53 protein-coding genes (2 of these 53 cut by a window edge) are annotated in these 56,555 nt (G+C 61.1%); 34 read left to right on the forward strand and 19 right to left on the reverse strand.

Annotation, left to right across the window (positions count from 1 at the left end; translation table 11 throughout):
- Window positions 1-453, reverse strand: the 5' portion of a protein-coding gene (gene rph, locus AB2B41_RS13040) for a ribonuclease PH (RefSeq protein WP_367878237.1). The gene continues 261 nt to the left of window position 1, outside the view; 453 of the gene's 714 nt are visible here — the first part of the coding sequence; it begins with the start codon at window positions 451-453; its stop codon lies beyond the left edge, outside the window.
- Between the two features lie 141 nt (window positions 454-594).
- Here rph and hrcA point away from each other — a divergent pair, with 141 nt between their 5' ends.
- Entirely contained in the window at window positions 595-1,629 is a 1,035-nt protein-coding gene (gene hrcA / locus AB2B41_RS13045; protein ID WP_367878350.1) for a heat-inducible transcriptional repressor HrcA, read from the forward strand.
- Between the two features lie 9 nt (window positions 1,630-1,638).
- Window positions 1,639-2,202 (forward strand): nucleotide exchange factor GrpE, encoded by a 564-nt coding sequence (locus AB2B41_RS13050; protein WP_367878238.1) that lies wholly within the window; start codon window positions 1,639-1,641, stop codon window positions 2,200-2,202.
- 31 nt (window positions 2,203-2,233) lie between these two features.
- On the opposite strand, the gene mutS is transcribed toward AB2B41_RS13050, so the two are convergent.
- Window positions 2,234-4,882 carry a DNA mismatch repair protein MutS gene (mutS, locus tag AB2B41_RS13055; protein ID WP_420014292.1) on the reverse strand — a complete coding sequence of 883 codons (2,649 nt, stop codon included), beginning with the start codon at window positions 4,880-4,882 and terminating at the stop codon, window positions 2,234-2,236.
- Between the two features lie 144 nt (window positions 4,883-5,026).
- On the opposite strand from mutS, the gene AB2B41_RS13060 reads away from it, so the two are divergent.
- The 3 genes from AB2B41_RS13060 (at window position 5,027) to AB2B41_RS13070 (ending at window position 9,944) form a co-directional block, all read left to right on the forward strand.
- Window positions 5,027-6,748, forward strand: coding sequence for a glycosyltransferase 61 family protein (locus tag AB2B41_RS13060; RefSeq protein ID WP_367878239.1), 1,722 nt, complete (start codon window positions 5,027-5,029; stop codon window positions 6,746-6,748).
- Window positions 6,749-6,816: 68 nt separating this feature from the next.
- The gene (locus AB2B41_RS13065; protein WP_367878240.1) at window positions 6,817-9,075 is read left to right on the forward strand and encodes an NADP-dependent malic enzyme; all 2,259 of its coding nucleotides are present in this window, start codon (window positions 6,817-6,819) and stop codon (window positions 9,073-9,075) included.
- Window positions 9,072-9,944, forward strand: coding sequence for a ribokinase (locus AB2B41_RS13070; protein WP_367878241.1), 873 nt, complete (start codon window positions 9,072-9,074; stop codon window positions 9,942-9,944). Before AB2B41_RS13065 ends, AB2B41_RS13070 begins: the two co-directional genes overlap by 4 nt.
- Window positions 9,945-9,957: 13 nt before the next feature.
- Here the strand turns inward: AB2B41_RS13070 and msrA are convergent, their stop codons facing one another.
- Entirely contained in the window at window positions 9,958-10,623 is a 666-nt protein-coding gene (msrA, locus tag AB2B41_RS13075; protein ID WP_367878242.1) for a peptide-methionine (S)-S-oxide reductase MsrA, read from the reverse strand.
- Window positions 10,624-10,770: 147 nt separating this feature from the next.
- On the opposite strand from msrA, the gene AB2B41_RS13080 reads away from it, so the two are divergent.
- Window positions 10,771-11,460, forward strand: coding sequence for a sulfotransferase-like domain-containing protein (locus AB2B41_RS13080; protein WP_367878243.1), 690 nt, complete (start codon window positions 10,771-10,773; stop codon window positions 11,458-11,460).
- Here AB2B41_RS13080 and AB2B41_RS13085 read toward each other — a convergent pair.
- Window positions 11,457-12,677, reverse strand: coding sequence for an argininosuccinate synthase (locus tag AB2B41_RS13085; protein ID WP_367878244.1), 1,221 nt, complete (start codon window positions 12,675-12,677; stop codon window positions 11,457-11,459). The two genes, AB2B41_RS13080 and AB2B41_RS13085, sit on opposite strands and share 4 nt — an antisense overlap.
- 124 nt (window positions 12,678-12,801) lie before the next feature.
- On the opposite strand from AB2B41_RS13085, the gene ilvA reads away from it, so the two are divergent.
- Window positions 12,802-14,034 carry a threonine ammonia-lyase IlvA gene (ilvA, locus tag AB2B41_RS13090; RefSeq protein ID WP_367878245.1) on the forward strand — a complete coding sequence of 411 codons (1,233 nt, stop codon included), beginning with the start codon at window positions 12,802-12,804 and terminating at the stop codon, window positions 14,032-14,034.
- Between the two features lie 10 nt (window positions 14,035-14,044).
- On the opposite strand, the gene AB2B41_RS13095 is transcribed toward ilvA, so the two are convergent.
- Entirely contained in the window at window positions 14,045-14,470 is a 426-nt protein-coding gene (locus tag AB2B41_RS13095; protein WP_367878246.1) for an Hpt domain-containing protein, read from the reverse strand.
- 62 nt (window positions 14,471-14,532) lie between these two features.
- Between AB2B41_RS13095 and AB2B41_RS13100 the strand changes: the two genes are divergently transcribed.
- A complete protein-coding gene (locus tag AB2B41_RS13100; RefSeq protein ID WP_367878247.1) occupies window positions 14,533-15,831 on the forward strand; it encodes a PP2C family protein-serine/threonine phosphatase in 1,299 nt (432 codons plus the stop codon).
- On the opposite strand, the gene AB2B41_RS13105 is transcribed toward AB2B41_RS13100, so the two are convergent.
- The gene (locus AB2B41_RS13105; RefSeq protein ID WP_367878248.1) at window positions 15,805-16,242 is read right to left on the reverse strand and encodes an NUDIX domain-containing protein; all 438 of its coding nucleotides are present in this window, start codon (window positions 16,240-16,242) and stop codon (window positions 15,805-15,807) included. The genes AB2B41_RS13100 and AB2B41_RS13105 overlap by 27 nt on opposite strands.
- Before the next feature lie 78 nt (window positions 16,243-16,320).
- Here AB2B41_RS13105 and hslO point away from each other — a divergent pair, with 78 nt between their 5' ends.
- The 7 genes from hslO (at window position 16,321) to AB2B41_RS13140 (ending at window position 24,772) form a co-directional block, all read left to right on the forward strand.
- Window positions 16,321-17,319 carry an Hsp33 family molecular chaperone HslO gene (gene hslO, locus AB2B41_RS13110; protein WP_367878249.1) on the forward strand — a complete coding sequence of 333 codons (999 nt, stop codon included), beginning with the start codon at window positions 16,321-16,323 and terminating at the stop codon, window positions 17,317-17,319.
- Window positions 17,312-17,908, forward strand: a complete 597-nt coding sequence (locus tag AB2B41_RS13115) for a CoA pyrophosphatase (protein ID WP_367878250.1) — start codon at window positions 17,312-17,314, stop codon at window positions 17,906-17,908. The genes hslO and AB2B41_RS13115 overlap by 8 nt, the downstream gene beginning before the upstream one ends.
- Window positions 17,884-19,062 carry a CCA tRNA nucleotidyltransferase gene (locus AB2B41_RS13120; RefSeq protein WP_367878251.1) on the forward strand — a complete coding sequence of 393 codons (1,179 nt, stop codon included), beginning with the start codon at window positions 17,884-17,886 and terminating at the stop codon, window positions 19,060-19,062. The genes AB2B41_RS13115 and AB2B41_RS13120 overlap by 25 nt, the downstream gene beginning before the upstream one ends.
- 169 nt (window positions 19,063-19,231) lie before the next feature.
- Window positions 19,232-21,076, forward strand: coding sequence for an ABC transporter ATP-binding protein (locus AB2B41_RS13125; protein WP_367878252.1), 1,845 nt, complete (start codon window positions 19,232-19,234; stop codon window positions 21,074-21,076).
- A 75-nt stretch (window positions 21,077-21,151) separates the two neighbouring features.
- Window positions 21,152-22,912: an ABC transporter ATP-binding protein gene (locus AB2B41_RS13130; RefSeq protein ID WP_420014295.1), complete on the forward strand. Its 1,761-nt coding sequence runs from the start codon at window positions 21,152-21,154 to the stop codon at window positions 22,910-22,912.
- A gap of 36 nt (window positions 22,913-22,948) precedes the next feature.
- Entirely contained in the window at window positions 22,949-24,172 is a 1,224-nt protein-coding gene (locus tag AB2B41_RS13135) for a class I SAM-dependent RNA methyltransferase (protein WP_367878254.1), read from the forward strand.
- A 102-nt stretch (window positions 24,173-24,274) separates the two neighbouring features.
- Window positions 24,275-24,772, forward strand: coding sequence for a L,D-transpeptidase family protein (locus tag AB2B41_RS13140; RefSeq protein ID WP_367878255.1), 498 nt, complete (start codon window positions 24,275-24,277; stop codon window positions 24,770-24,772).
- Between the two features lie 12 nt (window positions 24,773-24,784).
- Here AB2B41_RS13140 and dalA read toward each other — a convergent pair whose 3' ends face one another.
- A complete protein-coding gene (gene dalA / locus AB2B41_RS13145) occupies window positions 24,785-25,294 on the reverse strand; it encodes a divisome-associated lipoprotein DalA (RefSeq protein WP_367878256.1) in 510 nt (169 codons plus the stop codon).
- Window positions 25,295-25,463: 169 nt separating this feature from the next.
- Here dalA and AB2B41_RS13150 point away from each other — a divergent pair, with 169 nt between their 5' ends.
- The 3 genes from AB2B41_RS13150 (at window position 25,464) to yghX (ending at window position 27,434) form a co-directional block, all read left to right on the forward strand.
- The gene (locus AB2B41_RS13150) at window positions 25,464-26,075 is read left to right on the forward strand and encodes a L,D-transpeptidase (RefSeq protein ID WP_367878257.1); all 612 of its coding nucleotides are present in this window, start codon (window positions 25,464-25,466) and stop codon (window positions 26,073-26,075) included.
- Window positions 26,076-26,218: 143 nt separating this feature from the next.
- Window positions 26,219-26,401: a hypothetical protein gene (locus tag AB2B41_RS13155; protein ID WP_367878258.1), complete on the forward strand. Its 183-nt coding sequence runs from the start codon at window positions 26,219-26,221 to the stop codon at window positions 26,399-26,401.
- 145 nt (window positions 26,402-26,546) lie between these two features.
- Window positions 26,547-27,434 (forward strand): YghX family hydrolase, encoded by an 888-nt coding sequence (gene yghX, locus AB2B41_RS13160; protein WP_367878259.1) that lies wholly within the window; start codon window positions 26,547-26,549, stop codon window positions 27,432-27,434.
- Window positions 27,435-27,466: 32 nt separating this feature from the next.
- On the opposite strand, the gene hemH is transcribed toward yghX, so the two are convergent.
- Together hemH and AB2B41_RS13170 are read right to left on the reverse strand one after the other, a co-directional pair.
- Window positions 27,467-28,513 (reverse strand): ferrochelatase, encoded by a 1,047-nt coding sequence (gene hemH / locus AB2B41_RS13165; protein WP_367878352.1) that lies wholly within the window; start codon window positions 28,511-28,513, stop codon window positions 27,467-27,469.
- An 80-nt stretch (window positions 28,514-28,593) separates the two neighbouring features.
- The gene (locus AB2B41_RS13170) at window positions 28,594-29,412 is read right to left on the reverse strand and encodes a methyltransferase domain-containing protein (RefSeq protein ID WP_367878260.1); all 819 of its coding nucleotides are present in this window, start codon (window positions 29,410-29,412) and stop codon (window positions 28,594-28,596) included.
- A gap of 11 nt (window positions 29,413-29,423) precedes the next feature.
- On the opposite strand from AB2B41_RS13170, the gene AB2B41_RS13175 reads away from it, so the two are divergent.
- From AB2B41_RS13175 to AB2B41_RS13190, 4 genes are read left to right on the forward strand one after another with little or no spacing between them, the layout of a single operon-like run.
- Window positions 29,424-30,158: a double zinc ribbon domain-containing protein gene (locus AB2B41_RS13175; protein WP_367878261.1), complete on the forward strand. Its 735-nt coding sequence runs from the start codon at window positions 29,424-29,426 to the stop codon at window positions 30,156-30,158.
- Between the two features lie 35 nt (window positions 30,159-30,193).
- Window positions 30,194-30,451 (forward strand): glutaredoxin 3, encoded by a 258-nt coding sequence (grxC, locus tag AB2B41_RS13180; RefSeq protein WP_367878262.1) that lies wholly within the window; start codon window positions 30,194-30,196, stop codon window positions 30,449-30,451.
- Window positions 30,451-31,281: a carbon-nitrogen hydrolase family protein gene (locus AB2B41_RS13185; protein WP_367878353.1), complete on the forward strand. Its 831-nt coding sequence runs from the start codon at window positions 30,451-30,453 to the stop codon at window positions 31,279-31,281. The genes grxC and AB2B41_RS13185 overlap by 1 nt, the downstream gene beginning before the upstream one ends.
- Before the next feature lie 21 nt (window positions 31,282-31,302).
- Window positions 31,303-31,737 carry a MarR family winged helix-turn-helix transcriptional regulator gene (locus tag AB2B41_RS13190; RefSeq protein WP_367878263.1) on the forward strand — a complete coding sequence of 145 codons (435 nt, stop codon included), beginning with the start codon at window positions 31,303-31,305 and terminating at the stop codon, window positions 31,735-31,737.
- Here AB2B41_RS13190 and ubiG read toward each other — a convergent pair.
- The gene (gene ubiG, locus AB2B41_RS13195) at window positions 31,724-32,470 is read right to left on the reverse strand and encodes a bifunctional 2-polyprenyl-6-hydroxyphenol methylase/3-demethylubiquinol 3-O-methyltransferase UbiG (protein WP_367878264.1); all 747 of its coding nucleotides are present in this window, start codon (window positions 32,468-32,470) and stop codon (window positions 31,724-31,726) included. The two genes, AB2B41_RS13190 and ubiG, sit on opposite strands and share 14 nt — an antisense overlap.
- Before the next feature lie 48 nt (window positions 32,471-32,518).
- Here ubiG and pip point away from each other — a divergent pair, with 48 nt between their 5' ends.
- The 6 genes from pip (at window position 32,519) to infB (ending at window position 39,871) form a co-directional block, all read left to right on the forward strand.
- Window positions 32,519-33,493 (forward strand): prolyl aminopeptidase, encoded by a 975-nt coding sequence (pip, locus tag AB2B41_RS13200; RefSeq protein WP_367878265.1) that lies wholly within the window; start codon window positions 32,519-32,521, stop codon window positions 33,491-33,493.
- Window positions 33,490-34,350: an ABC transporter substrate-binding protein gene (locus AB2B41_RS13205; protein ID WP_367878266.1), complete on the forward strand. Its 861-nt coding sequence runs from the start codon at window positions 33,490-33,492 to the stop codon at window positions 34,348-34,350. Before pip ends, AB2B41_RS13205 begins: the two co-directional genes overlap by 4 nt.
- A gap of 136 nt (window positions 34,351-34,486) precedes the next feature.
- The gene (rimP, locus tag AB2B41_RS13210) at window positions 34,487-35,062 is read left to right on the forward strand and encodes a ribosome maturation factor RimP (RefSeq protein WP_367878354.1); all 576 of its coding nucleotides are present in this window, start codon (window positions 34,487-34,489) and stop codon (window positions 35,060-35,062) included.
- Window positions 35,062-36,741 (forward strand): transcription termination factor NusA, encoded by a 1,680-nt coding sequence (nusA, locus tag AB2B41_RS13215; protein WP_367878267.1) that lies wholly within the window; start codon window positions 35,062-35,064, stop codon window positions 36,739-36,741. The genes rimP and nusA overlap by 1 nt, the downstream gene beginning before the upstream one ends.
- 22 nt (window positions 36,742-36,763) lie before the next feature.
- Complete coding sequence (locus AB2B41_RS13220; protein ID WP_367878268.1) at window positions 36,764-37,384, forward strand: RNA-binding protein; 621 nt, start codon at window positions 36,764-36,766, stop codon at window positions 37,382-37,384.
- A 9-nt stretch (window positions 37,385-37,393) separates the two neighbouring features.
- On the forward strand, window positions 37,394-39,871 hold the full coding sequence (gene infB, locus AB2B41_RS13225) for a translation initiation factor IF-2 (protein WP_367878269.1): 2,478 nt from the start codon (window positions 37,394-37,396) through the stop codon (window positions 39,869-39,871).
- 97 nt (window positions 39,872-39,968) lie between these two features.
- Here the strand turns inward: infB and AB2B41_RS13230 are convergent, their stop codons facing one another.
- The 4 genes from AB2B41_RS13230 to AB2B41_RS13245 all read right to left on the reverse strand — a co-directional run bounded on the left by AB2B41_RS13230 (window position 39,969) and on the right by AB2B41_RS13245 (window position 42,690).
- On the reverse strand, window positions 39,969-40,103 hold the full coding sequence (locus AB2B41_RS13230; RefSeq protein WP_367878270.1) for a hypothetical protein: 135 nt from the start codon (window positions 40,101-40,103) through the stop codon (window positions 39,969-39,971).
- A gap of 110 nt (window positions 40,104-40,213) precedes the next feature.
- Complete coding sequence (mutT, locus tag AB2B41_RS13235) at window positions 40,214-40,612, reverse strand: 8-oxo-dGTP diphosphatase MutT (RefSeq protein WP_367878271.1); 399 nt, start codon at window positions 40,610-40,612, stop codon at window positions 40,214-40,216.
- On the reverse strand, window positions 40,609-41,835 hold the full coding sequence (gene argJ, locus AB2B41_RS13240; protein ID WP_367878272.1) for a bifunctional glutamate N-acetyltransferase/amino-acid acetyltransferase ArgJ: 1,227 nt from the start codon (window positions 41,833-41,835) through the stop codon (window positions 40,609-40,611). The genes mutT and argJ overlap by 4 nt, the downstream gene beginning before the upstream one ends.
- A 6-nt stretch (window positions 41,836-41,841) precedes the next feature.
- Window positions 41,842-42,690, reverse strand: a complete 849-nt coding sequence (locus AB2B41_RS13245; RefSeq protein ID WP_367878273.1) for a peptidylprolyl isomerase — start codon at window positions 42,688-42,690, stop codon at window positions 41,842-41,844.
- 176 nt (window positions 42,691-42,866) lie between these two features.
- On the opposite strand from AB2B41_RS13245, the gene secA reads away from it, so the two are divergent.
- From secA to AB2B41_RS13260, 3 genes are all read left to right on the forward strand, one after another.
- Window positions 42,867-45,572, forward strand: a complete 2,706-nt coding sequence (gene secA, locus AB2B41_RS13250) for a preprotein translocase subunit SecA (protein WP_367878274.1) — start codon at window positions 42,867-42,869, stop codon at window positions 45,570-45,572.
- A gap of 112 nt (window positions 45,573-45,684) precedes the next feature.
- Window positions 45,685-46,680, forward strand: coding sequence for a hypothetical protein (locus AB2B41_RS13255; RefSeq protein WP_367878275.1), 996 nt, complete (start codon window positions 45,685-45,687; stop codon window positions 46,678-46,680).
- An 18-nt stretch (window positions 46,681-46,698) separates the two neighbouring features.
- Window positions 46,699-48,258 carry a substrate-binding domain-containing protein gene (locus AB2B41_RS13260; protein WP_367878276.1) on the forward strand — a complete coding sequence of 520 codons (1,560 nt, stop codon included), beginning with the start codon at window positions 46,699-46,701 and terminating at the stop codon, window positions 48,256-48,258.
- Between the two features lie 15 nt (window positions 48,259-48,273).
- Here the strand turns inward: AB2B41_RS13260 and radC are convergent, their stop codons facing one another.
- The 3 genes from radC to dnaK all read right to left on the reverse strand — a co-directional run bounded on the left by radC (window position 48,274) and on the right by dnaK (window position 52,257).
- Window positions 48,274-48,987: a RadC family protein gene (gene radC, locus AB2B41_RS13265; RefSeq protein ID WP_367878277.1), complete on the reverse strand. Its 714-nt coding sequence runs from the start codon at window positions 48,985-48,987 to the stop codon at window positions 48,274-48,276.
- A gap of 123 nt (window positions 48,988-49,110) precedes the next feature.
- The gene (gene dnaJ / locus AB2B41_RS13270; RefSeq protein WP_367878278.1) at window positions 49,111-50,259 is read right to left on the reverse strand and encodes a molecular chaperone DnaJ; all 1,149 of its coding nucleotides are present in this window, start codon (window positions 50,257-50,259) and stop codon (window positions 49,111-49,113) included.
- A 78-nt stretch (window positions 50,260-50,337) separates the two neighbouring features.
- The gene (gene dnaK, locus AB2B41_RS13275; protein WP_367878279.1) at window positions 50,338-52,257 is read right to left on the reverse strand and encodes a molecular chaperone DnaK; all 1,920 of its coding nucleotides are present in this window, start codon (window positions 52,255-52,257) and stop codon (window positions 50,338-50,340) included.
- A 209-nt stretch (window positions 52,258-52,466) separates the two neighbouring features.
- Between dnaK and AB2B41_RS13280 the strand changes: the two genes are divergently transcribed.
- Window positions 52,467-53,069 carry an alpha-ketoglutarate-dependent dioxygenase AlkB family protein gene (locus tag AB2B41_RS13280; protein ID WP_367878280.1) on the forward strand — a complete coding sequence of 201 codons (603 nt, stop codon included), beginning with the start codon at window positions 52,467-52,469 and terminating at the stop codon, window positions 53,067-53,069.
- Window positions 53,070-53,148: 79 nt separating this feature from the next.
- Here the strand turns inward: AB2B41_RS13280 and AB2B41_RS13285 are convergent, their stop codons facing one another.
- Window positions 53,149-53,946 (reverse strand): helix-turn-helix domain-containing protein, encoded by a 798-nt coding sequence (locus tag AB2B41_RS13285; protein ID WP_367878281.1) that lies wholly within the window; start codon window positions 53,944-53,946, stop codon window positions 53,149-53,151.
- 113 nt (window positions 53,947-54,059) lie between these two features.
- On the opposite strand from AB2B41_RS13285, the gene AB2B41_RS13290 reads away from it, so the two are divergent.
- Window positions 54,060-54,950: an SRPBCC family protein gene (locus AB2B41_RS13290; RefSeq protein ID WP_367878282.1), complete on the forward strand. Its 891-nt coding sequence runs from the start codon at window positions 54,060-54,062 to the stop codon at window positions 54,948-54,950.
- Window positions 54,951-55,004: 54 nt separating this feature from the next.
- Here the strand turns inward: AB2B41_RS13290 and AB2B41_RS13295 are convergent, their stop codons facing one another.
- A complete protein-coding gene (locus AB2B41_RS13295) occupies window positions 55,005-55,829 on the reverse strand; it encodes an ABC transporter permease (protein ID WP_367878283.1) in 825 nt (274 codons plus the stop codon).
- A gap of 115 nt (window positions 55,830-55,944) precedes the next feature.
- Here AB2B41_RS13295 and cysQ point away from each other — a divergent pair, with 115 nt between their 5' ends.
- Window positions 55,945-56,555 carry the 5' portion of a 3'(2'),5'-bisphosphate nucleotidase CysQ gene (cysQ, locus tag AB2B41_RS13300; RefSeq protein WP_367878284.1) on the forward strand. 187 nt of this gene lie beyond the right edge of the window, so 611 of the gene's 798 nt are visible here — the first part of the coding sequence; its start codon is at window positions 55,945-55,947; the stop codon falls past the right edge of the window.

A 56,555-nucleotide genomic window follows, 5' to 3' on the forward strand; every position in this document is an offset into this window, starting at 1 on the left:
GATCACGTCGCCCGCCTTCATCAACTTGTTTACCGCGAGTCGCAGCGCAATCCAGCCACCGGTGATCGAGGCGCAGCGCGTGCCGCCGTCGGCCTGCAGAACGTCGCAGTCGACCGTGATCTGCCGCTCGCCCAGCGCCACGCGATCCACACCTGCGCGCAGCGACCGGCCGATCAGGCGCTGAATTTCAACAGTTCGCCCACCTTGTTTGCCCGCCGACGCTTCCCGCCGCATCCGGGTATTTGTTGCACGTGGCAACATCCCGTATTCTGCAGTGACCCAGCCCAGCCCGGACCCCTTGATAAACGGCGGCACGCGATCCTCGATTGTCGCGGTGCAGAGAACATGGGTATCCCCCATCTTGATCAGGGCAGAACCCTCGGCATGCTTTGTGAACCCCGTCTCGACAGAGACGGCACGCATTTCATCTAAGTTCCGGCCAGAGGGGCGCATGGCATTTCCTTTTATGGTACGGGCCGGGCATACTCCTCCCACGATGCGTGATGCAACCCCGATTGACGTTTGGAACCGGGGCACCTTTATTACAGTATCATGAGTCAACCCCAGTCAGACACTTCCAAGCTGCTGCAAGAGATGAACGACCGCTCCCGCGAGGTCTTTCGCCGAGTGGTCGAAGGCTACCTTGCAAGCGGCGATCCGGTAGGATCGCGCACGCTGACCCGGGACTTCAGCGAAAAGGTCAGCGCGGCCACCATCCGGAACGTCATGCAGGACCTGGAATACATGGGTCTTCTCGGCTCCCCCCATATCAGCGCGGGTCGTATCCCGACGCAGATGGGCTTGCGGATGTTCGTGGACAGCATGATCGAACTTGGCGACCCGACGGAAACGGATCGCGAGATGATCGATGCGACACTCGGCGACAATGCTTCTGATGTGACGGGCATCCTCGACAGGGTCGGTTCGGCACTTTCCGGGGTGACGCAAGGCGCGTCGCTGGTACTGACACCCAAGCACGAGGCGCCGATCAAACACATCGAATTCGTGTCTCTGTCGCAGGATCGCGCGCTGGTGGTACTGGTGTTTTCGGACGGACATGTGGAAAATCGGCTTTTTACCCCGCCGCTTGGGCAGACCCCAAGTTCCATGCGCGAGGCGGCGAATTTCCTCAACGCCATTGTCGAAGGCAAGACAATCAGCGAACTGCAGCGCACAATTGAAAGAGAGATTATGCTGCGGCGGCAGGAGATCGACATTCTTGCCCAGCAACTGGTCGAAAGCGGTTTGGCCCTTTGGGAAGGGGGGGACGAGAACTCCGAGAGATTGATCGTGCGCGGGAGGTCGAATCTGCTGGCGGGTGAGGCCGAGGAAGAAGATCTGGCACGCATCAAGACGCTGTTCGATGACCTTGAGCGCAAGCGTGATATCGCTGAATTCCTCGAACTGGCCGATGATGCCGAAGGCGTTCGCATTTTTATCGGCTCGGAAAACAAACTTTTCTCACTTTCGGGTTCCTCTCTGGTGGTTTCTCCTTATATGAACGCTGATCGAAAAGTGATCGGTGCGGTCGGGGTCATTGGGCCCACGCGTCTGAACTACGGACGCATCGTGCCAATCGTGAACTACACAGCACAGCTGGTGGGCAAACTGGTGTCCGACCGAAGCTAGAGGTGAAAGATGGCCGAGGCAAAAGAGAACGATTTTCTGGATGACCTGGAAGAGGCGATGGCGGAAGAATTCGCCAACCAGGATGCTGAGATCGACGATGATGCGATTGAGCTGGATCAGTTGCGCGCAGAGCGGGACGAGCTGAAGAACAAATTCATGCGTGCGCTGGCAGATGCCGAGAACGCGCGCAAGCGGTCCGAGAAAGACCGTCGCGAGGCGGAGCAATATGGCGGATCGAAACTGGCCCGCGATATGCTGCCCGTCTACGACAATCTGAAACGCGCACTGGAGGCGGCGACGGAAGAGCAGAAGGCGATTTCCGCCGCTTTGCTTGAAGGGGTCGAACTGACGATGCGTGAGCTGCTCAACGTCTTCAAGAAACACGGAATCGAGGTCATATCACCGGAAGTCGGCGACCGCTTCGATCCGCAACTCCATCAGGCGATGTTCGAGGCACCGGTGCCGGGTACCAAATCCGGCGATATCATCCAGGTGGCTGCCGAAGGGTTCATGCTGTATGACCGCCTGCTGCGCCCCGCACAGGTTGGCGTGTCGTCGCAGCCTGCGTCCTGAGACCCGGATCCTTTCAAGTCAACAGAGGCGGTCAGCCCTTGGCCGCCTCTTTCAATTTGTAGATCAGATCAAGCGCCTCGCGCGGGGTCAATTCATCCGGGATGATCTCTGCTAGCTGCTCTTCGACCTTCGATGATTTCTGAACCGGGGGCCGAGGTACCGGTGTGGCCGAGAAAAGCGGCAGATCGTCGATGAGGGTCTTCTGCGTGGCCCCGCCTTCGCGCTCGCCTTTCTCCAACGCATCCAGCACAACGCGCGCACGGGCGATCACGCTGTCAGGCAGTCCGGCCAATTGGGCAACCTGCACGCCGTAGGATCGGTCCGCGGCACCCTTCCGAACCTCGTGCAGAAAGATCACTTCACCTTCCCATTCCTTGACGGCGACCGTTGCATTGTCGACGCCGTCAAGCTTGCCGGCCAGGGCGGTCATCTCGTGGTAATGTGTCGCAAAGAGCGCGCGGCATTTGTTGACGTCGTGCAGATGCTCCAGCGTCGCCCAGGCAATTGAGAGACCATCGTAGGTCGCCGTACCGCGGCCGATCTCGTCGAGAATTACAAGCGCGCGGTCATCCGCCTGATTGAGAATCGCCGCGGTTTCCACCATTTCGACCATGAACGTCGACCGCCCGCGCGCGAGATCGTCCGAGGCACCGACACGGCTGAAAAGCTGGCTGACGATACCGATATGTGCGGAGCTTGCAGGCACGAAGCTGCCCATCTGGGCCATCAGTGCGATCAATGCATTCTGTCGCAAAAAGGTGGATTTGCCTGCCATGTTCGGTCCGGTCAGAAGCCAGATATTCCCGGCATCGTCCTCTGCGCTCAGATCGCAGTCGTTGGCAATAAATGGCTCGCCCGATTGCTGAGAGAGGGCACGTTCTACGACCGGATGACGGCCGCCCGTGATCTCGAAGGCGCGGGTGTCGTCGACCCGGGGCCGCACCCAGTTCTCGGTACTGGCCAGTTCGGAGAGAGAGAGGGCAAGGTCAATCTCGGCAAGGGCCGATGACGTCTGACCGATTTCCGCCGCCACATCGAGAATTGCTTCCTTGAGCCTTTCATAGAGCCGTTTCTCGATTTCCAGCGCATGGTTCCCCGCGTTCAGAATCCGGGTTTCGAGGTCCGAGAGTTCGACCGTGGTGAACCGGACCTGGTTCGCAGTCGTTTGACGATGGATGAAGGTTTCGCTGAGCGGAGGCGACATCATCTTTTCCGCGTGGGTCGCCGTCGTTTCTACGAAGTAGCCAAGGACATTGTTGTGCTTGATCTTGAGTGACGAAATCCCTGTGTCAGAGACGAATTTCTGCTGCATTCCAGCAATCACACCGCGTCCCTCATCCCGTAGCTTGCGTGCCTCGTCGAGTTCCGTGTTGTAGCCCGGTGCGATGAAACCGCCGTCGCGGGCGAGCAAGGGCGGCTCTGCAACAAGCGCTTCGTCAAGAAGCGAAATCAGTTGCCCGTGCCTCCCAAGGCCTCCAGTAGCGTTGGCGAGGAGATCCGGCAGGTCTTCAGATTGCAAGCGCCCGGCCAGCCGTTCGGCTTCGGCCAGCCCATTGCGTATGGCGGCAAGGTCACGGGGGCCGCCACGGTCGAGCGACAGACGCGACAGGGCGCGGTCGAGATCGGGCACCTTGCGTAGCGTTTCACGCATATCGCGGGCCAGTCTCATGTTGTCAAAGCCAAAGCTGACTGCGTCGAGGCGAGCGGTGATGACGTCACGCACGCGCGAAGGGCTCGAGATTCGCCGCTCGAGCAGTCGTGCGCCCCCCGCTGTGCAGGTCCTGTCCATCAGCGCGAGGAGCGATCCAGCACGCCCGCCCCCAACACCGTGTGTCAGTTCAAGGTTGCGCCGGGTCGCGGTGTCAATCTGAACCGTGCGTGCCGCGCTCTCCTTTTGCGGCGGGCGCAGCAGGGGCAGCTTGCCCTTTTGCGTAATCTCGAGATAGGCGATCAGAGCGCCCATTGCCGCCACCTCGGCGCGATTGAAGGTGCCGAAGGCGTCGAGTGTCGCGATGGCGAAGAGATCGCAAATCCGTTTCTCGGTCCCGGTGCTGTCGAAAGCGGATCGTGAAAGCCCGGTCAGCGCGATGCCGAAATCAGAGACTAACTGAGCCAATTCACGCTCTTTCGCCTCTGACACAATCAGTTCCGAGGGGGCCAGCCGGGCCAGTTCCGGCCCCAGCCGCACTTGCGCGATTTCCATGACGTGAAACGCGCCCGTCGAAATATCGACCCACGCAAACGCGCTATTGTCCCGTACCTCTGCAAAGGCGGCGAGGTAGTTGTGCCGCCGCGCCTCGAGCAGGGAATCCTCGGTCAGGGTGCCCGGTGTAACCAGCCGCACCACGTCCCGTTTGACGACCGCCTTGTAGCCTCGCTTTTTTGCCTCTGCTGGGCTTTCCATCTGTTCGCAGACGGCAACACGAAATCCCTTTCGGATCAGCGTCAACAGATAGCCTTCGGCGGCATGGACGGGTACGCCGCACATCGGGATGTCTTTTCCATCGTGCTTGCCGCGCTTGGTCAGTGCGATGTCGAGCGCTTCTGCCGCAGCGACCGCATCATCGAAGAACATCTCGTAGAAATCGCCCATCCGGTAGAACAGCAGTGCCCCCTCGTGCGCCGCCTTGATCTCCAGATATTGCGCCATCATCGGCGTTGTCTTTGCGTCGCTCAACATTGTCCCCCCGGCCGTCCCCTGTCTGTACAAAACCACGGTGTCGGGGGAAAGGGGCGGCACAAACCCCTTCGCGCTAGACGGGTAGGGTGCCCATGGTACAACGGGTCAGTCAAAACAAAAGCTGGCTTGGGCCGGGTGAGCAGCATGACCGACTTCCTGTCGCAGCCCGATGCGGTGTTTCTCAATCCCTGGCGGGATGGGGGGCTGCAGCTTTTGCGGCGGCCCGAAAAAACTTGGCAATCGATGCCAAAGACGCGGATCGCCGGTGTCGCCGCGAGCGCCGAGAAGGAAACCACTGCGCAGCTGGAAAAGCTCATTCGAACGGCAGAACGCGATCGAAACTTTGCCGAGGCGATTTGTTTCGCAAGTGTACCGGTCCTGATCGACAATGCGAGTTTTGTGAAGTCTTACGTGGCGGTGCGGGATCAACTGCTGCTCAGTGGGGCAGTCGGCACGCGTTTGCTGAACCGCTACAGGTGGGTTCACGAGGAGGCGGGTCTCGACGGGAATGACCGGCTTGACGCATATTTCGCAACCTGCCGAGAAAAGAATGCAGCGGCTGAAATACCGGCGATTTCCGACTTGTTAGAGACTGATATCGCGTTTGCTGTCCCCTGCAGGAACACGTTCAACTATTTCCATTTCCTCACCGAGTCGCTCTGCCAGTTGACCCTGCTGGACGAGATCAACTTTGAGGGTGATATCATCTTTCATTTCCCAAATCCCGAAGACCGGCAGCGCCCCTTCGCCAAGGCCTTTGTCGAGGCGCTCTTTCCCGAGTACGTCGGGCGCGTGCACTTTCAGCGGGCACCACGGCACTACGACAAGGTTATGACGGGTTACGACATGGCAGGCGGCCTGTTCCAGGCGCCCGAAGCCGACATCGCCGGGATTGCGGATCTCTTGCCCGATAGCCTGAAGAAGAAGGGGGGCGTGACATCCGTCGCCGCGCGGCGGCCTCTTTCGGCAAACATCGTGAACGCATCGCTTCTGGCGCTCCGTGAACGGGCCCTGAAGGCGATTGAAGGCCAGGATTTCAGCCACCTGCCCAAGCGGTTCTTTGTCGGCCGCGACGATCGGCGCAGTCGGATGCGGCGGATGGAGGGGGAGGACATGCTTTTTGAGCATCTCGATCTCTTCGGCTTCGACTACGTTGTCTTTGAAAGCCTTGATCCGCTGGAACAGATCGCCCTGATGGCGGGGGCCGAGATCATGGTGTCCTATCACGGTGCCGGTTTCACCAACATGCTTTTCGCCAATCCTGACGCCTGCGTGATCGAGTTGGGCAACTTGCAGACAGCACAGCAACGCTGGGGGGACTTCTGGCCGTTGGCCCATGCGGCGGGTTGTACCTACGTCACCTTTTTCGGAGATACCAAGGAGGAAGACCCCGAAGAACTTGCGCAACGTGACACCGGCGGGCTTGCCTCCGTTTCGATCTCGCGCGAGGCGACGGGGCAGATCATGGCCTTTATCGTCTCTTTTCTCGGCCAGTACCCGACGCTCAAGTCCGCCGGGACGGTTGAAAAACTGGCCCGCACCCTGCTACGGGTGGGGGCCAAGGAACATGCAATGGCCGTTCTTGAGAACCACGCGGAACTGCTGGCAGGGCACGCCGAACTTTGCCTGCTCAAGGCAGACTGTCACAAGGCGATGCATGAGACGAAATCCGAGCTTGTCGCTCTCGATTCCGCATTCAAGGCCGATCCGTCGCGATGGCAGATGCTGATCCGCATCATCTGGTGCGCGAACAGTTGCGAAAGGCCACAGGTGATCCGCTGGGCGCTGTCACGGCTCAAGGCCGACTTTCCCGAAAGACACGCGGCATTCATCAGCAATCATGACTGGATTCGCTACGTCGCCTGAGCCATGGCGAGATTGTGCACCGCCAAGATCAAAGCTACGGTGCGCGAAAAATAGGGAATTCACCGACCGTGACCAAGAACCGTATCACCTCGGAAGAGGCGCTTGCCTTTCATCTTGAGCCGACACCCGGCAAGTTCGAGATCACCGCCACCGTGCCGATGACCACCCAGCGCGACCTGTCGCTGGCCTATTCGCCCGGCGTTGCCGTGCCCTGCGAAGCCATCGCGGAGCAGCCGGAAACGGCCTACGATTATACCAACAAAGGCAACCTCGTCGCCGTGATCTCGAACGGGACGGCGGTTCTGGGGTTGGGCAACCTCGGCGCGCTCGCGTCCAAGCCGGTGATGGAAGGGAAGGCGGTTCTCTTCAAGCGGTTTGCCGATGTGAACTCCATCGACATCGAGCTGGATACCGAGGACACGGACGCCTTCATCAACGCGGTCAAACTGATGGGGCCGACCTTTGGCGGTATCAACCTTGAAGACATAAAGGCGCCCGAGTGCTTCATCATCGAACAGCGCCTCAAGGAAGAGATGGACATCCCCGTCTTCCACGATGACCAGCACGGCACGGCGGTCATCTGTGCGGCAGGGCTGATCAACGCGCTGCATATCTCCGAAAAGAAGATCGAGGACGTGCGCATCGTGCTGAACGGCGCGGGGGCTGCCGGGATCGCCTGCCTCGAGCTACTCAAGGCGATGGGAGCCCGGCACGATAATTGCATCATGTGCGACACGAAGGGCGTGATCTATCAGGGCCGTACCGAGGGCATGAACCAGTGGAAATCGGCCCATGCGGTCAAGACCGAAATGCGCACGCTTGAAGAGGCCATGAAAGGGGCGGATGTGTTCCTTGGCGTCTCGGTCAAGGGTGCGGTGACACAGGCGATGGTCGAGAGCATGGCGGACAATCCGGTCATCTTTGCCATGGCGAACCCGGACCCCGAGATCACGCCGGAAATGGCGCATGAGGTGCGGCCGGATGCCATCGTGGCGACGGGACGGTCGGACTACCCGAACCAGGTCAACAACGTGCTGGGTTTTCCATACCTATTTCGCGGGGCGCTCGACATCAATGCGCGTGCGATCAACGACGAGATGAAGATCGCCTGTGCCCATGCGCTGGCGCATCTCGCACGAGAGGATGTACCGGATGAGGTCGCGCTGGCCTATGGCAAGACGCTCAGCTTTGGCCGCGATTACATCATCCCGACCCCCTTCGATCCGCGCCTTATCCACCGGATCCCGCCAGCAGTGGCCAAGGCCGGAATGAATACCGGTGCCGCGCGGCGGCCGATCATCGACATGGAAGCCTACGAGGTCAACCTCAAGTCGCGTATGGATCCGACGGCCAATATCCTGCGCGGGATCAACGCGCGGGCGCGGGCGAACCAGGCGCGCATGATCTTTGCGGAAGGCGACGATCCACGCGTGCTGCGGGCGGCGGTGACCTACCAGCGCTCGGGTCTTGGAAAGGCGCTGGTCGTGGGCCGGCCGGATGACGTGAAGAAAAAGCTGGAAGATGCGGGGATGTCGGATGCCGTACGCGAGCTTGAGGTCGTGAATGCGGCCAAGACCGATCATCTCGATACTTACAAGACATACCTCTACAACCGGCTGCAGCGGCGCGGCTTTGACGCCAAGGACATTCACCGACTGGCGGCCCGCGACAGGCACGTCTTTGCCGCGCTGATGCTGGCCCATGGACATGGCGATGGTCTCGTTACCGGCGCCACGCGCAAGTCGGCGCATGTTCTCGACCGGCTGAACCATGTCTTCGAGGCGAATGCCGAGCACGGGGCGGCGGGCTTTACTGCGTTGCTGCACAAGGGACGAATCGTCTTTATCGCCGATACGCTGGTGCACGAATGGCCGGACGAAAACGACCTTGCCAACATCGCGGAACGCGGCGCGCGTGTCGTGCGCCACCTTGGGCTCGAGCCGCGTGTCGCCTTCGTCAGCTTTTCGACCTTCGGCTATCCGTTGTCCGAGCGCGCGGTCAAAATGCACTCGGCCCCCAAGGTGCTGGACGCACGCGGCGTGGATTTCGAATACGAGGGCGAAATGACCGTCGACGTTGCGCTGAACGCGGCGGCGCAGGCGCACTATCCATTCTCGCGCCTGACGGGACCTGCGAATATCCTGATCGTGCCCGCACGCCATTCGGCAAGCATTTCTGTGAAACTGATGCAGGAGATGGCCGGAGCTACGGTTATCGGTCCGATTCTGACGGGTCTCGACAAGTCGATCCAGATTTGCTCCACGACGGCGACGGCGAATGATATCCTCAACATGGCTATCCTCGCGGCCTGCAAGGTAGGCGAATGATCTGGAACCTCGGCTCGATCAATGTCGATAATTTCTATCACCTGACCCATCTGCCCGCGCCGGGCGAGACGATTGCGGCGACGCGCTTTCACCAGGGTCTGGGGGGCAAGGGGGCAAACATGTCTGTCGCCGCCGCCCGGGCGGCAGCGCGGGTGGCGCATCTCGGGGCCGTGGGGCCGGATGGAAAATGGGCGGTCGAGCGCCTCCTGGAGTATGGCGTCGATACCCGGCACATCGCCACCGTCGGAACTGCTACAGGCCATGCCAATATCAACGTCGATGCGGGCGGTGAGAACAACATCGTCATCTTTCCGGGTGCGAACCATGCGATTAGCGAGGCGATGATCGGCGCGGCGCTGGCCGAGGCCAGTCCGGGCGATTTCCTTCTGATGCAGAACGAGACCTGCGGACAGGCCTATGCGGCTGCGACAGCCAAGACCCTTGGTCTGCGGTTTGCCTATGCGGCGGCTCCCTTTTCGGCGGCGGCAGTGCAGGAGGTTCTGCACTATATCGACCTGCTTGTCCTGAACGCGGTCGAGGCCGCGCAGTTGGTCGAGGCGACCGGGCGGGACATCACGGAACTGCCCATCGACGACGTTGTCATCACACTTGGGGCGGACGGCTGCAAATGGGTCTCTAACAAGCAGGGAACAGTGGAGAGATACCCGGCTCACCCGGTTGATGTGGTCGATACCACGGGCGCGGGCGATACTTTTACCGGTTACCTAGTTGCGGCAATTGACCGGGGTTTGCCGATGGATCAGGCGATCGACCTCGGCATGCGAGCAGCGGCGCTGATGGTCGCAAGGGAGGGAACAGCGGATGTGATCCCCGACCTCAAGGAAATACAGGATCACGACTTCGGTTGAGGCAAGCCGTGCTTTAGCTCACGAAGGGTGCGTCCGAACCCCAGAGCTGTTTCACACGCGCGTCGCGGCCGCAGCCCTTGCGATACCGCTTGTAGGCCGTGGATTTCTTGACCCCGATCCCGACCGATGTGACCGCCAGCCGGTCGTCGCTCTTATAATAATCCTGGTGGTAGTCGTCCGCCGGGTAGAAGGGTGAAGTATCGAGGATGGGCGTGACAATGGTCTGACCAAGTGCTGCCTGTGCATCGGCTTTCGCTTGCTCAGCTGCGGCGCGCTGCGCTTCGTTCGCCGGGAAGACCGCAGTTCGATAGCTTTCGCCCCGGTCACAGAACTGGCCGCCCGCATCCGTGGGATCGATGGACCGGAAGAACAGGTTCAGAAGAGTGTCGCGGCTTGTGACATCGGGATCGAAGGTAATCTGGACAGCCTCGTAGTGTCCCGTGCCGCCTGCGGTGACCTGCTTGTAGGTTGGATTGGCCGTCTTTCCGCCGGCAAATCCGGAAACCGCCTCCTTCACGCCGCGCACCGATTCGAAGTCTGCTTCGACGCACCAGAAACAGCCGCCTGCAACGGTCAGTGTTTCAAGCTCTGCCGCCCGGACCGGTTTGGATTGTGCGCAAAAGCCGATGACGATCAGCGCGGCCAGCGCGAAGGTCTTGAACGTGGAGAGATGGGACATGGCAGTGTACTTTCAGGATCAGCTTGTCGATGCAGGGGAGATAGCGCAATGCGTGGGCACGCCATGTCACGGGCAGGTGAAGGCAATTTACCGCTTGGCACCCCGCTGTAACATTCCTAGCGTCGCGGTGAATTTGAGGAGAAGGCCATGCGTATCGCAATGTGGTCCGGGCCGCGTAATCTGAGCACGGCGATGATGTACAGCTTTGGGGCCCGCCAAGATTTTGCGGTGATGGATGAGCCGTTCTACGCGGCCTTTCTCGCTGCAGGCGGTGCAGATCACCCGATGCGGGAAGAGATCCTCGACGCCCATGAAACAGACCCTAACAAGGTCGATCTGGCCTGCCGGTCAGAGGGCACGCCGCATCTCTACATGAAGCACATGCCGCATCACATGCTGGACGGGTTTCCGATGGGATGGGCAGAAGGCTGTGTGCACCTCCACCTGATCCGCCACCCCGCGCGCGTGATCGCCAGCTACACCGCCAAGCGCGAAAGCCCGACGTTGGAAGACATCGGGTTTGCGCAGCAGGTCGCGGTTTACGAAGAGCTGGGCGGGGTCGTGGTCGACAGCACAGATATTCGCGCCGATCCGGAGGAAATGCTCCGCAGGATTTGCGACGCGATTGGTCTACCCTTTGACCCTGCCATGCTGAATTGGCCTGCGGGGCCGAGGGCCGAGGACGGTATCTGGGCGAAACACTGGTATGGTGCGGTCCATCAGAGCACCGGATTTGCGGGAGCGGAGGGGGAATTGCCCCTGTTAGAGCCTGATATGCAGAAGCTGATGGAGCGCGCGCTGCCCTACTACGAGCGGATGGCGGCGCGGAAGATTTAGCCCTTCAGCCGCCTGTCCCGTGCCGCCAGAAGCTTGAGCCGCAGTGCGTTCAGCTGGATGAAACCTGCCGCATCCTTCTGGTCGTAGGCACCGGCATCATCCTCGAAGGTCACATGCGCCTCGGAATAGAGCGAATGATCAGACCAACGGCCGACGCACCGGGCATGGCCCTTGTAGAGTTTGAGGCGCACGGTGCCCGTCACATGGGTCTGGCTGGCGTCGATGGCCGCCTGCAGCATGCTGCGTTCGGGCGAGAACCAGAAGCCGTTGTAGATCAGCTCGGCGTAGCGCGGCATCAGCTCATCCTTGAGGTGCATCGCGCCACGGTCGAGCGTGATGGACTCGATCCCGCGATGTGCTTCCAGCAGAAGCGTGCCACCCGGTGTCTCGTAGATGCCCCGCGACTTCATGCCGACAAAACGTCCCTCGACCAGGTCCAGCCGCCCGCAGCCGTGCTTGCCGCCCAGCTCGTTCAGCTTGGTGAGCAGGGTGGCCGGAGACATCTTTTCGCCGTTGATAGAGACTGCATCGCCCCGCTCGAAGCCGATCTCGACATATTCCGGTTCGTCCGGCGCCTTCTCCGGATCGACGGTGCGCTGGTAGACGTAATCAGGCGCGTCGATGGCGGGGTCTTCGAGCACTTTGCCCTCCGACGAAGTGTGCAACAGGTTCGCATCCACGCTGAACGGCGCCTCGCCACGCTTGTCCTTGGCGATGGGAATCTGGTTCTTTTCGGCAAAGTCGATCAGCTTGGTCCGGCTGGTCAGGTCCCATTCCCGCCACGGCGCGATGACCTTGATCGACGGGTTCAGAGCATAGGCGGAAAGTTCGAACCTCACCTGGTCGTTACCCTTGCCGGTGGCCCCATGGGCCACGGCATCGGCCCCTACTTCCTCGGCAATCTCAACCAGCCGCTTCGAAATCAGCGGGCGGGCAATGGAAGTCCCCAGCAGGTAGAGCCCTTCGTAAACCGCATTGGCGCGAAACATCGGGAAGACGAAGTCGCGCACGAATTCCTCGCGGATGTCCTCGATGTAAATCTCCGAGGCACCCATCATTTCGGCTTTCTTACGGGCCGGTTCCAGCTCTTCCCCCTGACCCAGATCGGCGGTGAAGGTCACCACTTCGCAGCCGTATTCGGTCTGAAGCCATTTCAGGATGATCGAGGTATCGAGACCGCCGGAATAGGCGAGCACAACTTTCTTGGGCGCGGACATGGGATTTCCTTTCTCACTTGGCTCGCGAGGTATCCGGTTTTCCGCGCTTGGGCAAGACGACGCGCCGCGTTGACCTATGTGTTTCGCATCCCTATCGAGGGGGCGGGCATCCGGAGGCACGGCTATGACAGAGAATTTCCAGGCAATGGCGACGCTCGCCGCCGCGAAGATGCGGCAGGTGTTTCCAGCGACGCCGCTGCTGAAGAACGAATTGCTGTCCGACCGTTTCGGGGCCGAGATCTGGCTCAAACGCGAGGACCTGACACCGGTCCGTTCCTACAAGCTGCGGGGCGCTTTCAACGCGATGCGCAAGGTCATCCCCGATCAACAGCTTTTCGTCTGCGCCTCCGCGGGCAATCATGCGCAGGGCTTGGCCTTCATGTGCAAGTATTTCGGGGTGCAGGGTGTGATATTCATGCCGGTGACGACACCCGAGCAGAAGATCTTCAAGACCAAGATGTTCGGTGGCGACTTCGCGGATGTCAGACTGGTCGGTGACTATTTCGACGAAACGCTGGTGGCCGCGCAGAAGTTCTGTGCCGAGAAGGGTGCGCATTTCCTGTCGCCCTTCGACGACGACGACGTGATCGAGGGCCAGGCCTCGGTCGCCGTCGAGATCGAGCAGGAGTTGGGCCGTGTGCCCGATCACATCGTAATGCCCGTGGGCGGTGGCGGTCTGTCGGCCGGCGTCGTCGGCTATTTCGGAAGCGAGTGCCGCTATACCTTTGTCGAGCCCTCAGGCGCGAAGAGCCTTGCTGCCGCCATTGAAGAAGGTGCGCCAGTGGATGTCTCGCCCATCGATTCCTTCGTCGACGGTGCTGCCGTGGCGAAGATCGGGGCGCGGCCGTTTGAAAAGCTGAAGGGCGTAGCACGGGAAGACATCATCGACCTGCCCGAGGATCGTATCTGTTGCACCATCGTCGAGATGCTGAATGTGGAGGGGATCGTGCTTGAGCCTGCCGGGGCCATGTCGATCGAGGCGCTGAGCGACATCGTGGAGCAGATCAAGGGCAAGACGGTTGTCTGCGTTGTCACGGGTGGCAATTTCGATTTCGAACGCCTGCCCGAGGTGAAGGAACGCGCTCAGCGGTTCGCAGGGCTAAAGAAATATTTCATCCTCCGGCTGCCCCAGCGTCCCGGATCGCTTCGCGATTTCCTCGACCGTCTGGGTCCGCACGATAACATCACGCGATTCGAATACATGAAGAAGTCGGCGCGCAATTTCGGCTCTGTCCTGATCGGGATCGAGACCGACAAACCGGAAAATTTCGACAATCTTTTCAAGCGTATCGAAGAGACCGGCTTTACCTATACCGACATCACCAACGACGAAACCCTCGCGCAATTCGTGATCTGACGCCGGAGCTTCAGTCCCTCAACAGATCCCCCAAACCCGACAAAAATCCCTGTTTAGACACTGCATAGTTAGTCTGAACACGCTCAATGCCAGCATCATCGCAAAGTCCGTCACCTGCCCTGCGCTCTTCTTCTTCACAGAGTGCGGCGAGATCCTCAAACCCGAGATTCAGCGCGCCGCTGCGCAGGAAATGGAGCTTGAGCGCGAGTGTCTGCTGATCCGGAGCGTCCTGCAGTTGGGTCACCACGCTTTCAACCTCGGAGAAAAACAACGCGACCACTTCTTCGAAGTCCTCGCTGCCGACCTCGTCTCGGAGCTGGCTGACCCGGTTCCAGTCAATCATGGGATACCTCGTTTGCCCTTTGTGCCTTTCTGCGCGGAAGGTGCTTAAGAAACCGCAACGCTGCCCGCCCAAAAACACCTTGATTTCAAGCATTAAACCTCCCTTAAGCACCGTCACGCTACTGACCCGGTTGGGCAGCAGAAGAACGAAACAAGATGTCTCAATCCGAAGCGATCTCCGCCAACGTCGAGGTGGCGTCGAAACCGGCGGTTCCGTATCGCCTTCTGATCGTGGATGACAGCCGCTTGCAGCGACGCATCCTGTGCGCCACCCTTGCCGGTTGGGGCTTTGACGTGACGGAGGCAGGATCGGCCGAGGAAGCGCTGGAGCGCTGCGAAGAGGAGCTGCCTGATATCGTGCTGAGCGACTGGGTCATGCCCGGCATGTCGGGGATCGAATTCTGCCGCCGTTTTCGGCAGATGTCCGGGGCCGAATACGGCTATTTCATCCTGCTGACGTCCAAGAGCGATCGTTCGGAGGTGGCCCATGGGTTGGACGCCGGCGCAGACGATTTCCTGACCAAGCCCGTTGATTCGAACGAGTTGCGGGCACGCATCAGCGTCGGTGAAAGGATCATCGGGGTTCATCGCAAATTGCAGGAGAACAACCGTCTCGTCAGCGCCACTCTGAACGAGCTGAAATACGTTCAGGACCTTCTCGACAAGGACCTGATGGAGGCGAAAAAGCTTCAGCAGTCGCTGATCCGGGAGCGTCATCGTGATTTTGACGAGGGTGCGGTTTCTTTGCTGCTGCGATCCGCCGGACAGGTCGGCGGCGATCTTGTGGGCTTCTTTCCCGCCGATGCGGGCAAGCTTTTTCTCTATGCGCTGGACGTCTCGGGTCATGGTGTCTGTTCGGCACTCATGACAGCACGGCTTGCCGGCATCCTGTCTGAGACATCGCCAGATCAGAACTTTGCCCTGACAAAGCGGGCAGGCGGAGGCTATGCCGCGATCGGGCCGTCCAGGGTGGCCGAATGCCTGAACAGGCTCATCCTGAAAGAGATCGAGACCGAGCAATATGTGACCATGGCCCTTGCGCTGGTCGATCTTGCGACGGGTCGCGTGACCGTGACTCAGGCAGGCCACCCCCACCCCGTCGTGCAAAGGCAGGACGGTTCGGTCATTCATACCGGCAGCGGCGGGTTTCCGATCGGCTTGATCGCCGGGGCCGAGTTCCGCGAATTCGAGCTGACGCTCGCATCCGGAGACCGGTTGATGCTGCTTTCGGACGGGGTGACGGAGTGTCTTGCACCGGACGGAAGAATGCTGGGTGAGGATGGGTTGAGCGCCATAGCCGAACGGCTGCAGCAAGTCAGTGGGCTGAAGTTCTTCGACGCCCTTGTGTGGGAACTGGGACGCTTTGCCGGGACGGAAGATTTCTCGGACGATGTGTCGGGCGTCCTCTTTGAATACCTCGGTCCCGCGTCAGCGCGCGAAACGCCGGAGGAATAGCCGGTCCCCATCGTTGCCCAGCGATGCGATGGCGTCGTCCGGGGGCAATAGAAGCGTCAGATGGTCAGGCTCGACCGGTTCCGTGATCCGGGAAACCGGCAATGCACAGTAGACATGGCAAAGCTTCTCCGCCCAAAGGTCGTATTCGGGCATGAAGACGAAACGGCGAAACGCACCCAGCCTGCGTGGCCGCGCGATGCGCCATCCGGTTTCTTCCAGCACCTCGCGGTGCAAGGCCTGCAAGGGCGATTCGCCCTGATCGACGCCGCCACCCGGCAATTGCACATCGGGTTGCGGTCTGGTTTGCAGCGTCAGCAGGAAGCGCCCGCCAAGCGGCAGGATCGCGTAAACGCCGGGCCTGAGACGATAGGAGATGTCCTTGCGGGGCGTTTCACCGACGCGCCTGATCATATCCGGTCCCCTTTATCCACTGCTTGCCCCGACTATATAGACGCGGTATGCCAACCGGCCCGAGATAAGGAAACCCCGATGACTGCCCCGACCGCGAACGGAAACCAGATTGCCTGGGATGACAGCGTGCTGCCCTTCCAGCTGGACAAAAGCGACATGCGTGGCCGTGTTGCCCGTCTGGACGGTGTGCTTGAAGGTATCCTGAGCCAGCATGATTATCCCCCGCAGGTCGAGGCGCTGGTGGCCGAGATGGCGTTGCTGACGGCGCTGATTGGCCAGACGATCAAGCTGCGGTGGAAGCTGTCGCTTCAGGTTCAGTCCAAGGGGGCTGTGCGGATGATCGCGACAGATTACTACGGGCCGCAGGAAGACGGGCGTTCTGCGCAGATCAGGGCCTACGCAAGCTACGATGCCGACCGCCTGACCGACGGCGATCCCTTCGACCAGGTAGGCGAAGGATATTTCGCGATTATGATCGACCAGGGCAAGGGCATGGCCCCTTATCAGGGCATCACGCCGCTGGATGGCAAGTCCCTCGCCGCTTGCGCAGAGGCATACTTTGCCCAATCCGAGCAGCTACCGACACGCTTCTCGCTGAGTTTCGGCCGATCCTCTGGCCCAGCCGAGCCCGAACACTGGCGCGCAGGCGGTGTAATGCTGCAGCATATGCCGAAAGCGTCGCCCTTCGCTGCCAGAGGTGAGGGAAGCGGGGGCGTGCTGTCGGCAAGCGATCTGGTCCAGGGCGACGAGGAAGAGAATTGGAACCGGGTCAACATTCTACTCGACACCGTCGAAGACTTGGAACTGATCGGCCCGAGCGTTCCGCCGACCGACCTGCTGCTGCGCCTTTTCCACGAGGAAGCGCCCCGCGTTTTCGACGCGCAGGCTGTGCGTTTTGGCTGCACCTGTTCCGAGGACCGCGTGCGCCAGAGCCTGTCGATCTACTCCGCAAAGGACATCGAGAAGATGACCACGGACGATGGCCGCGTGACCGCTGACTGTCAGTTCTGCGGGGCGCATTACGATCTCGACCCCGCGACCGTGGGGTTCGAAGCCGAAGCAGCCTCCGGTGATTGACAGTATCGAGCAGGTGCGCGAGGCGCTGGGCCGGGCAGGTGCAGAGACCTCCGATTTCGACCTGAACCCTGATGTGAAGCTGCCCGAGGGGCGCAAGCTGCGCCCTGCAGGCGTTCTGGCACCCATCGTCGCGCGCGGCGATGGGCTGCACCTGTTGCTGACGAAACGGTCTTCGGCACTCAAGCATCATCCGGGTCAAATCGCCTTTCCCGGCGGCAAACAGGATGAGGGCGACGCGGATGTGATCGCCGCGGCCTTGCGTGAAGCCAACGAAGAGATCGGTCTGCCCTATGACCTGGTTGATGTACTGGGGACGATGCCTGCGCATGAAACGGTGACGGGGTTCACCGTTACACCGGTTTTTGCCTTTGTCAGAGACACATTCGAGGTTATCCCGGAGCCCGGCGAAGTGGATGAAGTCTTTTCGGTCCCGCTTACGCATGTGGCCGATCCCCGGAACTACCTCATCGAGTCCCGTCGCTGGCGTGGCACACGGCGGCATTATTTCACGGTGCCCTACGGCCCCTATTACATCTGGGGCGCAACCGCGCGTATGCTGCGCGCATGGTCCGACCGCATGACATCGTGATCCCGCCCGAGACGCGCTGGTTGAACGACCCTGCCGCGGCAGAGGTCTGTGGAGTCATCGAAGCGGCGGGGTACGAGATTTTCTTTGTCGGCGGCTGCGTGCGCAACGCGATCATCGGTCAGGCCGACAGCGACGTCGACATGTCCACCAACGCGCTTCCCGAATGTGTCATGGAGATCGCCGAGGCAGCGGGGCTCAAAGCCGTTCCAACGGGGATCGACCACGGTACCGTGACGGTCGTGGCGCAAGGCGCGCCTTTCGAGATCACGACTTTTCGCCGGGACGTGGATACCGACGGTCGCCGCGCTGTTGTGGCGTTTTCCGAGGATATCAGTGATGACGCCCGCCGGCGCGATTTCACGATGAACGCGCTTTATGCCACGGCACAGGGGCAGATCGTCGATCCGCTGGATGGCCTTCCTGACCTTCTGGCCCGACGCATCCGGTTCATCGAGGATCCGGCGGCACGGATCAGGGAAGACTACCTGCGCATTCTGCGCTTCTTCCGTTTCTTCGCCTGGTACGCTGATCCGATGGAAGGTTTCGACGCCGATGCGATGGCTGCAATCGCTGCGAATATCGACGGGTTAGAGAGACTTTCGGCCGAGCGTGTGGGTCAGGAGATGGCCAAGCTCTTGTCGGCGCCCGATCCCGGCCCGGCGCTGGCGGCGATGCGGCAAACCGGTGTCCTTCCCACCGTATTGCCCGGCGCTGACGATTGTTTTGTGCCGATCCTCGTCCATCTGGAAGGCGAGTTGTCGTTCGAGCCTTGCTGGATTAACCGCCTTGCCCTCCTTGGTGGTGAAAACGTGGCGGAACGGTTCCGGCTGAGCAAAGCCGATGCGAGACGTCTGGGTCTGATGCAGGATATCGGTTTCAACGGACCGCCTCTGGCCGAGATCGCGTATCGACACGGGGTCAATGTTGCGCAGGGCGCCATGTTGCTCCGTGCCGCCCTGGCACGGGAAACGCCGGAATTGTCTCTTTTAGAGACGATTTCAGAGGCCAGTCGCGCAATATTCCCCGTGAAGGCAGCGGATCTGCAGCCGGATTATCAAGGTCCCGCGCTGGGCGCGAAGTTGAAAGAGCTTGAGCAGAGATGGATCGATTCCGGCTTTTCACTCGGCAAGGTTGCGCTGCTCAAGGGTGTCTGAGGGTCGACTCGAAGGCCGCGCTCGTCTATGCAGGTTTCCAGAACATGGAGGGTTACAAGATGTATCGCGGGATCTGGTTCGGCTGAAGCCGTCATAACCACGTCTCTTGCCGGAGCGCGCAGCAGGCGCATCCGGGCATCTGGTATATCCCGATTCAAGGCATTCGCCCATGTTCCGTTTTTTCGAAAACCTGATTGATCCCTATACCGACTACGCCCAAACCGACACACCGCCGCAGAGGCTCTGGCCGTTCCTTTGGGACTATTGTCAGCCGTTCAAACGCGTCTTTGTCGTCGCCGCGCTTTTCTCAGTCGTTGTCGCGACCATCGAGATCGGGCTGATCTATTACATGGGTCGCCTTGTCGATCTGCTGGGTTCGGACCCCGCGCAACTCTGGGCCGACCATGGTACCGAGCTTTTGCTGGTCGCGCTTTTCATCCTGCTTTTGCGCCCGTTGATCCAGGGGCTTGATGTCGCGCTGTTGAACAATGCGATCCTGCCTAATTTCGGGACCCTGATCCGCTGGCGCGCGCACCGGCAGGTTCTGCGGCAGTCGGTGGGCTGGTTCGAGAACGACTTTGCCGGCCGGATCGCCAACCGGATCATGCAGACGCCGCCGGCCGCTGGCGAAGTGATCTTCCAGACCTTCGACGCGATTTCCTATTCGCTGGCCTACCTGATCGGTGCCGCGATCCTGCTCAGCACCTCGGACTGGCGGCTGATGCTGCCGCTGCTGATCTGGTTCGTACTCTACGCCTTTCTGGTGCAATGGACGGTGCGGCGCGTTGGGCCTGCCTCGCAGGCGGCTTCGGACGCCCGCAGCCAGGTGACGGGGCGCGTGGTGGATGCCTATACCAACATCCACTCGGTCAAGATGTTCGCGCACCATGATCTGGAAGTTGCCCACGCGGGTGAGGCGATCGAGCATGCGCGGCGCACGTTCCAGAAGGAAATGCGCATCTTCACCATCATGGATGTGGGCCTGACCATTCTGAACGGTCTGCTGATCCTTGGCGTCGTGGGCTGGGCGCTGGCGCTCTGCACCTGGGGTCAGGCATCGGTGGGTGTTGTCGCGGCGGCAGCGGCGCTGACACTGCGGTTGAATGCCATGACCGGCTGGATCATGTGGGCGCTTTCGACGTTCTTCCGCGAGCTTGGCGTTGTCGCCGAGGGGATGGAGACCATCGCCCAGCCTATCGCGCTGGTGGACAAGAAGGACGCAAAGCCGTTGAAGCTGAAACGGGGACGGATCGAGATCGAGAACCTGACCCATCATTACGGGCAGGCGCAAGGCGGTCTGCAGGGCGTGACGCTGCACATCGAACCGGGTGAACGGATCGGCCTTGTGGGTCGTTCCGGTGCCGGAAAGTCGACCCTCGTCAAGCTCTTGCTGCGATTCTACGACGTCGAAGGGGGTCGCATCCTGATCGACGGGCAGGACATCTCGGAAGTGACGCAGGACAGCCTGCGGCGACAGATCGGGATGGTGCAGCAGGACAGCTCGCTCTTGCACCGGTCGGTGCGTGCCAACATCCTTTACGGCAATCCCGAAGCAGATGAGGACGAGATGATCGCGGCGGCCGAACAGGCACGCGCGCATGAGTTCATTCAGGGTCTCAGCGATGCCGATGGGCACCGTGGTTACGCCGCACGCGTAGGCGAGCGGGGTGTGAAGCTGTCCGGTGGTCAGCGCCAGCGTATCGCCCTTGCGCGGGTGATCTTGAAGGATGCGCCGATCCTCGTCCTGGACGAGGCGACGAGCGCGCTCGACAGCGAGGTCGAGGCGGCGATTCAGGAAACGCTTTATGGCATGATGGCGGGAAAGACGGTGATCGCGATTGCCCATCGGCTGTCCACCATCGCCGAAATGGACCGCATCGTGGTGCTGGATGAAGGGCGGATTGTCGAAGAAGGAAGTCACGACATGCTTTTGGCGAAGGGCGGCCTATATGCCAGTTTCTGGAGCCGCCAGTCAGGCGGTTTTCTGAAGCTGGATCAGGTTGCCGAGGAATAGCGCGTGAAAGTAGCTGACTGGATCAATCCCTTTGCCACGGCTGACGGTCCGCCGCCGCAGACGCTGGGGGCTTTCATGCGCTGGTGTCTGTCGGGGGCATGGCCGGTGCTGTGGCTGGCCGCCTTTCTGTCGGCAGCGGCGGGCGCGATGGAGGCCGGAACGGCGTGGATCCTGGGCAAGGTGATCGATGCCACGATCAGCGCGGGGCCAGAGGCGTTCTTCAGCGGTCAGAACCTCGGGCTGATCATCGGGGCGCTGGCGTTCTTTCTGATCGCAAGGCCGGTGCTTTTTGGTCTGTCATCGGCATCGAACGCGATCATGGTGCAGCCCAACATAAACCCCTTGGTGCTGTCGCGCCTGCACCGTTGGACGCTGGGGCAGAACGTCGGGTTCTTCGACGACGATTTTGCCGGGCGAATCGCCCAGAAACAGATGCAGGCGGCACGGGCGGTGACCGAAGTCGCCTCCGAGATGATCAACGTGGTGGCCTTTGCGCTGGCGTCGCTTGCGGGTTCGGTCGCGCTTTTGCTGGCCATCGACTGGCGGGTCGCGATCGGTTTCGCCGTTTGGCTGGTGGCCTATTTCGCGCTTATCCGCTGGTTCCTGCCGCGCGTACGCAAACGTTCGGCGGGCCGGGCCGGGGCGCGCGCGATGGTGTCGGGGCAGGTGGTTGACACGATCACCAATATCAAGACCGTCAAGCTTTTCGCACATGCAGATCACGAGGATCGCGCGGCGCTGGGCGCGATGCAGACCTTCCGGCAGCGGGCGCTTGAATTCGGGTATCTGGCGGCCGGATTTCGGCTTGCCTTGATGAGCCTCGCGGGCCTGCTTCCGGTGCTGCTGATCGGCGGGACGATCCTTTTGTGGCAGCAGGGCATCGCCACCGAGGGCGACATCGTCGCCTCGGGTGCCATCGCGATTCGGATCGCGCAGATGACCGGCTGGGTCAGTTTCACGCTGATGGCCATCTATGCGAACGTCGGCGAGGTCGAGGACGGGATGCGCACATTGACGCCCCGTGTGCGGGTCGAGGATGCACCGGATGCGACCGAGCTTGAGGTAGCGCGGGGCGAGATTGCCTTTGACGATCTTGGTTTTGCCTATGGGCGCGAGACCGGGGGGATCGAGCATATTTCGATCACCGTGAAACCGGGTGAAAAGCTGGGAATCGTAGGTGCCTCGGGTGCCGGTAAATCGACCCTGGTTGCTCTGCTGCTCAGGCTCTACGAGGCCGAAGAAGGGAGTGTCAGCATCGACGGAACCGACATCCGTACCGTGACGCAGGAAAGCCTGCGGCGCAGCATCGGCATGGTCACGCAGGAAACCGCGATGTTCAATCGCTCGGCGCGGGATAACATCCTCTACGGTCGTCCCGGCGCGACCGACGAAGACGTCATCGCCGCGGCGAAACGGGCCGAGGCGCATGACTTCATCATGGCACTGGAGGATCACAAGGGAAGGCGTGGTTATGACGCCCATCTGGGTGAGCGTGGTGTGAAATTGTCCGGCGGTCAGCGCCAGCGGATCGCCCTGGCGCGCGCGATCCTGAAAGATGCCCCGATTCTGGTGCTGGACGAGGCGACATCCGCGCTGGACAGCGAGGTCGAGGCGTCGATTCAGGAGGCCCTGACGCGGGTGATGGAAGGCAAGACGGTGCTGGCCATCGCGCACCGGCTTTCGACACTGACGGAAATGGACCGGATTGTCGTGATGGATGCGGGCCGGATCGTGGAAAACGGCACGCACGACGATCTTCTGGCGCGCAACGGACTTTACGCGCGCTATTGGCAGCGCCAGTCCGGCGGATTTCTCGATCTGAAGGCCGCGGAATAGGCTTGGGTGTCCCGTCGCCGCGCGGTAGATCGGGGCATGACCGAACACAGAATACTTCGACTTGGCCACCACGGGGACGGCATTGCCGAGGGCCCTGTTTTCGCGCCCGTAACGCTGCCGGGTGAGGTGGTGACAGGAATGCTGTCGGGTCAGCGTCTGGAAGACATTCGCATCGTGAAACCGTCGGACGATCGGGTGTCGCCCCCCTGCCGCCATTTCAAGGCCTGCGGCGGCTGCGCGTTGCAGCATGCCTCCGATGCTTTTGTCGCCGACTGGAAGGTCGAGGTTGTGCGCAAGGCGCTTGAGGCACAGGGGCTGGAGACGGAATTCAGGCCGATCGCCACGTCGCCCGCGCAATCGCGACGCCGCGCGACATTTGCCGCCCGGCGCACCAAGAAGGGCGCGATGGCTGGGTTTTACGGACGCGGGTCCGACGTGATCGTCGAAATCCCCGATTGCCGGTTGTTGAAACCCGATTTGATGGCGGGGCTGGAGGTTGCGCAGACGCTGGCTATTGCGGGTGCCAGCCGCAAGGGGACGCTGGCGGTGACGGTCACGCTTTCGGAGAATGGTCTCGATGTGTCGGTCGCCAACGGCAAGCCGCTCGATGGGCCGCTGCGCCTGACGCTTGCCCAACGCTGCGAAAAGCTTGGGCTTGCGCGACTTGCATGGGAGGATGAGGTGATCGCCACACGCTTCCCCCCGGTGCAGCGTTTCGGCGGTGCCGAGATGGTGCCACCGCCCGGTGCTTTCATGCAGGCCAGCGCAGAGGGCGAGGCCACGCTGCTTGCCGCTGTACAGGAGGCGGTGGGCGATGCGGGAGAGGTTGTCGATCTTTTTGCGGGCTGCGGGACCTTTACGCTGCCGCTGGCCGGGAAGGCGCGACTACACGCGGTCGAGGGGGAGGCCGGGATGCTGGCGGCGCTGGATCTGGGCTGGCGCAGGACCGAGGGGCTCAAGAAAGTGTCGACCGAGGCACGCGATCTTTTTCGCCGACCGCTCCTGCCCGACGAACTCAAGCGGTTCGAGGCCGTCGTGATCGACCCACCGCGGGCCGGGGCGGAGCGGCAGGTCGCGGAAATCTGCAAAGCCGGCACGCCGCGCATCGCCTTCGTGTCCTGCAACCCTGTGACTTTTGCCCGCGACGCACGGATGCTTTGCGATGCGGGTTATCGGTTGGACTGGGTTCAGGTCGTCGACCAATTCCGCTGGTCCGCCCATGTGGAGCTTGCGGCCTCGCTGACACGCTTTGCGAATTGAACGTCGGCCTTGCCTGCGACGGCTTTTTGAACGATTCATTTTCTGGTATATGGTTGCGCCATAAGAAACGGGCCGGCACACGCCGGCAAAGGGGCAGAAACGATGAATCGCAGGACAATGATTCTAGGAGGCACGGCGCTGGTCTCGCTGGGTGCCTGCGCGAACAGCAAATTCAAACGCTATGACGGGCCCGAGGTCACCTACGTGGTGGTCAACAAGGGGTCGCGCAACATGTACCTTTTGCACCACGACAAGGTGCTCGAGAATTACAACATCCGACTGGGTTTTGCTCCGGAAGGACACAAGGAAGTGGAAGGCGACGGCAAGACGCCCGAGGGCATCTATCTGATCGACCGGCGCAATCCGAATTCCCAGTTCCACCTGTCGCTCGGTATTTCCTATCCGAACGAGCGTGACAGGGAGCGTGCGCAGCAACTCGGCAAATCGCCGGGCGGCGATATCTTTATCCACGGCCAGAAACATCCCTTCAAAACGGACAAGGGTGACTGGACCTGGGGTTGCATCGCGGTGCGCAACAAGGAGATCGAGGATATCTATGCCATGGTTGGCGACGGCACGCCGATTCAGATCAATCCTTGACGGGAGGGCGGCCTAGCCGCCCATCACCATTGTCCACCAGATCTTGCCATTGCGTTCCTGGTACCAGGAAAAGCCCATGTCGCGGGCATCCGGGGACATGATCACACGCCGCGTGTCGGGCTGATCCATCCAGGCGGCAAGCGTTTCGAGCTCTGATTCGTAGGTTTCCGAGATTGTCTCGCCCACCAGCTGCCCCTGGTATCCCACGCGGTTCACCCGGTCGATCGGGGAGGAGCCGTCGGAACCGAAATGCCACGGCCGGTTCTGCACGGACATATCGCGGGAGTGGGTCGCCGCCGCGGCGTTCAGTTGCGGGTTCAGCGCCACCGGCGCGCGGCCCCCGGCCTGGCGCAGCGCATTGACCGAATCAAGCATGCGGAATTGGATCTTGCCGGTGTCGCCGGGGCTGATCCGGTAGGCCCGCGGCAGGGGCTTGCCGTCTGTGCCAAGGCGCGGAGCGGCAGGTGCGCAGGCCGAAATGGCGACTGCGAGGGCCACGAGGATGGACAAAATACGGATCATCGGCTGCTCCACGGATTTGGCTTTCGCACTGCCTTATCGTGCGCAGCGTTGCAGTTCAAACGCACATAAGCGTGAGCGCGCCGCCTGACAGTTGTTTGATTTGATACTGCGTCTTTCGGGCAATATATTCGGCAGGTACCCGCAGAAATGCAAATTTCGGAGACACAGGATGTCTGACAAGAAATTCTCCCTGACCAACCGCCGCAACTTCATCGCAGGCGGCGCCGCGCTGCTGGCCACGCCGGCGCTTGCGCAGAACACCAGCTCGGTGAACTCCGCCGCGACCACACAGGTCGAGCGTGACCTCACCGAGACCGTTCGCCGGAACATCTCGAGTTTCCGCACGCTCGACTGGCAGCCCTATTTCGACACGCTGAACGATGGCGCGATTCTCGTCGATATCGACAGCCGCGCTGTGCACTACTGGTCCGAGGATCAGAGCATCTACAAGCTCTATCCCTCTTCCGTGCCGCTGACTGAGGACCTGACGCGCCGCGGTCGCACAAAAGTTGTGCAGAAGGTCGAGGGGCCCAGCTGGCGTCCGACGCCGTCGATGCTCAAGCGTAATCCTGAATGGCCCGATTATATCGGCCCCGGCCCGGATAACCCCTTGGGAACCCATGCTTTGTACTTGAGCTGGACGTATTACCGCATCCACGGGACCCATGATACCCGCAAGATTGGCCGGAAATCGTCCAACGGCTGCATCGGCTTGTACAACGAGCATATCGCCGAACTCTTCGGGATGGCCAAAGTGGGCACGCAAGTGTTGCTTATTTGACGACATTCCGGCGCTTGTGGGTCCCTTCAGCGGAATCCGGGTTTGCAATCCCGTGCTTATGCTGTTTAGAAAGTTCCTACGAGGTAAGTCTTGGGCGCGTGCGCCCGCATTTGCGGTGCACGCCAATTCTGGAGGTTATTACTATGAAGAAACTCGTTCTCGCCGCTGCACTGACGGCTGCTGCATCGACAGCATACGCTGGCTCGCTGGCAGACCCGGTCATCGAAGCACCCGTTGTTGTTGAAGAAGCAACCGGTTCTTCCTCCGGCATCCTGATCCCGCTGATCCTGCTGGCAGTGATCGCAGCGGCAGTTGCTTCCGACTAATCGGAACAAGCTGATCAAGCAAAAAAGGCGGTGCTTCGGCACCGCCTTTTTTTGTTTACGCCCCCATGTCGTTGTTGGACGGCCTCTGCGCGCTTTCCTGTGCTAGAATTCTAGTAACAAAAACACGCAACAGGGGGGCACCGTGATGCAACGACTGACGGCCAGGGATTTCGATCCTGAACTTCTCGAACTCTATGATTTTTATGCGCACGGCATGATCACGAAACGCCAGTTCCTGGATCGTGCAGGGAAATTTGCCGTGGGCGGGCTGACCGCGGCGGCGATTCTCGGAATGATGTCGCCAGACTACGCCCTTGCGCAGCAGGTGTCGTTCAACGATCCGGATATCTTCCCTGAGTACATCATGTATCCCTCCCCAAACGGCCATGGTGAAGTGCGGGGGTATCTGGTGCGACCGGCAAATACGGACGGGAGGTTGCCCGCAGTGGTCGTGGTGCACGAGAATCGGGGTCTGAACCCATACATCGAGGATGTCGCGCGGCGTCTGGCCAAGGAAGGTTTCATGGCGCTTGCCCCGGATGGTTTGACGTCGGTCGGCGGCTATCCTGGCAATGACGCCGAGGGGCGGGAGCTTCAAAAGACGGTCGATCCGGAAAAGCTGATGAATGACTTTTTTGCGGCGATCGAATTTCTCATGGACCACGAGGGATCAACGGGGAATGTGGGAATCACCGGGTTCTGCTACGGTGGGGGCGTGTCGAACGCCGCAGCGGTGGCCTATCCTGAGCTTAAAGCGGCGGTGCCTTATTACGGCCGGCAAGCGGCGGCGGAAGATGTGCCCAAAATTCAGGCCCCATTGCTGTTGCACTACGGCGAACTGGACGAGCGTATTAACGCAGGCTGGCCTGCCTACGAGGCGGCGCTGAAGGAACACGGCAAGACCTACGAAGCCTACATCTACGAAGGGGCAAACCACGGTTTTCACAACGACAGTACCCCACGCTATGACGAGGCGATGGCAAAGCTGTCATGGGAGCGCACGCTGGCGCATTTCCGCAAGTATCTGAGCTGAAGGAACCGTGCGTTGCGCAGAGGCTGGACGGGTCAGTCCAGCCAGCCTTTCAGGTTCTCGCTGATCGCGTTCGACAGCGCCTCGATATGCAGATCATCATCGTTGAGGCAGGGGATATAGGTGAAATGCTCGCCCCCCGCTTCCTCGAAGCTTTCCTTGATCTCTTCGTTGATCTCTTCCAGCGTTTCGATGCAATCGGCCGAGAAGGCGGGGGCGCAGACGGCGATATTCTTGTTGCCAAGCTCGGCCTGCCTGGCGACTTCCTCAACTGTGTAGGGCTTGAGCCATTCCTCGGGGCCGAACCGTGACTGGAAGGTTGTCATGATCTCGGCGTCCTTCCATCCGAGCCGCTCCTTGAGAAGCCGCGTAGTCTTCTGGCACTGGCAGTGATAGGGATCGCCCTCCATCAGGTAGCGCTGCGGCACACCGTGGTAGGAGCAGATCAGGATGTCGGGCCGCTTCTCCGCCGCCGCATAGGCGCGCTCGATGGATTGTGCGAGGGCCTCTATATAATCGGGGCGGTCGTAGTAGGGCGGAACAACCCGCGCGATGGGCTGCCATTTTTCCTTGCCCAGCGCTGCGAAGAACGCGTCGCAGGCGGTGGCTGAAGTCGCTCCGGCGTAATGCGGATAGAGCGGAAAGAAGAGGATCTTTGAACATCCCGCCTTTGTCATCGCCTCGACCTTGGACTGGGTCGAGGGGTTCCCGTAGCGCATGCAGAAATCGACCATGACGTCATCGCCATACCGTTTCTTCATTTCGGCGGTGATCTTCGCTGTCTGCGCCTTGGTGATCGTCATGAGGGGGCTTTCGCCTTCTTCCTCGTTCCAGATCGACTTGTAGGCGGCACCGGAGGTGAAGGGACGCTTGGTCAGGATGATCGTCTGCAAGAGCGGCTGCCAGACCCAGGGCGAATAGTCGATGACCCGGCGGTCGGATAGGAATTCGTTCAGGTAACGGCGCATTGACCAGTAGTCGTAGTTATCCGGGGTCCCCAGGTTTGCGACCAGCACACCGACACGCTGTTTCGGGATGACCGGATGGTCGTCATTTGCGTGTGCGGGGCGCGCGGCTTGCATCTTGTGGTCCTTAGATAAATCCATGTCCCTGGTCCCTTAGACAATTCTTGGGGGGTCAGATAGGGGCTTTGTCGAAATGGTCAATCGGGCAGTTTGGTCTCGGTCGTGCCAAGCGCGTCGGCAAGCCGCTGTTGCGCTGATCCGGGGCGCAGGGGTTTCGGCTGGTTTTCGGACGGTGCCCAGCCGGTCAGGAAGATCAGTTCGAAAGTCGCGGTGATGCGGCCATCGGGGCCAGAAAAATGCGTTTGGTATAGATCTGCGGCTTCTTCCAGAACTTTCCGCCGCGTCGGGCGCCGCAGGCGATGGGCTAGGGCGTTCGTCTCACCCATGGCACGCAGATCGCGCATCAGGGCCCAGGCATCCGCGTATGACACAGTGAGCGGCAGCGCATCGGCGACGGGCAAGGCAAGACCCGCCCGCTGGAGAAGCGCCCCCAGATCGCGCAGCTCTCCCATCGGAACGACGCGAGGCGACAGGCCACCTGTCACGGCCGCTTCGGCCTGACCAAGGCAGGCCCGCAATTCGTTCAGGGTCCGACCGCCGAGGGAGGCGCTGATCAGCATTCCATCGGGTTTCAACGCGCGGCGGCACTGGATCAACTGGCCGATGGGGTCGTTCGCCCAGTGCAGGGACATTGCGTGGATCACCGCATCCTGCGTGCCGGGTTCGAGCACGAGGGTTTCGTCGTCAGGAATAATCGCGGCGTCCGGAAAACGATCTGACCAGAGTCTGGGAAATCCAGTGACAAGAGCAGTCGCGTTAAACGACTTGTTAACCATGGTCATACGATCCTGCACCTCGTCGGCGGCGGCCTCGTGCAGGAAAAGCGCATCGCTGCGCGCGCGGGCGCGCTGCCGGGCGAGGGCGCTGGTGTCGGTCATGGTCGGTTGCTGCCTCATTCGGGTGACATATGGCGTTGTTGGACGGACTTCAAACAGGGTTGAACGCGGTTTATCCGGCGCGCTGCCTGACCTGTGGGGCGATTGTTGACGGGGACTTCGGCCTCTGCGGCGCATGCTGGCGTGACACGTCGTTCATCGGGGGGGCAATCTGCGATGCCTGCGGCACGCCCTTACCCGGTGCAGAGGATATCGAGGGGGCCCATTGCGATCACTGTATTGCGCACCCGAGGCCGTGGTCGCGCGGGCGCGCGGCGATTCTCTATCGCGATACCGGCCGCAAGGTGGTGCTGGCCCTCAAGCACGGCGACCGGCAGGAGATCGCCCGCCCGGCAGGGCTGTGGCTGGCCAAGGTGGCGGCGCAACTCATCACGCCAAACACATTGATTGCACCTGTGCCCTTGCATTGGCAGCGGATGATCAAGCGGCGGTACAATCAATCCGCACTCCTTGCGCATGTGCTTTCCGCAAAGGTCGACCGGTCGATGTGCCCCGATCTTCTCCAGCGGTTCCGGCGCACACGATCCCTTGACGGGATGAGCCGGGAAGAGCGCCTGAAAACACTTGAGAACGCGATCCGGGTGCACCCCCGCCGGCGGCACCGCCTGATCGGCCGGCCGATACTCCTGGTCGACGATGTGATGACCTCAGGCGCGACGCTGGCCGCCAGCACGCGCGCTTGTCTGGAGGCAGGATCGGGCCCGGTTTGCGTGGTGACACTGGCGCGCGTGGCCAAAGACGCCTAAATCACCTTTCAACACATCTGTTGAAAGGTCCGGTCATGCAACCTGTCGAAATCTACACGTCGCCCCTCTGCGGGTTCTGCCATGCCGCCAAACGCCTGCTGAAAAGCAAGGGTGTCGAATTTTCCGAGGTCGATATCTGGGCCGAGCCCGATCGCAAGGCCGAGATGATCGAACGCGCAAACGGTGGGCGCACGGTCCCGCAGATTTTCATCGGTGGAAAGCACGTGGGTGGCTGTGACGATCTGCACGCGCTCGAGCGTGCGGGAAAGCTCGACGCGCTCTTGGCGGCATGATGCAGGGCGCGATCCTGCAACTGAACGTGACGGACGATCCGGCGGCAAATCTGCCTGTAACGGTGGGCATGTTGCGGCAGGCCGTCGCGGATGGCGCGGAGTTCGTGCTGACACCGGAGGTAACGAACTGCATCTCGACCAGCCGGAAACACCAGAAGGATGTGCTGCAGCTCGAGGATGACGACATCACGCTGGCGGCATTGAGGGCCGAGGCGAAGGCGGCGGGCATCTGGCTGCTGATCGGCTCGCTCGGGCTCAAGACAGGCGACGCGGACGGTCGTTTCGCCAACCGGTCTTTTCTGATCGGTCCCGATGGCGGGATCGTCGCGAAGTACGACAAAATCCACATGTTCGACGTACAGATCAACGAAACCGAGACATGGCGCGAATCGGAAGGCTACCGCCCGGGCACGCAGGCTGTGCTGGCCGAGACGGATTTCGCCAGTGTCGGGATGACCGTCTGCTACGACGTCCGGTTCTCTCACCTTTATCGCGCTCTCGCAAAAGCCGGCGCGCAGATCTTTACCGTTCCGGCGGCATTTTCTCCGGTGACGGGGGCAGCGCATTGGCATGCGCTCCTGCGCGCCCGCGCGATCGAGTCGGGGTGTTTCGTCATTGCACCCGCGCAGACCGGCACCCATGCAAGTGCGACGAACAAGACACGCGACACCTACGGTCATTCTCTGGTCATCGACCCCTGGGGCGAGGTGCTTCTTGACGCAGGAACGGCCCACGGCGTTTACAAGTTTGATCTGAATATGGAAAAAGTGAACGAAGCGCGTGGCCGGGTGCCCAGCCTCGACAACGCACGCGATTTTTCCGGCCCGTAAGGGCGCCAGACAGGCCCGTTCATGAGCGACGACCGAAATACGCTAGCCATCCTGCTGATCAGCGAAATGCTGGCGGCGGATCACGCGATGCGCGGTCGGCTCAGCCGCGTGCTGCCCAAGGGCATGGAAATCTCCCATTTTTCGGTGCTCAATCATCTGGCCTGGCAAAAAGGCGAAAGTTCCCCCGCGCGGCTGGCCGAGAAATTCGGTGTGACGCGCGGCGCGATGACCAACACGTTGAACAAGCTCGAATGGGCGGGATACGTTCACATCCGTCCCGACTGGGACGATGCGCGGCGCAAGATGGTGGCGATCAGCCCGGCGGGCATGCAGGCCCGAGACGCGGCTATCGCGGCGATTACACCTATGATCAACCAGGTGGTCGAGGACCTGGGCGAAGATCAGGCCCGCGCAGCGCTGCCGATCCTGCGGGAGATCAGGCTCAAGCTCGCCTGAGGCTGGCGGTCACGTAATTCACGCTGAGGTCGCGGTCAGAGAGCTTCCACGTCCATGAAACCGGATTGAAGACCATGCCCTTGCGGTCCACCGGGTCGAGCCCGACGTCGCGCATCATCTCGAAAAGTTCATCGGGTGTAATGAACTTCTGCCATTCATGGGTGCCCCTGGGCAGCCAGCGCATGATGTGTTCCGCACCTACGATCGCCATCATGAAAGATTTGGGGTTGCGGTTGAGCGTCGAGCATATGTGAAGCCCGCCGGGCCGCAGCAGGTCATGGCAGGCGCGCAGGTAGTCGATGGGCGAGGCAACGTGTTCGATTACCTCCATGTTCAGAACGACGTCGAATGTCTCCCCCGCTGCCGCGAGGTCCTCGGCGGAGGTGTGTCGGTAGTCGATTTCGAGGCCCGATTGCACGGCGTGAACGCGCGCGACGGGGATATTCCCGGCGGCGGCATCGGCACCGACGACATCGGCACCCAGCCGCGCCATCGGCTCGGAAAGAAGGCCGCCACCGCAGCCGATATCGAGGATACGAAGTCCCTTGAAGGGAGAGGGGGCCTTCAGGTCGCGGTCAAACTCACCGGCAATTTGCGACGTGATGTAGTCCAGTCGGCAGGGATTGAGCATGTGCAGCGGCTTGAACTTGCCGTTGAGGTCCCACCATTCGGCGGCCATAGCCTCGAATTTGGCGATTTCGCCTTCATCCACCGTCGTTTGGGGCGTTTGCATCACGCGCTCCCTATGTTCTTGTTCACTTGAGGCGTATATAGGGCACCAATGGACAAGTTTCCCGACCAAAAACGTGCTGTTCAGTACCTTTACCCGCCGATCGACCCGTTCGATCAGCGGCTTCTGGCCGTGGGACAGGGCCATCAGGTCTATATGGAGCAATGCGGGAACCCTGACGGGATACCGGTTGTCGTACTACATGGTGGGCCCGGCGGGGGGTGCAGCCCCTCCATGCGGCGCTACTTCGATCCTGAAAAGTACCGGGTGATCCTGTTCGACCAGCGCGGTTGTGGACGGTCCAAGCCGCATGCGAGCGTGAACGACAATACGACCTGGCACCTTGTCGCGGACATCGAAATGATTCGCCGCGAGCTGGGGATCGAGCGGTGGATCGTCTTTGGCGGCTCATGGGGCGCGACATTGTCGCTGGTCTATGCCCAGACACACCCCGAGGCGGTCAAACGGCTTGTTCTGCGGGGCGTGTTCCTTGCCACCCGAGCCGAGCTTGACTGGTTCTACGGCGGCGGCGCGGGCAAGTTCTGGCCCGAGGTCTGGCAGCGGTTCGTCGCAATGATCCCGGAGGATGAACGCGAGGACCTGATCAAGGCCTATAATCGACGCTTGTTCTCGGGCGACCTGCAGATGGAGCAGCGCTTTGGACGGGCCTGGGCTGCCTGGGAAAACGCCTTGGCATCGATCCATTCCTCGGGAGGGGCGACAGAGGGGCCGGCGGACTATGCGCGGGCGTTCTCGCGGCTTGAGAACCACTACTTCACCAACGGCGCCTTTCTTGAATTCGACGGTCAGATCCTCGCCCATATGCCCCGTATCGCGCATATTCCGGGCGTCATCGTGCAGGGCCGCTATGACATGATCTGTCCGCCAACCAGTGCGTATGCGCTGGCCGAGCGCTGGCCGAAGGGCGAGTTGAAGATGGTGCGCAACGCCGGACATGCGCTGTCCGAACCGGGGATTTCCGCCGAACTGGTGCGCGCCATGGACAAGATCGGGGCCGAGCTATGAGCGGCCGATCTTCTCTGATGGACCGGCGCGCGCTGTTTTCCAGCGCTGCTGCGGCAACCCTTCTGGCGGCGACCGGCGTCTCTGCCGCGGTCCTGCCCAAGCGTGGTGGACGATTGCGCATGGCTCTCTCCGGCGCCTCTCGCGGCGACAGCTGGCTGCGGGGTGACGGTCTTTTCATGCAGGTTGCGCGACAGGGACTTGTCTTTGACACGCTGACCGAGGTGGCGGCGGATGGAACCCTGCGGGGTGAGTTGGCAACGGGCTGGCGCGCGTTGGACAACGGTCACCGTTGGGTTTTCGACCTGCGTCAGGACGTGACGTTCCACGATGGCAGGCCCTTCACTGCCGCAGATGTCATCGCCAGCGCCGCGGGGTTTGGCGGAGGTCAAGTGGACGCCATCGGTCGATACCAGGTTTCATTCTTGCTGGATCGTGCTGATATCGGTTTTCCTATGCGCCTCGCACAGCCCGAATTCTACATTTCGCCCGCCCACGCCCTGGGAGAAGGGATCGGGACCGGGCTTTACCGGGTGAAATCCTTCACACCCGGTCAGCGGCTTCTGACGGAGCGTGTGACGACGCATTATAAAGACGGTGTCGCCGGCTGGTTCGACGAGGTCGAACTGACGTCGATCCCGGCAGAACCCGTCCGTGGGCAGGCCATTGCGGAATATCTGGTCGATGCGGTGGACCTGAAGGATGCGAGGCTGGTTTCGGGCATCGAAGATGTCAGGTTGCAGCCGAACCGACGTCAACCAGCCCATGCTGTTTCCGCCAGCGTGGCGCAACCCGCGAAGGTCAGCCATCTGCGCCCGCTCGACAACCTTCGCGCCGCCGAACGGTGGTGGTTCGCCTGAAGAGGCTTGCAGAGTCGCCCAGCGATGCGTATATGACGTTCAACAGCGGCGCTTTCGGGTCCACACCGAAGGCTCCACCGAAACGCGATACGGGCCGCGCGCCCGTTTTTTTGTGCCTGAGGGTCAGATGACCAACATTGCGAACACGCTGATCGCCAAAGCCGCCATCGACCGCCGCCTGGCCGAGATCATCACGCCGGTGATCGAGGACCTCGGCTTTGAACTGGTGCGCGTGCGCCTGATGTCGGGCAAGACGACGACACTTCAGGTGATGGCCGACAAGCCCGAAGGTGGGATCGAAGTTGATGACCTGGCGCAGATCAACCAGGCGCTGGGCGCGGTGCTGGATGTCGAGGACCCGATCCTTGACGAATACACGCTTGAGGTGTCCAGCCCCGGAATTGACCGTCCGCTGACGCGCCTCAAGGATTTCGAGATGTTCGAGGGCTACGAGGCCAAGCTTGAGACCGAGGAACTGATCGACGGCCGCCGCCGCTTTAAGGGCGAGCTGGCGGGTGTCGAAGGCGATGAGGTGCTGATCAACGTCGCTGAAGGCACCATCGGTCTGAAGTTCGACTGGCTTTCGGATGCGAAACTTGTCCTGACCGACGAGCTGATCAAGGAAATGCTGCGCCAGCGCAAGGCTGCTGGTGTGATCGACGAAACCAAGTTTGACGAGATTGCGGAAGAATCCGTTGAGGGAGAAGACTAATGGCCATTACATCTGCCAACCAGCTTGAGCTGCTGCAAACAGCCGAGGCTGTCGCCCGTGAAAAGATGATCGACCCCGGTCTGGTGGTCGAGGCGATGGAAGAATCGCTCGCCCGCGCGGCCAAGTCCCGCTACGGCGCCGAGATGGACATCCGCGTGTCCATCGACCGCAAGACGGGGAAGGCGACGTTTACCCGTGTCCGCACGGTCGCCGACCCCGAAGAGATCGAAAATTATCAGGCCGAATTCACACCGGATCAGGCGAAACCCTATTTCGAGAAGCCGAAGGTCGGTGCGCGCTGGGTCCGCGAAGGGCAGACCGTCGAGAGCTTTGACGGTATGCCGCAAATCGGCGACCGTTTCGAAGAAGAAGTCCCGCCGGTCGAGATGGGCCGAATCGCGGCGCAATCGGCCAAGCAGGTGATCCTGCAGAAGGTGCGCGAGGCCGAGCGCGACCGTCAGTACGAGGAATTCAAGGACCGCGCAGGCACGATTATCAACGGTGTCGTCAAGCGCGAGGAATACGGCAACGTCATCGTGGACGTGGGTGCCGGCGAGGCCATTCTGCGTCGCAATGAGAAGATCGGTCGCGAAAGCTATCGCCCGAACGACCGTATCCGCGTCTACATCAAGGACGTGCGCCGCGAGCAGCGCGGGCCGCAGATCTTCCTTTCCCGCACCGCGCCCGAGTTCATGGCCGAGTTGTTCAAGATGGAAGTGCCCGAAATCTACGACGGCATCATCGAGATAAAAGCGGTGGCCCGCGACCCCGGTTCGCGCGCCAAGATCGCGGTGATCTCCTACGACAGCTCCATCGATCCCGTGGGTGCTTGCGTCGGTATGCGCGGCAGCCGTGTGCAGGCGGTGGTGAACGAACTTCAGGGGGAAAAGATCGACATCATTCCGTGGAACGAGGACCAGCCTACTTTCCTCGTGAACGCCCTGCAGCCCGCCGAGGTCACCAAGGTGGTTCTGGACGAGGAAGCGGGCAAGATCGAGGTGGTCGTACCCGAAGAGCAGCTTTCGCTGGCCATTGGCCGCCGCGGTCAGAACGTGCGTCTGGCCTCGCAGCTGACCGGGCTCGACATCGACATCATGACCGAAGAGCAGGAAAGCGCCCGTCGCCAGGCGGAATTCGAGGAACGGACCAAGCTCTTCATGGACACGCTCGATCTGGACGAATTTTTTGCGCAGCTTCTGGTCGCCGAAGGGTTCACCAACCTTGAAGAGGTGGCCTATGTGGAGCTTGACGAGCTTCTGGTCATCGACGGCGTGGACGAGGACACCGCGAACGAACTCCAGGCCCGTGCACGAGATGTGCTTGAAGCGCAGAACAAGGCCGCTCTGGACAATGCCCGCGCGCTGGGTGTCGAGGACAGCCTTATTGAATTCGAGGGGCTGACACCCCAAATGATCGAGGCGCTGGCAAAGGACGACGTGAAGACACTGGAAGACTTCGCTACCTGTGCGGACTGGGAACTGGCGGGCGGCTGGACCACGGTCGATGGTGAGCGCGTCAAGGACGACGGTACGCTTGAACCCTTCGGCGTGACACTGGAAGAGGCGCAGGATCTGATCATGACGGCCCGTATCATGCTGGGCTGGGTCGATCCGGCGGACCTCGAAGCGGCCGAGGAAGCCGACGAAGACGGTGAAGAAGCGCAGGAGGTCGAGGCCTGATTTCAGGCCTCGGGGTCTTCTCATGGGTCGCGGTGGCGTTCCAAAAGACCGGACGGACGGTCCTGAGCGCAAGTGCATCGCCACGGGCGAGGTGCAGCCAAAGCATGGGCTGATCCGGTTCGTGGTGGGTCCCGAAGGCCAGATCGTGCCCGATATTCTGGGCAAGCTGCCGGGGCGTGGCATCTACGTGGCCGCCGACCGGGACGCGCTCGAACTGGCGGTGAAGAAGAAGCTCTTCAGCCGCGCTGCCAAGACGCAAGTCACCGTGCCTGAGGGGCTGGTGGACGAGGTGGAAAGACAGCTTGCCCGTCGGGTGGTCGACCTGATTTCGCTCCAGCGCAAGGGCGGCAAGGCGGTGGCAGGCTATGAGAAGGTCAAGAGCTGGCTGCAAACGGAAGAGGTCGAAGTCCTGATACAGGCCAGCGATGGTTCAGGGCGCGGCAAATCGAAACTGAGCACGCCGCATTACGGTCACTACATCGGATGGCTGACGGCGGATGAATTGGGTTTGGCATTCGGACGCCAAACTGTGATACATGGGGCGCTCGCCTCTGGTGGACTCACTCTGCGTGTTGTAGAGGAAGCCCAACGACTTAAAGGCGTGCGCGAAGGAAAGGCTGGCAAGGGCCAGTCGAAAGGATAGACGAGCTTCATGAGTGATAGTGACGGCAAGAAAACATTGGGTCTGCGCGGTGGTGCGCGTCCGGGGAACGTAAAGCAGAGCTTTAGCCACGGACGGACCAAGAACGTCGTGGTGGAAACCAAGCGCAAGCGCGTTGTGGTGCCCAAGCCGGGTGCGGCCAAGCCCGCCTCGACCAAGAGCAAGCCTGCGAGCGACCCGTCCAAGCGTCCTGCCGGGATCACAGATGCGGAGATGGAGCGCCGCCTGAAGGCGGTTCAGGCCGCCAAAGCGCGTGAAGCCGAAGAAGAAGCGGCACGCGAGGCCGAGGAAAAGGCCCGCGCCGAAGAGCGTGAACGCCGCCGCGCCGAACAGGAAGAGAAAGAGCGCGAAGAGCGCGAGCGCGAGGAAAGCCTGAAGGCCAAGGCCGAGGAAGAGGAGCGCAAGGCGCGCGAAGCCGAAGCTGCCGCACAGGCAGCCGCCGCCGCGCCGTCCGAACCTGCCGCCGCGCGTCCGACAGCTGGCAAGGGTGCGCCCGCGCAACCGCCCCAGCGCAAGTCCGATCGCGAGCGCGAAGAGAGCGGCAAGAAGAGCCGCGGCGGCGACGACAATCGCCGTTCCGGCAAGCTGACCGTGAACCAGGCTCTCGCCGGTGGTGAAGGCGGCCGTCAGCGGTCGATGGCCGCGATGAAACGCAAGCAGGAACGCGCCCGTCAGAAGGCGATGGGCGGCCCGGTCGAGCGCGAAAAGGTCGTGCGCGACGTTCAGCTTCCCGAGGCGATCATGGTCTCGGAACTGGCCAACCGCATGGCGGAACGTGTCGGTGACGTTGTGAAGTCGCTGATGCAGATGGGCATGATGGTGACGCAGAACGAAACCATCGACGCCGATACCGCCGAACTGATCATCGAGGAATTCGGCCACAATGTGACCCGCGTTTCTGACGCCGACGTCGAAGACGTCATCAAAGAGGTCGAGGACAAGCCCGAAGACCTTGAACAGCGTCCGCCGGTCATCACGATCATGGGCCACGTCGACCACGGCAAGACGTCTCTGCTGGACGCGATCCGCAACGCCAAGGTGGTCGCGGGCGAAGCCGGTGGTATTACCCAGCATATCGGCGCCTACCAAGTGAAGACGGATGCGGGCGCGACCCTGACCTTCCTCGACACGCCGGGCCACGCGGCATTTACCTCGATGCGGTCGCGCGGGGCGCAGGTCACGGACATCGTGGTGCTGGTTGTCGCGGCGGATGACGCCGTGATGCCTCAGACGGTCGAAGCGATCAACCACGCCAAGGCGGCAAAAGTGCCGATGATCGTGGCGATCAACAAGATCGACAAGCCTGCCGCGAACCCGGACAAGGTCCGTACCGATCTCCTGCAGCACGAAGTGATCGTGGAAAAGATGTCGGGCGAGGTGCAGGATGTAGAAGTCTCGGCAATGACGGGTCAGGGGCTTGATGATTTGCTTGAAGCGATTGCGCTGCAGGCGGAAATCCTTGAACTCAAGGCCAACCCGAACCGCGCCGCTGTCGGTGCCGTGATCGAAGCGCAGCTGGATGTGGGCCGCGGCCCCGTGGCCACGGTTCTGGTGCAAAACGGTACGCTGCGTCAGGGCGATATTTTCGTCGTGGGTGAGCAGTACGGCAAGGTGCGTGCGCTGATCGACGATCAGGGCAACCGCGTGAAAGAAGCCGGACCCTCCGTGCCCGTCGAGGTCTTGGGCCTGAACGGCACGCCCGAGGCCGGTGACGTGCTGAACGTGACCGAGACCGAGGCGCAGGCCCGCGAAATCGCGAGCTATCGTGAGCAGGCGGCAAAGGACAAGCGCGCGGCTGCCGGTGCGGCGACGACGCTGGAACAGCTTATGGCCAACGCCAAGGCAGACGAGAATGTCAGCGAACTGCCGATTCTTGTAAAAGCCGACGTGCAGGGCTCTGCCGAGGCCATCGTTCAGGCGATGGAAAAGATCGGCAACGAGGAGGTGCGCGTGCGCGTTCTGCATTCAGGTGTCGGCGCGATCACCGAAACGGACGTCGGCCTTGCCGAGGCGTCGAATGCGCCGATCATGGGCTTTAACGTGCGTGCCAATGCCTCCGCCCGGAACACGGCGAACCAGAAGGGCGTGGAGATCCGCTACTACTCGGTGATCTACGACCTTGTGGACGATGTGAAAGCCGCAGCATCCGGCCTGCTGAGTGCCGAGATCAAGGAGAACTTCATCGGCTATGCCACGATCAAGGAGGTCTTCAAGGTCACGGGTGTCGGCAAAGTGGCTGGCTGTCTGGTCACCGAAGGTGTGGCGCGGCGTTCCGCCGGTGTCCGCCTGCTGCGCGATAACGTCGTGATCCACGAGGGGACGCTGAAGACGCTCAAGCGCTTCAAGGATGAGGTGGCCGAGGTGCAATCCGGTCAGGAATGCGGTATGGCCTTTGAGAACTACGACGATATTCGTCCCGACGACGTCATCGAGATCTTCGAGCGTGAAGAGGTCGAGCGCTCGCTCTGACCGTCAGGCGGATCGACTGCCGGAAAAGAAAAGGGGCTGCACGATGCAGCCCCTTTTTCGTGGTTGGAAGGCAACCTTTCGATTGCCGTCCCCGTTGTCAATTCTTCCTGATCACCGGCTTTCCGGCGAACACGGTGTCATCGACCTTGACCGCGACACGGCCGTCGGCAAGATCTTTGACGAAAATGCCCTGCACCGACACGCAGGACCCAAGCGTTATGGTACGCAACATGTTCTCTCTCCCCAAGGCAGAGCCATAACATAATAAACAATTGGTGAGTCGACCAGCGATTGTTTCCGCATCGGCGGGAAATCACCCAAAGCGCCTTCAACCGTAAGGGCTCAAAGCCAGTCGCGTAGAATCGGGATCAGGGGGATGTCTGCGGGGGGCATCGGGTAGTCGCGCAAATCTTTCGCGCGGACCCATTTCAGGGCCTGATTTTCCTTGGATACAGGCGTTCCTTCCCACTTGCGGCACGCGAATAGCGGCATCAGCAGGTGAAAATCCTCGTAGGTATGGCTGGCGAATGTCAGGGGGGCAAGGCAGGAAGCCCAGGTGTTGATGCCCAGCTCTTCCTGCAATTCGCGGATCAGTGCCGCTTCGGGCGTCTCTCCGGTTTCCACCTTGCCGCCGGGGAACTCCCACAGGCCCGCCATGGATTTCCCCTCGGGACGCTGGGCAAGCAGGATGCGCCCGTCGACGTCAATCAGGGCCACGGCGGACACGAGGACGGTTTTCACGAACGGTAGTCCGCGTTGATCTCGATATAGCCATGGGTCAGGTCGCATGTCCAAACCGTGGCGGTGCCCTGACCCAGACCAATGTCCACGCCGATCCGGATGTTTTCGCCCTTCATATGGGCGGCGGCGGCTTCCTCGGAGTAGTCGGGATGACGCCAGCCGTCCTTGGCAACTTCGACATCGCCGAAACGGATCGACAGCCGGTCACGGTCAGCGGCGGCACCGGATTTGCCAACCGCCATGACGATGCGACCCCAGTTCGGGTCCTCGCCTGCGATCGCCGTCTTGATAAGGGGCGAGTTGGCGATGGCCATCGCGTGGGTCTTGGCATCCGCGTCCGTTTCGGCACCGGTGACGGTGATTTCGACGAATTTGCTCGCGCCCTCGCCATCGCGCACGACCTGATGCGCAAGGTCGAGCATCACGTCTTTGAGGGCGTTACTGAAAGCATCGTTGCCGGTGGCATCGACGCCGGAGGCCCCCGTCGCCGCGACAAGAAGCGTGTCGGATGTCGATGTGTCGCTGTCCACGGTGATGCAGTTGAAACTGCGGTCACAATGGGTTGAAACCATCTCTTGCAGGGCGGGCTGGACGATCCTGGCATCGGTGAAGATATAGACCAGCATCGTCGCCATATCGGGCGCGATCATGCCGGAGCCCTTAGCGATGCCTGCGATGGTCACTGTCCTGCCGTCAATGTCGACCGTGGCCGAGGCCCCCTTGGGGAAAGTGTCGGTTGTCATGATGGCCCGCGCGGCTTCCTCAATCCTGCCTGCATCGACGCGGGCATGAAGATCGGCGATCACGGCAACGATCCGCTCGTGCGGGAGCGGCTCTCCGATCACGCCGGTCGATGAGGTGAATACCCGCTCCTTGGGCAGGCCACAGATATCCGCAACGGCAGAAGTGATGGCGGCAACCGATGCGACACCATTTCGGCCCGTGAAGGCGTTGGAGTTGCCGGAGTTCACGAGAATCGCCGCACCTGCGTCCGAAGTGCCGCCGATCTTTTCCTGGCAGTCGAGCACGGGTGCCGAACGCGTCTTGGACCGGGTAAAGACACCGGCCATGGTGGTGCCGGGATCGAGCAGGGCAAGCATCACGTCGGTGCGACCCTGGTATTTCACGCCAGCAGCGGCGGTGGCGAAGCGAACGCCATCGATGACCGGCAGTTCAGGAAATGATGCCGGTGCAAGCGGCGATACCTTGGTGATCTTTCCCACGGGCGTTTACTCCAGCCACTCGATGTTCTTGATAACCGAAGGGTCCATCCCATCGGCGGCGCTGCGGTCCACGTCCGCCTCGGCGGTGACGCGGTCGATCTCCTGTTGCACACGGGTCTGGCGGATTTGCAGCTCAAGCTCGTCGCGGACGGTGTCCAGCGCCGGCGCCTCGGTCTTGCGTGTTTCGTTGAGCTTGATCACGTGCCAGCCGAACTGTGTCTGCACCGGGTCCGAGATCGCACCGGGTTCCAGCTCGACGACTGCCGCTTCGAAGGTGGGGACCATCATGCCCTTACCGAACCAGCCCAGTGAGCCGCCACCGGGGCCGGAGGGCCCTGTCGATTTCTCGCGCGCCATTTCGGCAAAATCGGCGCCTTCGTCCAACTCTGCCTTGATGGCCTGTGCCTCCTCCTCGGTCTCAACAAGGATGTGCGAGGCGTTGTACTCGTCTCCGAGGTCCCGACCGGCATATTCCGCGTCATAGGCCGCCTGGATGTCCGCCTCTTCGATGGGGGTCGACATGACGTTCTCGATGGCTTCCGCTGCCGTCAGCGACCGGGTCTCGTTGTCGAGCGACAGGGTCACGCGCGGGGGCAGGTCGCCCTCGAAGGTATCGGCCAGCGCGGTCTGCTGGACAAGCTGATCGAGAATGCCCTTGAACAGCACCTCGTCGGGCAGTTGCTGATATTGCTCGGGCAGTCCCGCGCGGGCGACGATCATGTGACCCAACGTGATGTCCTTGCCGTTCACGGTGGCGACAACCGTATCCAGCCCCGGCTCTTCCTGGGCGGAAAGCGGCAGGGCAAGGCCGACGCTTAGCGTGAGGGTTGCGAGGAATCTGATGGGTTTTTGCATGGATTGTCCTACCTGTTCGCCCTGTGCCGGGCTGCTACATTGACAGTGTTTGGTACGGCCCTTACATCGCCCTAAAGGGCGCACGCCAAGCCTTTGTTCACCTATCTATCTATGGGGTGAACACCCGCTGGGCAAGCAAATGAGCGCATCAATCAGATCAGTCGGCTGGAGAACGCATGCTGGGTATCGGAACAATCGCCAAGAAGGTCTTTGGCACGCCAAACGATCGCAAGATCAAGGCCGTGCGCCCGCTGGTGGATCAGATTAATGCGCTTGAACCAGAGTTCGAGAAGCTGACCGACGATGGTCTGAAGGACAAGACAAAGGAATTGGCCAAGCGCGCCATGTCTGGCGAAAGCCTTGACGATCTGCTGCCCGAAGCTTTTGCCAATTGCCGCGAGGCGGCCCGCCGTGCGCTGGGCCTGCGCGCCTTTGATGTCCAGCTGATGGCCGCGATTTTCCTGCATCAGGGCAACATCTCGGAACAGAAGACTGGCGAGGGCAAGACGCTGACGGCGGCGCTGGCGGCCTATCTGAACGCGTTGACCGGCAAGGGCGTGCATGTCGTCACAGTGAACGAGTACCTGGTGAAGCGCGACGCGGACTGGATGGGCAAGGTGTTCTCGGCCCTCGGGCTGACCACGGGTGCTGCGATCTCGGGCATGACGACCGAGCAGAAGCGCGCAGCCTACAACTGCGACATCACCTACGCCACGAACAACGAACTGGGCTTCGACTACCTCCGGGACAACATGAAGTCGAACCTCGACGAGATCCTGCAAAAGCACCACAATTACGCCATCGTGGACGAGGTCGACAGTATCCTGATCGACGAGGCGCGGACGCCGCTCATTATTTCTGGTCCCGCACAGGACCGGTCCGAACTTTATGTCACCATCGACAAGCTGATCCCGGAGTTGCGGGAAGAGCACTACGAGCTGGACGAGAAAAGCCGCAACGTGAGCTTTACGGATGAGGGCAACGAATTCCTTGAGGACCTGCTGCACAAGAACGGCCTGATGGAAGAGGGCCAGTCGCTTTATGACCCGGAAAGCACGACCATCGTGCATCACGTCAATCAGGGTTTGCGCGCCCACAAGCTGTTTCAGAAGGACAAGGACTATATCGTCCGCGACGGCGAGATCATGCTGATTGATGAATTCACGGGCCGGATGATGCAGGGCCGCCGCCTGTCGGATGGTCTGCACCAGGCAATCGAAGCCAAGGAAGGCTGTTCGATCATGCCCGAGAACGTGACGCTCGCCTCTGTCACCTTCCAGAACTACTTCCGCCTCTATGACAAGCTTGCCGGCATGACCGGCACCGCGCTGACCGAGGCCGAGGAATTCGGTGAGATCTACGGGCTGGGCGTGGTCGAGATTCCGACCAATATGCCGATTGCCCGGGTGGACGAGGACGATGCCGTCTACCGGACAGTGGGAGAAAAATACAAGGCGATGATCGAGAAGGCCAAGGAAGCGAACGAGCGCGGCCAGCCCTGTCTGATCGGGACCACCTCCATTGAGAAATCCGAACAACTGAGCCAGTTGCTGAAGGCGGAAGGGATCGAGCACAACGTGCTGAACGCCCGCCACCACGAGCAGGAAGCGCAGATCATCGCCGAGGCGGGCAAGCTGGGCGCGGTGACCATCGCGACGAACATGGCCGGTCGCGGTACCGACATCCAGCTTGGCGGCAATGTCGAAATGAAGGTGCTTGAGGCGATCACCGCCGACCCCGAAGCGGACCCGAAAGAGGTGCGCGCACGGATCGAGGCGGAACACGCCGAAGAAAAGCAGAAGGTGCTGGAGGCCGGTGGCCTCTATGTCCTCGCCTCCGAACGGCACGAGAGCCGCCGCATCGACAACCAGCTGCGTGGCCGGTCCGGTCGTCAGGGGGATCCGGGAAAGACGTCCTTCTTCCTGTCGCTCGAAGACGACCTGATGCGTATCTTCGGCTCCGAACGGCTGGAGAAGGTGCTGACGACGTTGGGCCTGAAGGAAGGTGAGGCGATCGTGCACCCCTGGGTGAACAAGTCGCTGGAGCGTGCTCAGGCCAAGGTCGAAGGGCGCAACTTCGACATCCGCAAGCAGTTGCTGAAATTCGATGACGTGATGAACGAGCAGCGCAAGGTCATCTTTGGCCAGCGCCGCGACATCATGGAATCCGACGATGTCTTCGAGATCACCGAGGACATGCGCCACCAGGTCATCGACGACCTGATCGACACCTATATGCCGCCCAACACCTATGCGGATCAATGGGACACCGAAGGGTTCCACAACGCGGTGATCGAGCAGCTGAACATGAACCTGCCCATCGTGGACTGGTGCGAGCAAGAGGGCGTCGATGACGATGTGATCCGCGAGCGCCTGATCGAGGCAACCGACAAGCTGATGACGGACAAAGCCGAGGTCTTTGGCGAGGAGAACATGCGCAACATCGAAAAACAGGTGTTGCTGAGCGTGATCGACAGCAAGTGGCGTGAGCATCTGACAACGCTGGAACACCTCCGGTCGGTTGTGGGTTTCCGTGGCTACGCGCAGCGCGATCCTTTGAATGAATACAAGAACGAGAGCTTCCAGCTTTTCGAAGGGATGCTTGATAGTCTGCGGCAGGAAGTGACCCAGAAACTGGCGCAGATCCAACCGATGACCGAAGAAGAGCGTAATGCCATGATGGAGGAGTTGCGCGCCCAGCAGGCTGCCATGGCCGCAGCTGCCGCAAAACAGGCCGAACAGACTGCGGGCGGCCCGACAGCCGAGGCCGCCGAAGGATTTGTCGAGGACGACCCGAGCACCTGGGGTAACCCGGGCCGGAACGAGCTCTGCCCCTGCGGATCGGGCAAGAAATTCAAACATTGCCACGGGCGGCTGGTCTGATCCGGGAAACGCCGCCCCCGTTTTGCCTAAGTATCCTCTAATCACGGTCATAAGGAGGCCGTGATTCTCCGCGAAGTTGTTCCTGAACGATTCCTTTCGAAGGGACAGGGACATGTTGCGCTCAAAGATCATCACGGCCGTGGGTACCTTGGCATGTGCTGTCGGTATCGGCTTCGTGATGCAAAGCTCCGAAACCGCAAGGGTGCATTACGGCGACAAATCCGACCGCATCCCCGCGGCAGAGGCCCCCGTACTAGAGGGGGCTGGTGCCAAGAACGCGATGCTGGACGTGCAAGAAATCACACTAACATCGGCTGAGTACGAGGCAGGGATCGCCCTGCCCGCGACGGATGCAGAGGTCACGACGGTTGCAACACCTCCCAGCGAGCTGTCGGAGCCCGAGATCCCGGATGGGGTTGTGATCCCCGCCTGCGATATCGTCGCCCAAGCCCTGCCCGTGGCCGCGGCCATGGTCAACCTGACGCTCGACGCGCCCTGCATGCCGAACGAGCGCGTGACCGTGCATCACAACGGCATGATTTTTACCGAGACCACGACCTCCGACGGCGCCCTGAACCTTCGGATACCTGCGCTGTCCCGGCAGGCTGTCTTCATCCTCGCATTCGCCAACGGTGACGGTGCGGTTGCCCAGACCATCGTGGAAGAGCTTGAGAATTTTGACCGTGCTGTCCTGCAGTGGAAGGGAAACACCGGTTTCCAGATCCACGCCCGCGAGTTCGGAGCCGACTACGGTTCGGAAGGTCACATATGGGAAGGTGCGCCGGGAAGTGTCGCCGATGCGATTACCGGTACCCACGGGATGATCACACGCCATGGCGATACGAATGCGGCCGAACCGCTTCTGGCCGAGGTCTACAGCTTTCCCAAAGGGCAGAACAGCCGCCAGGGCAGCATCTCGCTGTCCGTGGAAACCGAGGTGACCGCGGCGAATTGCGGTCTCGAGGTCGAGGCGCAATCACTCGAAATTCGGCCCGGCGGACAGGTCCGGACCCAGAACCTCACCCTCGCCGTGCCGGATTGCGAGGCGACGGGCAGCTTTCTGGTGTTGAATAATCTGTTGCAAGACCTGAAACTCGCCGGGATGTAATCCTGCGTCCGAGGTCCCATGATTTTGGCAAAACGTGCGGCGATCATCGCCGCACTTTTTCTGTTCTCCGCCCTTGGATCGGCGGCGCAAGACGTCACGCTCAGTTCGCGTGACGGCAAGGTCGAGTTGAGCGGTACGCTGCTTGGCTTCGACGGTGAATTCTACCGGGTGCAGACCGAATTCGGAGAGCTGACGGTGGACGGCTCCGGTGTGTCCTGCGTGGGGCCGGGATGCCCGAACCTTCAGGACTTCGTGGCAGAGATCGAGATGTCGGGGTCGGCGACGATGGGCGCCGTGCTCATGCCGGCCCTGATCAATGCCTATGCGCAGCGCAACGGCTATAGCGTCGCGCGGGAAGAGATCGATAGCACCCGATTTGCCTTGCTGCTTACGCGGAACGACACTGGCAAGCTTGCCGCGCGCTTTGGGTTCCGTGCCAGCAACACCGACGAAGGATTTGCCGATCTTCTGGCGGACGAAGCAGATATCGTCATGGCCCTGCGCGAGATACGTCCAGAAGAGCGGATCAACGCCCGCGAGGCCGGGATGGGCGATCTGACCGGCATCAATCGCAGCCGTGTTCTCGCCCTCGATGCGGTGGTCCCGGTCGTGGCGCCGGGCAATCCGGTCAAGAGCATCTCGCCCCAGACGCTTGCGGAGGTTTTTGCCGGCCGGATCACCAACTGGCAGGAGTTGGGCGGACCGGATGCGCCCATCGACCTGCATCTGCCGGTCGAATCGAGCGGCCTTGTTCAGGCGATCGAGGATCAGGTGATGACACCGGCACAGCTGCCGATTGCCGAGACCGCGATCCGCCATGCCCTGCCCGAGGAGATCGCCGATGCGGTCGCCCGCGACACGCTGGCGCTGGGCATCACCAGCTATGCCGAGCGGCGAAACACTCGTGTCTTGACCCTTGGCGGCATGTGCGGATTCCTGCTCGACGCCTCGCGCCGCACGATCAAGACGGAAGATTATCCCCTGACCGCGCCGATGTTCCTCTATTTCCCCGCGCGCCGCCTGCCGCAAGTCGCTCGGGAGTTTCTGGCGTTCACCCGCGGGCCGGGGGCGCAAAACGTGATCCGGCGCGCCGGTTTCGTGGACCAGGCGCCCGAAGAGATACCAGTGGAGGTTCAGGGCAACCGCTTTGCCAATGCGATCAGCGTGGCCGGTCCGGAAATTCCACTGGAAGAGTTGCAGCGGATGACGACAACGCTGACGCCGATGGCGCGTCTGACCACGTCGTTCCGGTTCGAAACAGGGTCGATCCGGCTTGACGCGCAGTCCCGCTCGAACGTGCAGCAGCTGGCGCGCGCGCTGGAACAAGGTCAATACGACGCACGGCAGCTTCTGTTCGTGGGGTTCAGCGATGGCCAGGGTTCGGCCAAACCGAACCGCGACATTGCCCTGCGCCGTGCCGAAGCGGTGCGCCGCGCGGTCGAAGCGGCGGCCGTGACAGCCAATCTTGAGCGCGTGAGCCTGGGTGTGGACGCCTTTGGCGAGGCGATGCCGATGGCCTGCGACGATACCAGTTGGGGGCGTCAGGCGAACCGGCGGGTCGAGGTATGGGTAAGGTAAGTCTGCCGGCAGGTCCTAGAGATATCCTTCAGACCTGAAGCTCAGTTCCGCCGATTTTCCGATGATGAGATGATCGTGCAGCGTAAGTCCCAGCGCATCGCAGGCGCGGGCGATCTGGCCCGTCATCTCGGTGTCCGAAGCGGAGGGGGTCGGATCACCGGACGGATGGTTGTGCACCAGGATCAATGCCGATGCATTCAGCTCAAGCGCGCGCTTGGCCACCTCGCGCGGATAGACCGGGACGTGATCGACCGTCCCCTTTCCCTGTTCCTCGTCCGCGATGAGCACGTTTTTCCGATCCAGATAGAGCACGCGAAACTGCTCTGTTTCGCGATGGGCCATGGCGGTGTGGCAGTAGTCCAGCAGTGCATCCCAGCTTGAAACCACTTGTCGCTGCATCACCTTTGCGCGCGCCAGCCGCTGCGCGGCGGCCTCGACGATTTTCAACTCAACGATGACGGCATCGCCGACGCCCGAGATATCCCGCAACCGTGCCTCACTGGCCGATACGACACCGTTGAAATCGCCGAAGCGGTCAAGCAGGGCACGAGCAAGGGGTTTTACGTCGCGGCGCGGGATGGCGCGAAAGAGCACAAGCTCAAGAAGCTCGTAATCAGGCATCGCCCCGGGACCGCCCGCCATGAAGCGCGCGCGCAAGCGCTGGCGGTGATCCCGGATGTAGGAGGGCTGTTTGCCGTTCAAGGCGTCGGTTGTGACCGCTTCGTCCATGAAAAGGGGCAGGGATGGTTCGTGAAAGCCGCTCATGCAGCGAGGTTCGCCGCACCATGGTTAGGATTCGGTTAACCTCATCGACATCAACGCGGGTAAGGTAGGCGCAACGCCCACCCCGTTTCAGCCCTTCATCGACCCCCAGAAGGATTTCACGCTCGAAAAGAAGTTCTTGCTCTCGGGGTTATTTTCCGAGGACAGCTCCTCGAATTCCTTCAGCAGTTCCTTCTGGCGCGCGGTCAGGTTCACCGGTGTCTCGACCGCAAGCTCGATGATCATGTCTCCAACGCCGCCGCCGCGCAGGGGTGGCATACCCTTGCCGCGCAGACGCATCTGGCGGCCCGACTGGCTTCCAGCGGGGATCTGGACGCGTCCGCGCCCGCCGTCGATCGTCGGGACCTCGATGTTGCCGCCCAGCGCCGCAGTGCTCATCGATACCGGCACACGGCAAAAGAGGTTCGGCCCGTCGCGATCAAAGAGCTCGTGTTCGGCCACGTCGATGAAGATATAGAGATCGCCGGACGGCCCACCGCGCATCCCCGCCTCACCCTCACCGGCAAGACGGATACGTGTGCCTGTCTCGACCCCGGCGGGGATGTTCACGCTGAGGCTGCGTTCCTTTTCGGTACGGCCTGCGCCGCGACATGTCTTGCAGGGGTTCTTGACGATCTGGCCCATGCCGGAACAGGTCGGGCAGGTCCGTTCGACCGTAAAGAAGCCTTGCTGCGCGCGCACTTTACCCATGCCGGAACAGGTGGGGCAGGAGGTGGGTTCAGCGCCGCCTTCGGCGCCCGATCCGTTGCAGCTGTCGCATTGGACGGAGGTCGGCACGTTGATGGATTTCTGAAGCCCGGAAAAGGCTTCCTCAAGGGTCACGCGCAGATTGTAGCGCAGGTCGGCACCACGTGCCGCACGACGTCTGCCGCCACCGCCTCGTTGCCCCATGAAATCGCCAAAAAGATCGTCGAAGACGTCCGAGAAGGCGGACGAAAAATCGCCCTGGCCGCCACCGAAACCGCCGCCCGGGCGCCCGCCGCCCATACCGCCTTCAAAGGCAGCATGGCCATAGCGGTCGTATGCGGCCTTTTTGTCCGCATCTTTCAGGACTTCATAGGCTTCGTTGGCTTCTTTGAATTCAGCCTCGGCGTTGGGATTGTCCTTGTTGCGGTCGGGGTGAAGCTCTTTCGCCTTGGTGCGAAAGCCTTTCTTGATCTCATCCGCTGACGCGCCTTTTGAGACGCCGAGCACCTCGTAATAGTCACGTTTGGCCATGAAACACTTCCTTTCGCTGGAACGTGAAGGGCCGGCCCGTCAATCGGACCGGCCCAGCAGTGGTTCCGCTAGCGCAACTTAGGACGCACGCTTGTCGTCGTCGAGGTCTTCGAACTCGGCGTCGACGATGTCGTCGTCGTCGCCACCGCGCGGTGCATCGGCGGCCTCGGCCACGTCGTCATCCGCTTCTTCCTGGGACGCCTTGTAGATCGCCTCGCCCAGCTTCATGGCCGCCTCGGTCACGTTCTGGATGCCGGCCTTGATCTTGCCCGCGTCTTCGGTCTCGATCTCGTCCTTGAGCGCGGCGATGGCCAGTTCGATGGCTTCGACCGTGGTCGGATCGACCTTGTCGGAATGCTCTTCCAGCGACTTCTCGGTAGAGTGGATGAGGCTTTCCGCCTGGTTCTTGGCATCGACCAACTCGCGACGGGCCTTGTCTGCCTCGGCGTTCTCCTCGGCGTCCTTGACCATCTTTTCGATGTCCTCGTCCGAGAGACCACCGGATGCCTGGATCGTGATCTTCTGCTCCTTGCCGGTGCCCTTGTCGAGTGCACCGACAGAAACGATACCGTTGGCGTCGATGTCGAAGGTCACTTCGATCTGCGGCATGCCGCGCGGGGCGGGGGGGATGTTTTCAAGGTTGAAGGCACCCAGCAGCTTGTTGTCAGCCGCCATTTCACGCTCACCCTGGAACACGCGAATGGTCACAGCGTTCTGGTTGTCCTCGGCGGTCGAGAAGACCTGGCTCTTCTTCGTCGGGATCGTGGTGTTGCGGTCGATCAGACGGGTGAACACGCCACCCAGCGTTTCGATACCCAGCGACAGCGGCGTCACGTCGAGCAGCACAACGTCCTTGACGTCACCCTGCAGAACACCGGCCTGGATGGCGGCACCCAGTGCCACGACCTCGTCCGGGTTCACACCCTTGTGGGGCTCCTTGCCGAAGAACTTGGTCACCTCTTCGACGACCTTCGGCATGCGGGTCATACCGCCGACAAGAACGACCTCGTCCACGTCAGAGGCGGAAATGCCAGCATCCTTCAGCGCGTCCTTGCAGGGTTTCAGCGATGCCTTGATCAGGTCACCCACGAGGCTTTCCAGCTTGGCGCGGGTCAGCTTCATGACCATGTGCAGCGGCGATCCATCCTTGCCCATCGAGATGAAGGGCTGGTTGATCTCGGTCTGCGAAGAACTGGACAGCTCGATCTTGGCCTTTTCGGCGGCTTCCTTCAGACGCTGCAGCGCCATCTTGTCCTTGGTCAGGTCGACGCCGTGCTCTTTCTTGAACTCGTCGGCCAGGTAGTTGACGACCCGCATGTCGAAGTCTTCACCACCCAGGAACGTATCACCGTTGGTGGATTTCACTTCGAAAAGACCGTCGTCGATCTCAAGGATCGTCACGTCGAATGTACCACCGCCAAGGTCGTAGACCGCGATCGTCTGGGTGTTTTCCTTGTCGAGACCGTAGGCCAGAGCAGCGGCCGTCGGCTCGTTGATGATCCGCAGGACTTCAAGGCCCGCGATCTTGCCGGCGTCCTTGGTCGCCTGACGCTGGGCGTCGTTGAAATAGGCGGGAACGGTGATCACGGCCTGCGTGACTTCTTCGCCGAGGTACTTCTCGGCAGTGTCCTTCATCTTGCCGAGGATGAAGGCGGAGATTTGGGAGGGAGAATACTTCTCACCCTTGGCTTCGACCCATGCGTCGCCATTGCCGCCGTCGATCACGGCGAAGGGGAGGTTCTTCTTGTCCTTGGCAAGGTCCACGTCGTCGAACCGGCGGCCGATCAGGCGCTTGACGCCAAAGATGGTGTTGTCGGGGTTGGTGACGGCCTGACGCTTGGCTGGCTGGCCAACGAGGCGCTCGTCGTCGGTGAAGGCCACGATGGACGGGGTGGTCCGGGCGCCTTCGGCGTTTTCGATGACCCGGGGCTGGCTGCCGTCCATGATGGCGACGCAGCTGTTCGTTGTACCAAGGTCGATACCAATGACTTTTGACATGTTTGATCCCTCTTTCAATTCAAGGCGATTACACGAGGCGCAGGCCCGTTAAGGCACCTTTGCCCCATCTGGTGACACCGAAAGCGTCGTGCTTTCGGCGGCTCGGACGGTATATAAGGAGCAGGTTTCAGGCCCGCAACCACTGCTGCGGCTTTGAATCGGGGAATCTGCCTGGATTTTTCTTCAATAAGCGGCGCAGGGAGGATGGCATGACGGTACTGCGGCTTCGCGGCTTTGACATACACAAGGGTTACCTTGACGCCGTGGCGCAACAGCAGCTGGTTACGGCCTTGCGTAATGTGGTCGTCCGGGCGCCCCTGTTCCGACCCGACACACCCTATGGCAAACCGATGTCGGTTCGGATGACAGCCGCGGGAAAATACGGCTGGTTTTCGGACCGCAAGGGCTATCGCTATGTGGAGGCACATCCCTCGGGTCGCCCCTGGCCCGCGATCCCGGAAGAGGTGCTGGCGGTCTGGGAAGCGGTGACGGGCCTTGACCGGCAGCCGGAATGCTGCCTGATCAACTACTACGGCCCCGAGGCGCGCATGGGGATGCATCAGGACCGGGATGAAGCGGACTTTTCCTGGCCTGTGGTCTCGATTTCGCTGGGCGATGACGGGCTGTTCCGCATCGGGAATACCACACGTGGCGGCAAGACGGAGTCGATCTGGCTGCACTCCGGTGACGTGGTCGTGATGGGTGGGGAGGCGCGGCTGACCTATCACGGGGTGGACCGGATTAAGCCGGGCACATCGACGCTTCTTGAGAAGGGGGGAAGAGTGAACCTGACCTTGAGAGTGGTTGACTGAAACAGAAAGGCTTCGAGATCGGCGTGAGGTTCTGGAGCGTGGTCAGTCAGGACAGAGCAGGGGCAGCCGAGGGGCCCGGTTACGCGAAAGCGGCCTCGAACCAGACGCGTGTTGCGTCGTTTGCCGGCAAAAGGGTCTCGATGCGGAGATCATCAAGTGCTGCATCCGCGCTCATGCCTACCGTCGCGATCAGAGAGAACAATTCCAGGATGTCGTTGCCAATCCTGATCTGGATCGCAAGGACCGGTGCAGTCGTCTGGCTGGACGGCGCGCTCATAAGCGGCGCCACACCCTCAAGGGCAAGGAGCTCTGCATGCAGCGCGTGCGCTTCGTTGTCATGCGGACGGCGAGCAATCTCCATTTCAAGCAAGCGCATCAGTGACCGTGCCGTATCCCCCCAGTTCACGATGTTGTCGCGCAGGTCTCCCGGTGAGAGGATCTCCCGCATCAGGTTGCCGTCGCCGCGCGCCCCTGCGTGCGAGAAGAATTTCTGCGCCGGTTCATTGGCCTTGATGAGGTTCCATATCCGGTCAATCGAAACCGCCGGATAGGGGGCGTGACCCTTCAGGACATGATCGATCGACGCGTCGATGGCCTTTTGCGTCGCTTCATCCCAGCCATTCTGCGATGAGCGGGCTGCAAAGCCCGCAGACATCAGCATTGCGTCTACCTCGGCGGCGGGCATTTCCAATGCCTCTGCCAGCTGGGAAATGGCAAACCTGCTTGGGTTGGATCGTCCGGTTTCAAGGAAGCTGATATGGCGTTGCGACATCCCGGATTGCAGAGACAGGTCAAGCTGGCTCAGCCTGCGACGCTTGCGCCAGTTCTTCAGAAAGCCGGGAAAGGCGGGATCGGAAAGGGTCACGTTATAGCTCATGCCTCATCCTGTCAGAGGAGGGCGCGCAGGTCGATTACCTCCGATGTAATTGAAACGAGACAGGCAAGGGGCACGAATGACAGCGAACGCCAATAGACCGGAGGCCCCCTGCCATGGAACACTCAAAGACCGCCCGCATCTTCCTTGGGCTCAACGCCGCATTTTCGCTGGCCACTGGCCTCGGATTGGTGATCACGCCAAACCAACTGGGCGAATTGCTTTTCATGGGCTCAGCGCCGTGGCAACCGGTCGTTCTGCGCCTATTGGGGATTGGCCTGGTTCTGTTTGGTCTGGGCCTGATCCTGATGGCAAGGGTCCGGTTCCTGACCAAGGGCCAGGTCATGTTTATCACGATGATGGACATCGGTTGGATCCTTGGCAGCGCGCTCCTCTTGGTTCTGGGCGGCTATCTGTTCTCTGCCTTCGGACAGGCCTCTGTCATTGTGGTTGCGGGCTTTGTGGCCGTCTTTGCATTTGGTCAATACGTCGGTGCGCAGAAGATCGCGCCGCCGTTGAGCCGGGCGTCCGTTACGATCTCGGGAGGGAAAATCGTCGCGAGCGTAAGCCGACCCGTCAATGCACCCCGTGATGTCGTATGGCGCGTGATGAACGACCACCGCGGCTTTGCCGATGTGGCTGACAACCTCTCGAAAGTGGAAGTCGTGAAAGGCGATGGCATCGGGATGCAGCGCCGCTGTTATGGTCCGAAGGGCGAAAACTGGCTCGAGACCTGTACTCTTTTCGAGGACAACCGTGCATTCGGCTTTCGGGTTCACACGGAAGCCGACGATTATCCCTACCCGATTACCGATCTGCATGGGAAATGGTCGGTGGGACGCGAAGGAGAGGGTTCAAGATTCGCCATCGTCATCGAGGCCCGGGCCAAGGGTAATCTGCTGACCCGGACGCTTTTCAAGGTGGCGGCCAAGCGGCTGTTCAGGATCGTTCTGGCCGATCTGGCGGATGCCTGGGCTGCGAGAATGGAGCGTGAGGCACGAACGTGATTGGCCGAAAGGTGCGAGGCTAAACGATCCTTTCGGCAAAGCCCGCTGTCCCGCCTACCGCCGCGCGTCCCAGCTCATGGAGGCATGCTTGCGAGTATAGAATTCGCCCATCAGGCCGATCATGATCGCGACAAGACCGATCCAGAAGGCGTATTCCCAGTTCGAATAGCGCGGGTTGTAGTTTATGAAGGAAAAGCCGCGCGCCTGGTCGATGATGTGAAACAGGGGATTCCAGTCGAACATCGACAGCATGAAACTGGGCAGGGTGTTGGCCACGAACATCTTGCCCGAAGCGATCATGTTGGCCCGCTGATAGACCATCGCGATCAAGCCCACCAGGGATGGCGCCCAGGGCTTCATCGCGAGGAATACGAGTCCGAGACCGCAGCCAACGAACCACGCCAGAAGCAGCATGCTGAAGGCCTGAACGGGCTGTTCCAAATGCACCGGGATCCAGGCGACGTGGTAGACAAAGAGAACGATAAAGAGTGAAAGCACCTGAATGTAGAGCGCACCGATGGCGGCCGAGAGGATCGAGATGATCGTGTTCATCGGCGCATGCTGCATCATCGGGCTGGCCGGCCCTTCGGAGCCGAGCACCGCGCTCAGCGCCTTGATGTGCGTCATGTAGAGAAAGATGCCCGTCATGATGTAGATCAGGAAATCGCCGCGCAGGGCGGCACCACGCATGCCCAATACAGAGAACATCAGGTAGAAGGCACCAACAAAGAGCACCGTCTGCATGATGTTGATTCCGATCGCCACGAACGCGTTGTTGTGCTGGCGACGGATGCTGCGAACGACCGAATGATAGACAAGCTCGGCCATTGCCATAGCCGAGGAAAATCCCCCCTGGGGTTTTCGGGTCGCCTGGAACATCGGATGCCGTCCTTGCCTGAACCTGACCGTTGCACGGAATTCTTGCCGTTCCGTTACGCAGCCAGCATAAGGAACGTCATCGAACCGATCAACAAAAGCCAAGGGGTTGGGCCGCGTGGACTACGAAAAACTCGTGACTGTGATGCGCAGGCTATCATTGGAGGCCGGTGACAAGATCATGGAAATCTACGGACAGGAGGATTTCGATGTGAAGTCCAAGTCCGACGACAGCCCGGTCACGGCGGCGGATGAAGCGGCGGACGCGATCATTTCCGAAGGGCTGCGTGCCGCTTTCCCCGATCTGACGCTGATTACCGAGGAACAGGCGGCCACTCATTCCACCAGGGCTGACACGTTTCTGATTGTCGATCCCCTTGACGGAACCAAGGAGTTCATACACCGGCGCGGCGATTTCACGGTCAACATCGCGCTGGTCGAGAACGGCACACCGACACGCGGCGTGGTCTATGCGCCGGCGAAGTCGCGCATGTTCTTCACCCGCGCCGACGGACAATCCGTCGAAGAGAAAGGGGAGTTGTCAAAGGACGCCGTGGGACAGCTCGATGCGATATCAGTCTCTGAGGCGGACAATTCCGCCCTGATGGTGGTTGCGTCCAAATCGCACCGCGATCAGGCCACCGACGACTACATCTCGAAATACAATGTGCGCGACATGAAAAGCGCGGGGTCCTCGCTCAAGTTCTGTCTTGTCGCCACTGGTGAGGC

The organism is Sulfitobacter sediminis, from assembly GCF_040811725.1.
Taxonomy (GTDB): Bacteria; Pseudomonadota; Alphaproteobacteria; order Rhodobacterales; family Rhodobacteraceae; genus Sulfitobacter; species Sulfitobacter sediminis.

Coding starts and splice junctions, on each gene's coding strand:
- AB2B41_RS13155 (WP_367878258.1), top strand. CDS start 26,219: ATGAAGAAACTCGTTCTCGCCGCTGCACTGACGGCTGCTGCATCGACA.
- dnaJ (WP_367878278.1), bottom strand. CDS start 50,259: ATGGCCAAACGTGACTATTACGAGGTGCTCGGCGTCTCAAAAGGCGCG.
- mutS (WP_420014292.1), bottom strand. CDS start 4,882: ATGTTGAGCGACGCAAAGACAACGCCGATGATGGCGCAATATCTGGAG.
- yghX (WP_367878259.1), top strand. CDS start 26,547: ATGCAACGACTGACGGCCAGGGATTTCGATCCTGAACTTCTCGAACTC.
- AB2B41_RS13095 (WP_367878246.1), bottom strand. CDS start 14,470: ATGCTTGAAATCAAGGTGTTTTTGGGCGGGCAGCGTTGCGGTTTCTTA.
- AB2B41_RS13205 (WP_367878266.1), top strand. CDS start 33,490: ATGAGCGGCCGATCTTCTCTGATGGACCGGCGCGCGCTGTTTTCCAGC.
- AB2B41_RS13255 (WP_367878275.1), top strand. CDS start 45,685: ATGTTGCGCTCAAAGATCATCACGGCCGTGGGTACCTTGGCATGTGCT.
- AB2B41_RS13140 (WP_367878255.1), top strand. CDS start 24,275: ATGAATCGCAGGACAATGATTCTAGGAGGCACGGCGCTGGTCTCGCTG.
- AB2B41_RS13190 (WP_367878263.1), top strand. CDS start 31,303: ATGAGCGACGACCGAAATACGCTAGCCATCCTGCTGATCAGCGAAATG.
- ubiG (WP_367878264.1), bottom strand. CDS start 32,470: ATGCAAACGCCCCAAACGACGGTGGATGAAGGCGAAATCGCCAAATTC.
- grxC (WP_367878262.1), top strand. CDS start 30,194: ATGCAACCTGTCGAAATCTACACGTCGCCCCTCTGCGGGTTCTGCCAT.
- nusA (WP_367878267.1), top strand. CDS start 35,062: ATGGCCATTACATCTGCCAACCAGCTTGAGCTGCTGCAAACAGCCGAG.
- AB2B41_RS13105 (WP_367878248.1), bottom strand. CDS start 16,242: ATGATCAGGCGCGTCGGTGAAACGCCCCGCAAGGACATCTCCTATCGT.
- hemH (WP_367878352.1), bottom strand. CDS start 28,513: ATGCAAGCCGCGCGCCCCGCACACGCAAATGACGACCATCCGGTCATC.
- dalA (WP_367878256.1), bottom strand. CDS start 25,294: ATGATCCGTATTTTGTCCATCCTCGTGGCCCTCGCAGTCGCCATTTCG.
- msrA (WP_367878242.1), bottom strand. CDS start 10,623: ATGTCCCATCTCTCCACGTTCAAGACCTTCGCGCTGGCCGCGCTGATC.
- AB2B41_RS13130 (WP_420014295.1), top strand. CDS start 21,152: ATGCGCTGGTGTCTGTCGGGGGCATGGCCGGTGCTGTGGCTGGCCGCC.
- hrcA (WP_367878350.1), top strand. CDS start 595: ATGAACGACCGCTCCCGCGAGGTCTTTCGCCGAGTGGTCGAAGGCTAC.
- secA (WP_367878274.1), top strand. CDS start 42,867: ATGCTGGGTATCGGAACAATCGCCAAGAAGGTCTTTGGCACGCCAAAC.
- AB2B41_RS13135 (WP_367878254.1), top strand. CDS start 22,949: ATGACCGAACACAGAATACTTCGACTTGGCCACCACGGGGACGGCATT.
- AB2B41_RS13070 (WP_367878241.1), top strand. CDS start 9,072: ATGATCTGGAACCTCGGCTCGATCAATGTCGATAATTTCTATCACCTG.
- AB2B41_RS13185 (WP_367878353.1), top strand. CDS start 30,451: ATGCAGGGCGCGATCCTGCAACTGAACGTGACGGACGATCCGGCGGCA.
- AB2B41_RS13060 (WP_367878239.1), top strand. CDS start 5,027: ATGACCGACTTCCTGTCGCAGCCCGATGCGGTGTTTCTCAATCCCTGG.
- hslO (WP_367878249.1), top strand. CDS start 16,321: ATGACTGCCCCGACCGCGAACGGAAACCAGATTGCCTGGGATGACAGC.
- AB2B41_RS13220 (WP_367878268.1), top strand. CDS start 36,764: ATGGGTCGCGGTGGCGTTCCAAAAGACCGGACGGACGGTCCTGAGCGC.
- dnaK (WP_367878279.1), bottom strand. CDS start 52,257: ATGTCAAAAGTCATTGGTATCGACCTTGGTACAACGAACAGCTGCGTC.
- infB (WP_367878269.1), top strand. CDS start 37,394: ATGAGTGATAGTGACGGCAAGAAAACATTGGGTCTGCGCGGTGGTGCG.
- AB2B41_RS13050 (WP_367878238.1), top strand. CDS start 1,639: ATGGCCGAGGCAAAAGAGAACGATTTTCTGGATGACCTGGAAGAGGCG.
- AB2B41_RS13230 (WP_367878270.1), bottom strand. CDS start 40,103: ATGTTGCGTACCATAACGCTTGGGTCCTGCGTGTCGGTGCAGGGCATT.
- AB2B41_RS13150 (WP_367878257.1), top strand. CDS start 25,464: ATGTCTGACAAGAAATTCTCCCTGACCAACCGCCGCAACTTCATCGCA.
- ilvA (WP_367878245.1), top strand. CDS start 12,802: ATGACAGAGAATTTCCAGGCAATGGCGACGCTCGCCGCCGCGAAGATG.
- AB2B41_RS13085 (WP_367878244.1), bottom strand. CDS start 12,677: ATGTCCGCGCCCAAGAAAGTTGTGCTCGCCTATTCCGGCGGTCTCGAT.
- AB2B41_RS13260 (WP_367878276.1), top strand. CDS start 46,699: ATGATTTTGGCAAAACGTGCGGCGATCATCGCCGCACTTTTTCTGTTC.
- AB2B41_RS13245 (WP_367878273.1), bottom strand. CDS start 42,690: ATGCAAAAACCCATCAGATTCCTCGCAACCCTCACGCTAAGCGTCGGC.
- AB2B41_RS13125 (WP_367878252.1), top strand. CDS start 19,232: ATGTTCCGTTTTTTCGAAAACCTGATTGATCCCTATACCGACTACGCC.
- AB2B41_RS13080 (WP_367878243.1), top strand. CDS start 10,771: ATGCGTATCGCAATGTGGTCCGGGCCGCGTAATCTGAGCACGGCGATG.
- AB2B41_RS13170 (WP_367878260.1), bottom strand. CDS start 29,412: ATGAGGCAGCAACCGACCATGACCGACACCAGCGCCCTCGCCCGGCAG.
- AB2B41_RS13120 (WP_367878251.1), top strand. CDS start 17,884: ATGGTCCGACCGCATGACATCGTGATCCCGCCCGAGACGCGCTGGTTG.
- radC (WP_367878277.1), bottom strand. CDS start 48,987: ATGGACGAAGCGGTCACAACCGACGCCTTGAACGGCAAACAGCCCTCC.
- AB2B41_RS13280 (WP_367878280.1), top strand. CDS start 52,467: ATGACGGTACTGCGGCTTCGCGGCTTTGACATACACAAGGGTTACCTT.
- AB2B41_RS13100 (WP_367878247.1), top strand. CDS start 14,533: ATGTCTCAATCCGAAGCGATCTCCGCCAACGTCGAGGTGGCGTCGAAA.
- AB2B41_RS13285 (WP_367878281.1), bottom strand. CDS start 53,946: ATGAGCTATAACGTGACCCTTTCCGATCCCGCCTTTCCCGGCTTTCTG.
- pip (WP_367878265.1), top strand. CDS start 32,519: ATGGACAAGTTTCCCGACCAAAAACGTGCTGTTCAGTACCTTTACCCG.
- AB2B41_RS13290 (WP_367878282.1), top strand. CDS start 54,060: ATGGAACACTCAAAGACCGCCCGCATCTTCCTTGGGCTCAACGCCGCA.
- AB2B41_RS13175 (WP_367878261.1), top strand. CDS start 29,424: ATGGCGTTGTTGGACGGACTTCAAACAGGGTTGAACGCGGTTTATCCG.
- AB2B41_RS13295 (WP_367878283.1), bottom strand. CDS start 55,829: ATGTTCCAGGCGACCCGAAAACCCCAGGGGGGATTTTCCTCGGCTATG.